This window comes from Pseudomonas kielensis (assembly GCF_030505375.1).
Classification (GTDB): domain Bacteria; phylum Pseudomonadota; class Gammaproteobacteria; order Pseudomonadales; family Pseudomonadaceae; genus Aquipseudomonas; species Aquipseudomonas kielensis.
The window spans coordinates 2,125,853-2,180,186 of sequence record NZ_CP130043.1 but is presented as its reverse complement, the minus strand read 5'-3'; the positions used below and the strand labels follow the sequence as shown (position 1 = coordinate 2,180,186).

Below are 54,334 nucleotides of genomic sequence, written 5' to 3'. Positions count from 1 at the left end.
GCCGACCAGGCCAAAGTCGACTTGCCGCACGATGCCGCATTCTTCATTGCCCAGCGTATTCGCTCCAACGTGCGTGAACTCGAAGGCGCGCTCAAGCGTGTGATCGCGCACTCGCACTTCATGGGCCGCGACATCACCATCGAGTTGATTCGCGAATCCCTGAAAGACCTGTTGGCGCTTCAGGATAAGCTGGTCTCTGTGGATAACATTCAGCGCACGGTCGCCGAGTACTACAAGATCAAGATTTCCGACTTGCTGTCCAAACGCCGTTCGCGTTCGGTGGCCCGTCCACGTCAGGTGGCCATGGCCCTGTCCAAGGAACTGACCAACCACAGCCTGCCGGAAATCGGTGATGTGTTTGGCGGTCGCGATCACACCACGGTGTTGCACGCCTGCCGCAAGATCAACGAACTTAAGGAATCCGACGCGGACATCCGCGAGGACTACAAGAACCTGCTGCGTACACTGACCACTTGATGAACACCAGCGCAGCTTATTAAGGCAAGGGACTAGACCATGCATTTCACCATTCAACGCGAAGCCCTGTTGAAACCCCTGCAACTGGTCGCAGGCGTCGTCGAGCGCCGACAGACCTTGCCGGTGCTTTCCAACGTGCTGCTGGTTGTCGAAGGCCAGCAGTTGTCGCTGACCGGTACTGACCTTGAAGTCGAACTGGTTGGTCGTGTGCAACTTGAAGAACCGGCCGAGCCGGGCGAAATCACTGTCCCGGCGCGCAAGCTGATGGACATCTGCAAAAGCCTGCCGAACGACGCGCTGATCGACATCAAGCTCGATGAGCAGAAGCTGGTGGTCAAGGCCGGTCGTAGCCGTTTTACCCTGTCGACCCTGCCAGCCAATGACTTCCCGACTGTAGAAGAAGGTCCGGGTTCGCTGACCTGCACCCTGGCGCAAAGCAAACTGCGCCGTCTGATCGAACGCACCAGCTTTGCCATGGCGCAGCAGGATGTTCGCTACTACCTCAACGGCATGCTGCTGGAAGTGTCCGCCGGGATCATCCGTGCCGTGGCAACCGACGGTCACCGTCTGGCCATGTGCTCGATGCAGGCTGACATCGGCCAGCCGGATCGCCACCAGGTGATCGTGCCGCGCAAAGGTATCCTGGAACTGGCACGCCTGCTGACCGAGCCGGACGGCAACGTCAGTATCGTGTTGGGCCAGCATCACATTCGTGCCACCACTGGCGAATTTACCTTCACCTCCAAACTGGTAGACGGCAAGTTCCCGGATTACGAGCGCGTCCTGCCAAAAGGCGGCGACAAACTGGTGCTCGGCGATCGCCAGGCCCTGCGTGAAGCGTTCAGCCGTACCGCGATTCTGTCCAACGAGAAGTACCGCGGCATTCGCCTGCAACTGGCCAACGGTCAGTTGAAGATTCAGGCGAACAACCCGGAGCAGGAAGAGGCGGAAGAAGAAGTTGGCGTCGAGTACAACGGCGGCTCCCTGGAAATCGGCTTCAACGTCAGCTACTTGCTGGACGTGCTGGGCGTGATGACCACCGAGCAGGTGCGCTTGATCCTGTCTGACTCCAACAGCAGTGCGCTGGTGCAAGAGTCCGACAACGACGACTCGGCTTACGTTGTCATGCCGATGCGCCTGTAAACATGTTCAGCAGCCGCTAGATGTCCCTCAGTCGCGTCTCGGTCACCGCGGTGCGCAATCTGCACCCGGTGACCTTCTCCCCCTCCCCCCGCATCAATATCCTGTACGGCGCCAACGGCAGCGGCAAAACCAGTGTGTTGGAAGCTATCCACCTACTGGGGCTCGCCCGTTCGTTTCGCAGTACCCGCCTGTTGCCGGTGATCCAGTACGAACAGCTCGCCTGTACGGTATTCGGCCAGGTCGAATTGGCCGAAGGTGGCCACAGTGCGCTGGGGATTTCCCGTGATCGGCAAGGCGAGTTTCAGATTCGCATCGACGGGCAGAACGCCCGCAGTGCTGCGCAACTCGCAGAAATCCTGCCGCTGCAATTGATCAACCCCGACAGCTTTCGATTGTTGGAAGGTGCGCCGAAGATTCGCCGGCAGTTCCTGGACTGGGGGGTGTTCCACGTGGAACCGCGCTTCATGTCCACCTGGCAGCGCTTGCAGAAGGCCCTGCGCCAGAGAAACTCTTGGCTGCGGCATGGTACACTTGACGCCGTTTCGCAAGCGGTTTGGGACAGAGAATTGTGCCAGGCCAGCGCTGAAATTGATGAATACCGCCGCGCTTATATCAAAGCCTTGAAACCAGTCTTTGAACAGACCTTGAGCGAACTCGTCGAACTCGAGGGCTTAACGCTTAGCTATTACCGGGGTTGGGACAAAGAGCGGGAACTGAGTGCTGTACTCGCCGCGTCCGTTCACCGGGATCAGCAAATGGGGCATACCCAGGCCGGACCGCAACGCGCTGATTTGCGTCTTAGATTAGGCGCTCACAATGCCGCGGACATCTTGTCCCGGGGTCAGCAGAAGTTGGTGGTTTGCGCCCTGCGGATCGCCCAAGGGCATTTGGTCAGCCAGGCCCGGCGCGGCCAATGTATTTATCTGGTGGATGATTTGCCGTCTGAACTGGATGAGCAGCACCGCCGCGCGCTTTGCCGTTTGCTGGAAGACTTACGCTGCCAGGTGTTCATCACCTGTGTAGACCACGAATTATTGAGGGAAGGCTGGCAGACGGAAACGCCAGTCGCTTTGTTCCACGTGGAACAGGGCCGTATCACCCAGACCCACGACCATCGGGAGTGAAGGCATGAGCGAAGAAAATACGTACGACTCAACGAGCATTAAAGTGCTGAAAGGCCTGGATGCCGTACGCAAACGTCCCGGTATGTACATTGGTGACACAGACGATGGCAGCGGTCTGCACCACATGGTGTTCGAGGTGGTCGATAACTCGATCGACGAAGCTTTGGCTGGCCATTGCGACGACATCAGCATCATCATCCACCCAGATGAATCGATCACCGTACGCGACAACGGTCGCGGCATTCCGGTAGACGTGCACAAAGAAGAAGGCGTTTCGGCAGCCGAGGTCATCATGACCGTGCTGCACGCCGGCGGTAAGTTCGACGACAACTCCTACAAAGTATCCGGCGGTCTGCACGGTGTAGGTGTGTCGGTAGTGAACGCACTGTCTGAAGAGCTGATCCTGACCGTTCGCCGTAGCGGCAAGATCTGGGAACAGACCTACGTCCACGGTGTTCCGCAGGAGCCGATGAAGATCGTTGGCGAGAGCGAGACGACCGGTACCCAGATCCACTTCAAGCCTTCGGCTGAAACCTTCAAGAACATCCACTTCAGCTGGGACATCCTGGCCAAGCGGATTCGCGAACTGTCGTTCCTCAACTCCGGTGTGGGTATCGTCCTCAAGGACGAGCGCAGCGGCAAGGAAGAACTGTTCAAGTACGAAGGCGGCCTGCGTGCGTTCGTTGAATACCTGAACACCAACAAGACTGCGGTCAACCAGGTGTTCCACTTCAACATCCAGCGTGAAGACGGCATCGGCGTTGAAATCGCCCTGCAGTGGAACGACAGCTTCAACGAGAACCTGTTGTGCTTCACCAACAACATTCCCCAACGCGATGGCGGCACCCACCTGGTGGGCTTCCGTTCCGCGCTGACGCGTAACCTGAACACCTACATCGAAGCCGAAGGCCTGGCGAAGAAGCACAAGGTCGCCACCACCGGTGACGACGCCCGTGAAGGCCTGACGGCGATTATCTCGGTAAAAGTGCCGGACCCGAAGTTCAGCTCCCAGACCAAGGACAAGCTGGTTTCTTCCGAAGTGAAGACCGCAGTCGAGCAGGAAATGGGCAAGTACTTCTCGGACTTCCTGCTGGAAAACCCGAACGAAGCCAAGCTGGTGGTCGGCAAGATGATCGACGCCGCCCGTGCCCGTGAAGCGGCGCGTAAAGCCCGTGAGATGACCCGTCGTAAAGGTGCGCTGGATATCGCCGGCCTGCCGGGCAAACTGGCGGACTGCCAGGAAAAAGACCCTGCCCTCTCCGAACTGTACCTGGTGGAAGGTGACTCTGCTGGCGGTTCCGCCAAGCAGGGTCGTAACCGCCGTACCCAGGCTATCCTGCCGCTCAAGGGCAAGATCCTGAACGTGGAGAAGGCGCGCTTCGACAAGATGATCTCTTCTCAGGAAGTAGGCACCTTGATCACCGCGTTGGGCTGCGGCATTGGCCGTGACGAGTACAACATCGACAAGTTGCGTTATCACAACATCATCATCATGACCGATGCTGACGTCGACGGTTCGCACATCCGTACCCTGCTGCTGACCTTCTTCTTCCGTCAGTTGCCGGAGCTGATCGAGCGTGGCTACATCTACATCGCCCAGCCGCCGTTGTACAAGGTGAAGAAAGGCAAGCAAGAGCAATACATCAAAGACGACGACGCCATGGAAGAGTACATGACGCAGTCGGCCCTGGAAGATGCGAGCCTGCACCTGAACGAGGACGCACCGGGTATCTCCGGTGAGGCCCTCGAGCGCCTGGTGAACGACTTCCGTCTGGTAATGAAGACCCTCAAGCGCCTGTCGCGCCTGTACCCACAGGAACTGACCGAGCACTTCATCTACCTGCCGGCAGTGAGCATGGAGCAGTTGTCCGATCACGCAGCGATGCAGGATTGGCTGGCTCAGTACGAAGTACGTCTGCGTACCGTCGAGAAGTCGGGCCTGGTCTACAAGGCCAGCCTGCGTGAAGACCGTGAGCGTAACGTCTGGCTGCCGGAGGTCGAACTGATCTCCCACGGCCTGTCGAACTACGTCACCTTCAACCGCGACTTCTTCGGCAGCAATGACTACAAGACCGTGGTCTCCCTGGGGGCGCAACTGAGCACCCTGCTGGACGACGGTGCGTACATCCAGCGTGGCGAACGCAAGAAAGCCATCACCGAGTTCAAGGAAGCCCTTGAGTGGTTGATGAACGAGAGCACCAAGCGCCACACCATCCAGCGCTATAAAGGTCTGGGCGAGATGAACCCGGATCAGCTGTGGGAAACCACCATGGACCCAGCACAGCGCCGGATGCTCAAAGTGACCATCGAAGACGCCATTGGTGCGGACCAGATCTTCAACACCCTGATGGGTGATGCGGTCGAACCACGCCGTGACTTCATCGAAAGCAACGCGCTGGCAGTGTCGAACCTGGACTTCTGATCCGGTTCATCCTGCAGTAAACAAAAAGGCCAACGCTCTGCGTTGGCCTTTTTTATTACTCGCTGGTTTCAGGCGCTGACGCTTTCCAGTCGATAGCCGTAACCGTAGATCGTCAGCAGTTGCCAACCCCGGTCGGCGGTCAGGCCCAGCTTGTTGCGCAAGCGGTAGATATGGGTGTCCAACGGCCGGGAAGAGACCATTTCTTCATGGGTCCAGAAACGCTGGTACAGGTACTCCCGTGACAGCGGTCGACCCAGGTTGGCGAACAGGCAGCGTGCCAGGCGGTACTCGCGCTCGGTGCAGCTGATCGGGATGCCGGCTCGGGTGACGGTCAGTTCGGCGTCATCGAACACCAGGTCGTTGAAGCTCTGCACTTCGCTGGCGGCGTTGCGCAACACGCCATGGCGGCGCAGCACCGCATTGACCCGGGCCTTGAGTTCGTTGGGGCGATAGGGTTTGCTGAGGTAGTCGTCTGCCCCAGCGTTAAGCGCCTGGACAATGTCGCTCTCGGCATCGCGGCTGGTGAGCATGATCGCCGCCGGCGGGGCGTCCATGTGCTCGCGTGTCCAGCGCAACAGCGCCAGGCCACTGAGGTCAGGCACTTGCCAGTCAAGGATCAACAGGTCAAAGGTTTCGCGGCGTAGTTGCCGCAACAACTCCTCTCCCCGCTCGAAACTGTGCAAGCTCCAGGCGTCTTCCCCGGGTTCTGGCATCTGTCGCAGTGTCTGTTCCACCCGGCGTAGCTCGGCGGGTTCGTCATCCAGTATGGCGACACGCATTCGGGGTCGTTCCTTTATTTCGTGGAGTGTGTTCGGGCAAAGCCGTGCCGGAGCGAGTTTAGGCTGATTGGCTGAATCTGAACAATTATGGCGATTTGCTCCAGGTCGAGTGGTGGCTGGTTACGCTGATGTCAATTGGCCGGTAACTGGCCAAAATCTCACTCGATGGCGCAAGGAAAGCAACGATGGTTAGCAGGTTGGATCTTCGTGCCGGGATGTCGAAGTTGACCTTGGGCGTGGTGCTGACCCGGTGCCTGTCGTTGGCGTTTTTCACCAGTATGGGGATGGCATCGCCCACGGTGAACTCCAGCACCGCGGTGGTGCCTGTGGCGGAGTCGCCACGCTACTACAGCCCGGCGGTGATCAATGTCGGCTTCAGTGATTCACGGGGGTTCGCCCCGGTCATCGGTGCCGGGGACGGCGACCAGGGTATGCGTTTGCGAACCCGGGAAGAACAACCGCGCTGGGTGTTCTGAAGGGCTGGGGGACAATTCTGAACAAATATGCAGAATCGACTTTTCGATCTTTGGTGTAGGTAAATTCGTAAGTGTGGAGCGGCAATGGAGCATTCGGAAGTGCTCCGACACAGGGAGTGTCGACGCCAACCTGGCGGGACCGCCGATCGCCGGTTCGCTTGCGGTCTGCAGTTCAGGGGGAAAACAGGGAGCCGCTCAAGATCCACGCTGGATCCTGATCGATCCGGCCGACACAAGGATGTGTCACCTCAACCCCTTCGGGTCTTTACGTCCGGTACCTCGCGACAGCTTTTTTACGGTGACGGCGTCCTGCGCAAATCGGCCTACCTGGCGCAGTGCCCCGTCAGGTAAGGTGCGTGCTGCTGTTGACTCAGCGGTTCGAACAGATTTTCAGAACATGCGCCAAAGCGAATCCCATGACTCCCATCTCCTCCTTGCACTGCCGTCACCTGGGTACTTGCCTGTTGCTCCTGGCAGGTCTGGTCGGTCCGTTGACCCTGAGTGCCACTGCCGCACCCTCCAGCGCCAAGCGCCTGCCCTACATCGATGACCAACAGCAATGCCGTGGCCAACCCCTGCCCGCCACTGTCGAACACCTGACGGGCGAAGCCTGGAAGCTCGATCGCAAGGGCCAGCAGGTAGCGCTGGAGGAAGGCATGACGGTGGATGAACAAGAAGGTGTGAAGACTTCTCCTACCGCCTTCGTCAGCCTGTCCCTGGGCGATGGCTCGCGTATCGTCCTGCCCTCCAGCTCCCAGGTCACCTTGAGTCTCAACGATGAGCTCAAGGTGCCGCAGGTCCTTCTGCAACAAGGTCAGGTCGAGTCTTATGTGATCAAGCGCGCCAGCGACTATGATCGTTTCCAGATCATCACGCCGGTAGGTGTGCTCGGCGTTCGCGGTACCCACTTTCGGGTACGCAACGATGCTACCGGGCACTCGCTGCTCGAGGTGCTCAATGGCCAGGTGGCCGTGGACCGGGAAGAGCGGGCGAAAAAACCATTGGGCAAACCCTTGCCCGTCGCCCGCGCGGATGATGAAGTACAGGTCCTGGCGCGCCAGGGGCTGCGTATCCAGAAGGAAGGCACGTTGACCCCCAGTGACCTGTTACCGGCCCCTCGATTGCTCGGCCAGGCCGGGCAGACAGGCTCGACACCGGTCTGGAAATTGATCATGAAACCGTTGGAGGGCGCCACGCGCTATCGGGCCCAGGTCGCCACCGATACCGGGTTCATGAACATCAAGCAGGAACAGTTTTCCGATACGCCAGAGATCAATTTCAGCGGGTTGAAGGCGTTTTATTATCACGTTCGGCTCTCGGCATTCGATCAGCAGGGGCTTGAAGGAGAAACCGGGGTATATGACATCTTCTATTACCCCAGCCCCTCACGGGTTCAATAGCGCCGCGGCGATGGGCCGATGACACGCTGGCCAAGGAAGGAAGGTCGCGAGCCGACCCAGGCGCAGCAATTGTTTCGGCGAATGGTCCGCGAATGGCTAGGGGTCAGCCTGATCCTGCTGCCGCTGACGGCGGTCTTGTCCCTGAGCCACGGCCTGACCCTGAGCAACCTGCTGTACGACAACCTGCAGCGCTTGAGCCCGCTGCCAGTCGACCCGCGCATTCTCATCGTGACCATCGACGACTACAGCCTGCAGCAACTCGGCAAGTGGCCCTGGCCGCGGCCCGTGCACGCCGACCTGCTCGACCGGTTGACCGCGGCCCAGCCCAGGGGCGTGTTGTTCGACGTGATCTTCAGCGAGCCGGACCCCAACCCCGAGAGTGACCAGCGCCTGGCCCAGGCACTTTGCCAGGCCGGCAATGTGTACATTCCGTTGCTGCGCGAAGGGGTCGCTCGCTTTGACCAGCCATTGGCCGAGATCGAACCCGTGGCACCCTTGAGCCAATGCGCCAAGGGGGTCGGGCACATCAATGCCGAAGCGGATGCTGACGGGAAAGTACGCAGTGTCTACTTGCGCGAAGGTCCGGCGCCGCAACCCCGGGCGCAACTGGCGTGGCTGCTCTACCAGGCCAGCACGGACGCGGCTGTCGCCCTGCCCGGCTCGTCTGCGCCGCAGACGGCGCAAGGCTGGCAACGGAGCCATAACGTGCGTATTCCGTTCATCCGCCAGCCAGGTGGATTTCCTACGGTGCCTTACGTCAGCGTGTTGCGTGGGGACGTGCCGGCGCAACTGTTGCGTGATCGCTTGATTCTGATCGGCTCGACCGCGCCCGGCCTGGGCGACCGGTATGTCACACCACAGTCAGCCAGCCTCGGCACCACGCCGGGCATCGAGATCCAGGCCAATCTGCTCAACGGCCTGCTGCAACAGCGCAGCATCCTGGTGCTGGGCAATGGCTGGACGCTGAGCTTATCCACAGCCTTGGTTGCGGCGCTGCTGGCCCTGCTGCTGTTCCGGCCACGGCGCGCGCTGTGGTTGACCCTGGGCGGCTTGGCGAGTGCCCTGCTGGTGTCTGCGTTATTGCTGCGGGCAGGTTGGTGGTGGTCGCCGATGGCCAGCCTGCTGGGGATGATACTGGGCTATCTGGTCTGGAACTGGCGCCGCCTGAATGCGGTGCTCGCCTATTTCGGCTGGGAACTGCAGCGACTGGATAACGAACCCAAGGTATTCCCCGAGCGTCGGCGGACAGCGGCTCCGGCCGGCGATGTGCTGCAGGGACAGATTGTCGCCCTGGAACAGGCCATGAGCCGCACCCGCGATACCCGCCGGTTTATTGCCGACGGCCTGGAGTACTTGCCGGTGGCGACCCTGATCAGCGGCCCGGATGGCCGGGTGCTGTTGGCCAACCGCAATGCCCGTGGGCTGTTCGCCGATGACCTGGTGGGTGAGCCACTGATGGCCCGCCTGGCCGGTCTGGGTTATCCAGGGCTGGCGGAAGGGGCTTTGCCGGCGGTTTCGACCCTGGGCAGCAGTGAGTTTCGCGACACCCAGGGACGCAGCCTGCGACTGGAGCTGGCGCCGTTGCTGCCGGCTGATGGCGGCGCAGCGATTGGCTGGCTGCTCAGCCTGACCGACCTGAGTCTCGAGCGTGAGGCCGAGGAACAACGAGCGGTGCTGCTGCGTTTTCTTTCCCATGACCTGCGCGCGCCGCATTCAGCGATCCTGGCCCTGCTCGATGTGCAGCATCAGCAAGGTAGCGCAGACCCACAATTGCACAGCCAGATCGAGGTCCAGGTGCGCAAGGCCCTGGGCCTGACCGAAGCCTTCGTGCAACTGGCCAAGGCGGAATCGGAGGCCTACCAGTTCGCGCCGAGCATGTTCGCGATGCTGGTGCTCGATGCGTTCGATCAAGCCATGAGCTGCGCCCAGTTGAAACAGATCGAGTTGCTTCATGACCTGGATGAAGAAGCCGAGGGTATGGTGCTCGCAGACCCGTCATTGCTGACCCGGGCCCTGTTCAATCTGCTGGAGAACGCCATCAAGTACAGCCCGCCCCGGAGCCAGGTGCGCGTGCGGGTCAGTTGTGCACAGGGCTGGCTGAGCTGCGAGATCAGCGACCAGGGCCAGGGCATCTCGGCCCAGGAGCTACCCGAACTGTTCAGCCAGTACCGGCGCTTTGCTTCCGCCCAGGGCAGTGAAGGCTTGGGCCTGGGGTTGTCCATGGTCAAGGCGGTGGTGGATCGCCATGGTGGGCGGATCTTCTGTCAAAGCCGGGTCAACGAGGGCACGACGTTCCGGATGGAGTTGCCGTTACTGGAGGATTGATGGGCAGGCCAAACGGGCATAAAAAAACCGGCAACCATGGCCGGTTTTTTTATCACTGAGAAAACTTATGCACGTTTTACGGCGTTTTATCAGCTTAAGAAATATGCATATAAATCATTAAGTTAGATAAAGAATAAAGCATTCAGCAGGAAAACCGTACACAGGTTATCCACAGAATCACTGCGCTTCTTTATCCACTGCAGCGGACAGTGGCGGCAGTGAGCCCATGTCGCGCTGGGTTTGCTCATTCCATGCGGCGGCGCGGTCGTTCAATTCGGCAACGGCCCGGGGTCCGCTGCCTTCGGCGTACATCGGCGCGCCGATGACCACGGTGATGACGCCGGGCTTCTTCGCCCAGCCGGTCTTCGGCCAGAACTTGCCGGCGTTGTGCGCAATCGGCAGTACCGGCAACTGGGCGTTGACCGCCAGCGCCGTGCCACCGCGGGAGAACTTGCCGACAGTACCAAAGGGTACGCGGGTGCCTTCCGGGAAGATCAGCACCCAGACCTTGTCCTTGAGCAACTCGTCACCCTTCTTGGCGACATGCTTGAGGGCGGCCTTGGGGTTGTCGCGGTCGATGGCGATCGGGCGCAGCATGGCCATCGCCCAGCCGAAGAACGGCACGAACAGCAACTCGCGCTTGAGCACCTGGCTCAGGGGCTCGAAGTACGCCGAGAGAAAGAAGGTCTCCCAGGTGCTCTGGTGGTTCGACAGGATCACGCACGGCTGGTCCGGGACGTTCTCGGCACCTTTGACTTCATAGCGGATGCCCAGGAACACCTTGCTCAGCCACAACGCGCAGCGGCACCAGTAGACGTTGATGAAACGGTAGCGTGCCTTGAACGGCAGGAAAGGCGCGATGAAAAAGCTCAGGCTGCACCACAGCAACGAACTGGTGCCCAGCAGCAGGTAAAAAAGAAAGGTTCTGATTGCCTGCAAGATCGACATGATCGCGATTACCGTTGCGGGTCAGTGCCCGCCTTCTAAAAGCGCGCTCCCGAACAGTCCTTGGTCAGGAAGTCAGAATCGCCCTAGTTGTTGATAAGTTCTGCGGCAATCGCCGCCAGATCGTCAAAAATCAAAGTGCCTGCCGGCAGGGACTTGCCCTGAGTCTTTGCGCCTTTACCGGTTTTTACCAAGACTGGCTGAGAGTCGACGGCTTTTGCCGCCTCCAGGTCACTGAGACTGTCGCCGACGAACCACAGGCCCGTCAGCGGCACGTCGTAATGTGCGGCAATGGTTTCAAGCATGCCGGGTTTTGGCTTACGACAGTCACAACCTGCGTCCGGCCCATGGGGGCAGTAGACGATCAGGCCGAGTTCGCCACCCTGCTCGGCCACCAGCGTGCGCAAGCGCGCATGCATGGCGTCCAGGGTGGCGACATCGTAATAGCCGCGAGCGATGCCCGACTGGTTGGTAGCGACCGCTACCGTCCAGCCGGCCTTGCTCAACTGCGCGATGGCTTCGATCGATCCCGGCAGTGGAATCCACTCCGCCACCGACTTGATGTAAGCGTCGGAGTCATGATTGATCACCCCGTCCCGATCGAGAATCAGCAGTTTCAAACGGTCTTACCCCAGCAACGAAATGTCGGCCACGCCCAGGAACAGGCCACGCAGGCGCGCCAGCAGCGCGTAGCGGTTAGCCCGCACGTTGGCGTCTTCGGCATTGACCATGACCGCTTCGAAGAACGCATCCACCGGCTCGCGCAGGGCTGCCAGGCGTGCCAGTGATTCACGGTACTGGCGAGCGGCGGCCATTGGCTGCACAGCCTGGTCCGCTTGCTGGATCGCCGAGTACAGGGAGAACTCGTTGGCGTTGTCGAAGTACTTGGCTTCGACCGTGGTCGGCACGCTGCCTTCGAGCTTGCTCAGCAGGTTCGACACGCGCTTGTTCACCGCGGCCAGGGCAGCGGCTTCAGGCAACTGACGGAAGGCTTGCACTGCCTGCACGCGTTGATCGAAGTCCAGCGCCGAACCCGGGTTCAGGGCGCGCACCGACAGGTAGGTAGCCACGTCCACGCCTTCGTCTTCGTAGCGCGCACGCAGGCGATCGAAGATGAACTCCAGCACCGAGTCAGCCAGGCCAGCGGACTTGACCTTGGCCCCGAAGGCCGCCACGGCAAAGGCCACGGCGTCGGTCAGGTCGAGGTCCAGCTTCTTGTCGATCAGGATGCGCAACACGCCCAGCGCTGCACGACGCAGGGCATAGGGGTCTTTGCTGCCGGTTGGCAGCATGCCGATACCGAAGATGCCGACCAGGGTGTCGAGCTTGTCGGCGATCGCCACGGCCGCACCGGTCAGGGTGCTCGGCAGCTCGGCGCCAGCACCGCGCGGCATGTACTGCTCGTTCAGGGCCAGGGCGACGTCTTCTGGCTCGCCATCGTTGAGGGCGTAGTAGTAACCGGCGACGCCTTGCATCTCCGGGAACTCACCGACCATTTCGGTCGCCAGGTCGCACTTGGACAGCAGGCCCGCGCGCGCAGCCCATTGGGCGTTACCGCCAATGTGCGGGGCGATGAAGGCGGCGAGCTTGGAAACGCGCTCGGCCTTGTCGTAGACGCTGCCCAGTTTTTCCTGGAACACCACGTTCTGCAGGCGCAGGTTGAAGTCTTCGAGCTTCTGCTTCTTGTCTTGCTTGAAGAAGAATTCGGCATCGGTCAGGCGTGGGCGAACCACTTTCTCGTTACCGTCGATGATCTGCTGCGGGTCTTTGCTCTCGATGTTGGCCACGGTAATGAAGCGTGGCAGCAACTTGCCGTCGGCATCCAGCAGGCAGAAGTACTTCTGGTTGTCCTGCATGGTGGTGATCAGGGCTTCTTGCGGCACCTCGAGGAAACGTTCTTCGAACGAGCACACCAGCGGCACTGGCCATTCGACCAGCGCGGTCACTTCGTCGAGCAGCGCTGGCGGAACGATTGCCGTGCCTTCCTGACGGGTGGCCAGCTCTTCGGTGCGCTTGCTGATGATCTCGCGACGCTCGTTGGCGTCAGCCAGCACGTAAGCGGCACGCAGGTCGGCCAGGTAGCTGGACGGCGAACCGATGCGCACGTTTTCCGGGTGGTGGAAGCGGTGACCACGGGAATCACGACCGGCCTTCTGGGCCAGAATGGTGCAGTCGATGACCTGGTCACCCAGCAGCATGACCAGCCATTGGGTCGGACGTACGAACTCTTCCTTGCGGGCGCCCCAGCGCATGCGCTTGGGGATCGGCAGGTCATTGAGGGAATCTTCGACGATGGTTGGCAGCAGGCTGGCGGTTGGCTTGCCCTTGATCACTTGGCTGAAACGCAGTTTCGGGCCGCTCTGGTCGATTTCGCTCAGCTCGACACCGCACTTCTTGGCAAAACCCAGGGCGGCCTGGGTCGGGTTGCCTTCGGCATCGAACGCCGCTTGGCGTGGCGGGCCGTCGAGGTTGATGCTGCGATCCGGTTGCTGGGTCGCCAGCGCGCTGATCAGCACGGCCAGGCGCCGTGGCGCGGCGAAGACCTGCTTGGCTTCATAGCTCAAGCCTGCAGCTTGCAGGCCCTTGTCGATACCGGCCAGGAAGGCCTCGGCCAGGGTGTTCAGGGCCTTGGGTGGCAGCTCTTCGGTGCCCAGTTCAACCAGGAAATCTTGCGCACTCATTGTGCAGCCTCCAGCTTGGCCAGTACTTCATCACGCAGGTCCGGGGTCGCCATTGGGAAGCCCAGCTTGGCGCGAGCCAGCAGGTAGGCTTGCGCAACGGAACGCGCCAGGGTGCGCACACGCAGGATGTATTGCTGACGCGCGGTCACCGAGATCGCCCGGCGCGCATCCAGCAGGTTGAAGGTGTGCGAGGCCTTCAACACCATTTCGTAGCTTGGCAGCGGCAGCGGCTGGTCGAGTTCGATCAGGCGCTTGGCTTCGCTTTCATAGAAGTCGAACAGTTCGAACAGCTTCTCGACGTTGGCGTGTTCGAAGTTGTAGGTCGACTGCTCCACTTCGTTCTGGTGGAACACGTCGCCGTAGGTCACCTTGCCCATCGGGCCGTCAGCCCAGACCAGGTCGTAGACCGAGTCTACGCCTTGCAGGTACATGGCCAGACGCTCCAGGCCGTAGGTGATTTCGCCAGTCACCGGGTAGCACTCGATGCCGCCCGCCTGCTGGAAGTAAGTGAATTGGGTCACTTCCATGCCATTGAGCCAGACTTCCCAGCCCAGACCCCAGGCGCCCAGGGTCGGCGATTCCCAGTTGTCTTCGACGAAACGGATGTCGTGTACCAGCGGATCCAGGCCCACGTGCTTGAGGGAGCCCAGGTACAGCTCCTGGAAGTTGTCCGGGTTCGGCTTCAGGACTACCTGGAATTGGTAGTAGTGCTGCAGACGGTTCGGGTTTTCGCCGTAGCGGCCGTCAGTCGGGCGACGACTGGGCTGCACATAAGCGGCGTTCCAGGTTTCCGGGCCGATGGCGCGCAGGAACGTGGCGGTATGGAAAGTGCCGGCGCCTACTTCCATATCGTAGGGCTGAAGTACCACACAACCTTGCTCGGCCCAGTATTGCTGGAGGGCGAGGATCAAGTCTTGGAAGGTACGCACGGCTGGCGTAGGCTGGCTCACGAAATTCACCTGTTTCTTGGGCTGCGATTTAAAGAGCGGGAGTATACCCGATTCGTTCGTGCGCACGCCCCCTGGAGCCTTATGCCACGCTGCTTTTGGTGTTCCGAAGATCCGCTGTACATGGCCTATCACGATCAGGAGTGGGGCGTACCGCTACGCGATGCGCAGCGCTTGTTCGAGTTGCTTTTGCTCGAAGGGTTCCAGGCCGGACTGTCATGGATCACTGTGCTGAAGAAGCGCGAGCGCTACCGTGAGGTGCTGTACGGCTTTGATGTGCAGCGCGTGGCCCAGATGAGCGACGCCGAAATCGATGACCTGATGCTCGATCCCGGGATCATCCGCAACCGCCTGAAACTCAATGCCGCACGGCGCAACGCCCAGGCCTGGCTGGCGCTGGAAGACCCGGTGGGTTTTCTCTGGTCGTTTGTTGGCGGTGTGCCGACCATCAACCATTTCCAGGATCGCAGCCAGGTGCCGGCCGTGACCCCGGTCGCCGTGGAAATGAGTCGCGGGCTGAAAAAAGCCGGTTTCACGTTCGTCGGACCGACCATTTGTTACGCCCTGATGCAGGCCTCTGGCATGGTCATGGACCACACCCGCGATTGTGATCGTTACGCCGAGTTGGCGGTGCGCGGTTAGAATAGCCGGCTCGCAACAGGATTCAGACAACAGGAGTGACCTGTGGATAAGTTGAAAGGCGCCTTGCTGGTAGGCGCTCTAAGGTTGTTTGCCCTGCTCCCGTGGCGGGCAGTGCAAGCGGTGGGCGCGGCCATTGGCTGGGTCATGTGGAAAACGCCCAACCGTTCCCGCGACGTGGTGCGCATCAACCTGGCCAAGTGTTTCCCCGACATGGACCCCGCCGAACGTGAGCGCCTGGTGGGCCAGAGCCTCAAGGACATCGGCAAGTCCCTGACCGAAAGCGCCTGCGCGTGGATCTGGCCGGCCCAGCGGTCGATCGATCTGGTGCGTGAAGTCGAAGGCCTGGAAGTGCTCAAGGACGCCCTGGCGTCAGGCAAGGGCGTCGTCGGCATCACCAGCCACCTGGGCAACTGGGAAGTGCTCAACCACTTCTATTGCAGCCAGTGCAAACCGATCATTTTCTACCGTCCGCCCAAGCTCAAGGCGGTGGACGAACTGTTGCGCAAGCAGCGCGTGCAACTGGGTAACCGCGTGGCGGCGTCCACCAAGGAAGGCATTCTCAGCGTCATCAAGGAAGTGCGCAAAGGCGGCGCGGTGGGGATTCCGGCTGACCCGGAGCCAGCCGAATCGGCCGGTATTTTCGTGCCCTTTTTCGCCACCAAGGCCCTGACCAGCAAGTTTGTGCCGAACATGCTCGCTGGCGGCAAGGCGGTCGGGGTATTCCTGCACGCCCTGCGCCTGCCGGACGGCTCGGGCTACAAGGTGATTCTGGAAGCCGCCCCCGAGGCGATGTACAGCACCGACACCGAGACCTCCTGCGCGGCCATGAGCCAGGTGGTCGAACGGTATGTGCGGGCGTATCCGAGTCAGTACATGTGGAGCATGAAGCGCTTCAAGAAGCGTCCGCCGGGTGAAGAGCGCTGGTACTGATTGGCGATCACCCCTGTAGGAGCACTGCTTGCTCCTACAGCGCAGGTTGTTGGCGATCGAGCTTTTTCAGGAACACCGTCATTTCCTTTTCGGCCTGCTTGTCGCCATGGGCGCGGGCAGCTTCCAGGCCCTGCTCCCAGGCCTGGCGCGCCGCCGGGTAGTCCGCCAGCGCCAGGTGGGCCTTGCCCAATAGCTTCCAGGCCGCAGAATATTTCGGATCGAACGCCACGCAGCGCGTGAAGTGCTCGGCGGCCTTGGCGTTTTCCCCCAGATCCAGATACCCCTTGCCCAGCCCGAAGCGCAGCAATGAGTTATCCACACCCTTGGCGAGCATTTTTTCCAGGGACTCGAGCATGGGTCATTTCCTTGTTGGGTGGGTCAGAAGTAGGCGTTTCGCCAGGCAGCCGCACATCCTGGTTCAGAAGAAGCTCAGGCCGACGTGGAACAGCTTTTCCACATCGCGAATATGCTTTTTATCCACAAGGAACAGAATCACATGGTCCCCCGCTTCGATCACAGTGTCGTCGTGGGCGATCAACACTTCTTCGTCGCGGATGATCGCGCCAATGGTGGTCCCCGGCGGCAATGCGATGTTCTCGATGGCCTTGCCGATGACCTTGCTCGACTTCTCATCACCGTGGGCAATGGCTTCGATGGCTTCTGCCGCACCCCGGCGCAGTGAGTGCACGCTGACGATGTCGCCCCGGCGTACGTGGGCCAGCAAGGTGCCGATGGTCGCCAGTTGCGGGCTGATGGCGATGTCGATGTCACCGCCCTGGATCAGGTCGACGTAGGCGGGGTTGTTGATGATGGTCATCACCTTCTTTGCACCCAGGCGTTTGGCCAGCAGCGAAGACATGATGTTGGCTTCATCGTCGTTGGTCAGCGCAAGGAAGATATCGGCGTCGGCGATGTTCTCCTCCAGCAGCAAGTCGCGATCCGATGCACTGCCCTGCAGCACCACGGTGCTGTCGAGGGTGTCCGACAGGTAGCGGCAGCGGGCCGGGTTCATCTCGATGATCTTGACCTGGTAGCGACTTTCGATGGCCTCGGCCAGGCGCTCGCCAATCTGCCCGCCACCGGCGATAACGATGCGCTTGTAGCTTTCATCGAGGCGGCGCATTTCGCTCATGACCGCGCGAATGTTGGCCCGGGCGGCAATGAAAAACACTTCATCGTCGGCTTCGATCACCGTGTTGCCTTGCGGCAGGATCGGTCGGTCACGACGGAAAATCGCGGCCACCCGGGTATCGACGTTCGGCATGTGCTCGCGCAATTGGCGCAGTTGCTGGCCTACCAGCGGTCCGCCGTAGTAGGCCTTGACCGCGACCAACTGGGCCTTGCCCTCGGCAAAGTCGATCACCTGCAGGGCACCGGGGTGCTGGATCAGGCGCTTGATGTAGTTGGTGACCACTTGTTCCGGGCTGATCAGCACATCGACCGGAATCGCGTCGTTGTCGAACAACTCGGCGCGGGTCAGGTAGGACGCCTCGCGCACCCGGGCGATCTTGGTCGGGGTATGGAACAGGGTATGGGCGACCTGGCAGGCGACCATGTTGGTTTCGTCGCTGTTGGTCACGGCCACCAGCATGTCGGCGTCGTCGGCGCCCGCTTGGCGCAACACCGTGGGCAAAGAGCCGCGACCTTGCACGGTGCGGATGTCGAGGCGATCGCCGAGATCGCGCAGGCGTTCGCCGTCAGTGTCGACCACGGTGATGTCGTTCGCTTCGCTGGCCAGATGTTCTGCCAGTGATCCACCCACCTGCCCTGCTCCGAGGATGATGATCTTCATCCATTTACTCCCTTAAAACCGGTTAACCGCGCGTGGCGGCAATCTTGATCAGCTTGGCGTAATAGAACCCGTCATGACCACCCTCTTGCGCCAGCAACTGGCGACCATGGGGTTGCTTGATGCCGGCCTGGCTGGCGATGTCCAGTTCGCGAGCGCCGGGGGTGCGCGCGAGGAAGGCTTCGATCACTTCGGTGTTCTCGGTCGGCAGTGTCGAGCAGGTGGCGTACAGCAGAATGCCGCCTACCTCGAGGGTGGGCCACATCGCGTCGAGCAACTCACCTTGCAGCACGGCCAGTGCGGCGATGTCATCGGGTTGGCGGGTCAGCTTGATGTCCGGGTGGCGGCGGATCACGCCCGTGGCCGAACAGGGAGCGTCCAGCAGAATCCGCTGGAACGGCTTGCCATCCCACCAGGCCTGCGTGTCGCGGCCATCGGCGGCGATCAGTTCGGCGCTCAGGCCCAGGCGCTCGAGGTTTTCCTTGACCCGTACCAGGCGCTTGGCTTCGAGATCCACCGCAACCACGGCGGCCAGCCCAGGCTCGACTTCGAGGATATGGCAGGTCTTGCCGCCGGGTGCACAGCAGGCGTCGAGCACCCGCTGGCCCGGCGCCAGGTCCAGCAGCTCGGCGGCCAGTTGCGCCGCTTCGTCCTGTACGCTGATCCAACCTTCGCTGAAGCCCGGCAGGCTGCGCACATCACCCGGGGTCTCGAGGACGATACCGTCCTGGCTGAAGGTGCAAGGCTGGGCGGCGACCCCGGCCTGGCTGAGCAACTGCAGGTAGGCATCGCGGTCGTGATGGCGGCGATTGACCCGCAGAATCATCGGTGGGTGCGCGTTGTTCGCGGCGCAAATGGCTTCCCACTGCAGGGGCCAGAAGGCCTTGAGGGATTTTTGCAGCCAGCGTGGGTGGGCGGTGCGTACCACCGGATCGTGTTCGAGCTCGGCCAGCAGCGCTTCGCTTTCCCGTTGCGCGCGGCGCAGTACGGCGTTGATCAGGGCCTTGGCCCAGGGCTTTTTCAGCTTGTCGGCGCAGCCCACGGTTTCACCGATGGCGGCGTGTGCCGGAACCCGGGTGTAGAGCAGTTGGTACAGGCCGACCAGCAGCAGCGCCTCGACATCGGTATCCGCCGCCTTGAAGGGCTTTTGCAGCAGTTTGGCCGCCAGCGCCGACAAGCGTGGCTGCCAGCGTGCGGTACCGAAGGCCAGGTCCTGGGTGAAGCCGCGATCGCGGTCTTCGACTTTGTCCAGTTGAGTCGGCAGGGAACTGTTGAGGGACGCTTTGCCACTGAGGACAGCGGCCAGTGCCTTGGCGGCGGCCAGACGCGGGTTCATTGCGCGTCCACCGATTGGCCGAGGACGGTGCCCAGGGCAAATTTCTCGCGGCGGCTATTGAACAGGTCGCTGAAGTTCAGGGCCTTGCCACCGGGCAATTGCAGGCGGGTCAAGCACAGCCCTTGTTCACCGCAGGCGACGATCAGGCCGTCCTTGCTGGCGCCGAGCACCTCGCCTGGGGCGCCTTGGCCATCGACCAGGTTGGCGGCCAGGACTTTCAGCGCTTCGCCATTGAGGGTGCTGTGGCAGATCGGCCATGGGTTGAAGGCGCGTACCAGGCGTTCCAGTTCGACCGCCGGGCGGCTCCAGTCGATGCGCGCCTCGTCCTTGTTCAATTTGTGCGCATAGGTGGCGAGGCTGTCGTCCTGCACTTCGCCTTGCAGGGTGCCGGCGGCCAATCCGGCAATCGCCTGGAGCACGGCGGGCGGGCCCATTTCGGCCAGTCGGTCATGCAGGGTGCCGCCGGTGTCCTGGCCGCTGATCTCGGTGCTCACCTTCAGTAGCATCGGCCCGGTGTCCAGTCCCGCCTCCATGCGCATCACGGTGACGCCGCTCTGTGCATCGCCGGCTTCGACGGCGCGCTGGATCGGCGCCGCACCGCGCCAGCGCGGCAACAGGGAGGCATGGCTGTTGATGCAACCCAGGCGCGGGATATCCAGCACCACCTGCGGCAGGATCAAGCCATAGGCGACCACCACCATCAGGTCCGGCTGCAGGGCGGCCAGTTCGGCCTGGGCGTCGGCATTGCGCAGGGTGGGTGGCTGGAACACCGGGATGTGGTGTTCCAGGGCCAACTGCTTGACCGGGCTTGGCATCAGCTTTTGCCCACGACCTGCCGGACGGTCCGGTTGGGTGTAGACCGCCACGACCTCGTAAGGGCTGTCGAGCAGGGCCTTGAGGTGTTCGGCGGCAAATTCGGGGGTGCCGGCAAAGACGATGCGCATTGAGGAGGCTCTCGGTTTCAGAAGCAGTCACAAAAGAAAAAGGCTTGCCGCAGCAAGCCTTTGGAAGAAAGGAATCAAGCGTTCTGGCGATGGAGCTTTTCCAGCTTCTTCTTGATCCGGTCGCGTTTGAGCGTGGACAGGTAGTCGACAAACAATTTGCCGTTGAGGTGATCGCACTCATGTTGAATGCACACCGCCAGCAGGCCTTCGGCGATCATTTCGTACGGCTTGCCGTCGCGATCCAGGGCCTTGATCTTGACCTTCTGCGGGCGATCGACGTTTTCGTAGAAGCCGGGTACCGAAAGGCAGCCTTCCTGGTACTGGTCCATCTCGTCGGTCAGGGTCTCGAACTCGGGGTTGATGAACACCCGCGGTTCACTGCGGTCTTCGGACAAGTCCATGACCACGATGCGCTTGTGCACATTGACCTGGGTCGCCGCGAGGCCGATGCCTGGCGCTTCATACATTGTTTCAAACATGTCATCGACCAACTGCCGCACTTCGTCGTCCACTACGGTCACCGGTTTGGCGATCGTGCGCAGGCGCGGGTCGGGGAATTCGAGGATGTTCAAAATGGCCATAAGCGTAATTGCTGCACGTGTGAAGTAAGGTCAGGGCCGATCGCCTGGCAGTCCGCAGAGGCTGGCGATGGCTGTAAAACGAAGCCCCCTCGCGGGAGCGAGCCATGTCGGCTCTGGCGTTTTACGCGAACCCACATAATAAAGGGATTCACCGCGTGAGGGAAATCACAAACCTTTGCCCATCGCCCGCCACAGCCTGCACGCAGGGTAAAAATTCCTGCTCCTCAGCGCCTCTTGGCGAGAAAACACTCAACAAGTTACCAACAGACTTATCCACAGCTTGTTCCTGACCCGTCAGGCTCAATTACGATCAAGGATGATCTTATGCCGTCGTCTGTATCCCTGCCGGTTTCGCCGGCGGAACTGGAAGCCCGTCTGCGTTTGCACTGCCTGCCGGAACTGGGGCCACGGCGTTACCAGAAGTTGCTGCAAGCCTTCGGTTCGGCCTCCAAAGCCATCAGCGCCCCGGCCAGTGCCTGGCGTGCCCTGGGTTTGCCCGCCGCCTGCGCAGAGGCAAGGCGCAGCCCGTCGATTCGCGATGGCGCTCACCAGGCATTGGCCTGGCTGGAGCGTGAAGGCCAGCATTTACTGATGATTGACCAGCCCGGGTACCCCGCGTTGCTGGCTGAGATCAGTGACCCACCGCCTTTGCTGTTTGTCGCCGGAGATCCGGCGATCCTGGAAAAACCGCAGTTGGCGATGGTCGGCAGCCGTCGCGCCTCCAGGCCGGGGATGGACACCGCGGCGGCATTCTCCCGCAGCCTGGCGGGTGCTGGTTTTGTGATCACCAGTGGCTTGGCGCTGGGTATCGATGCCGCTGCGCATCAGGCCGCGCTCGACGTCGGAGGGCAGACGGTGGGAGTGCTGGGCACCGGCCTGGAAAAATTTTATCCACAGCGCAACCGAGCCCTTGCCACGGCGATGATTGCCCAGGGCAGCGCGGTGGTTTCCGAATTTGCCCTGGATGCCGGGCCGCACCCCAGCCACTTTCCCCGACGCAACCGGATCATCAGTGGATTGTCCCTGGGCGTGCTGGTGGTCGAGGCCAGTGTCGCCAGCGGTTCATTGATCACCGCCCGGCTGGCGGCAGAACAGGGGCGCGAGGTCTATGCGATTCCCGGCTCCATCCACCACCCCGCTGCCCGCGGCTGTCACCAGTTGATTCGCGACGGGGCAACGTTGGTGGAGACCATTGAGCATATTCTCGAAGGATTGCGTGGCTGGCAGTACTTGCCGGCCGCCCCGGTCACAGCTGCGGCCGAACTCGATCACCCGTTGTTGCGCCTGCTGTTTGCCGCGCCCCACACCACCGAAGCCCTGGCCGAGTCCAGCGGCTGGGCCTTGCCCAAAGTGCTGGTGGCGCTGACCGAGCTGGAAATGCAGGGTCGCGCGGTGGCGGAAGGCGGACGCTGGTTTGCCCGCCTAAGCTAGGTTCATGCACTGGGATTTGTAAGGAAGATGGGTAAACTGCGCACAGCCTTATTTTGGAGAGTCGGTCATGGTCAACAGTTGGCGTGTGCAACAAGCCGCACGAGGAATTCGCGCAGGGGCGGTGCTTGCCTATCCAACCGAAGCCGTCTGGGGCCTGGGGTGCGACCCCTGGGATGAAGAAGCGGTGTATCGCCTGTTGGCGATCAAGGGACGTTCGGTGGAAAAGGGCCTGATCCTGGTGGCTGACAATATCCGCCAGTTCGACTTCCTGTTCGATGACTTCCCGCAGTTGTGGCTCGATCGCATGGCCAGCACCTGGCCTGGGCCGAACACCTGGCTGGTGCCCCACCAGAACATGTTGCCGCAATGGATCACCGGGGTTCACGAAACCGTGGCGTTGCGCGTCAGCGATCACCCGCAGGTGCGGGATCTGTGTGCATTGGTCGGGCCACTGGTGTCGACATCCGCCAACCCTCAGGGACGGCCGGCCGCGCGCACGCGGATTCGCGTCGAGCAGTACTTCCGTGGGCAAGTCGACCTGGTACTGGGCGGTCAGCTCGGTGGGCGCAAGAACCCCAGCGTGATTCGCGACCTGGCGACCGGCCACGTGGTGCGTCCGGACTGAGATCGCGCTGCTGCCATTCGCTGGCAAGCCGCACGCGGGCGCCAGCGAAGACGTTCTGTCTGACGCAATAACTATCAGGGCAACAGAATGGTCGATCCGGTGGTACGCCGGGCCGACAACTCGGTCTGTGCCTTCGCTGCTTCAGCCAGTGAGTAACGCTGGCTGATATCAACCCGCAACTGGCCGCTGATGATCATCCCGAACAGCTCATCGGCCATGCGCTGCAGGTTTTGCGCGTTGTTGGCGTAGGTCGCCAGGGTCGGTCGGGTGACGTACAGCGAACCCTTGGCCGAGAGAATCCCCAGGTTCACCCCGTCCACCGCCCCCGACGCATTGCCGAAACTCACCACCAGCCCACGGGGCGCAGTGCAGTCGAGGGAGGTCAGCCAGGTGTCTTTGCCGACGCCGTCGTAGACCACCGGGCATTTCTTGCCATCAGTCAGTTCCAGGACCCGTTCAACGACATTCTCATGGCTGTAGTCGATAGTCGCCCAGGCGCCGTTGGCCTTGGCCAGTGCTGCTTTTTCCGGCGAACTGACGGTACCGATCAGCTTCACGCCCAGGGCCTTGGCCCACTGGCAGGCCAGCGAACCAACGCCGCCGGCCGCGGCGTGGAACAGAATGGTTTCGCCCCCCTTGAGTTCATAGGTCTGACGCAACAGGTATTGCACCGTCAGGCCCTTGAGCATCACGCCTGCGGCCTGTTCGAAGCTGATAGCGTCGGGCAGGTGCACCAGGTTGGCTTCCGGCAATACGTGCACATCGCTGTAGGCCCCCAGTGGCCCGCTGCCATAGGCCACGCGGTCGCCGACCTTGAATCGGGTGACCTGGCTACCGACGGCCTGGACCACGCCAGCCCCCTCCGCGCCCAGGCCCGATGGCAAGGCAGGAGGCGCATAGAGGCCGCTGCGAAAATAGGTGTCGATGAAATTCAGGCCGATGGCCTTGTTGCTCACACTGACCTGCTGCGGGCCCGGCTCGGCCGGCTGATAGTCCACATACTCAAGCACTTCAGGGCCGCCATGGGCACGGAACTGGATACGTTTGGCCATCTGCACTCTCCTTGGGTGGTTTTGCGTAGGGGCCTATCGGACTCCTAAGCTTGATCTTCGTCAACTGTGGCAGGCCGGGGTGCAGTGTTATGCTACGCGCCCATTTGCGTCGGCCGCCGTTCTGATCGAGCGCCGCGTAGCTTTGCCCGATTCAAGGTGATGCCATGACTACCCGCACCGAAGCCGTTAAAGCCTACCTGCTCGACCTGCAAGACCGCATATGTGCCGCGCTGGAAACAGAAGACGGCGGCACGCGCTTTGTCGAAGACGCCTGGACCCGGCCTGCCGGCGGTGGCGGACGGACTCGGGTAATTGAAAATGGCGCGGTGATCGAAAAAGGCGGCGTCAACTTTTCCCACGTCTTTGGCAGCGGCCTGCCGCCGTCGGCCAGCGCGCACCGGCCCGAGTTGGCCGGACGCGGCTTCGAAGCCCTCGGTGTGTCGCTGGTGATCCACCCGCACAACCCTCATGTGCCGACGTCCCACGCCAATGTGCGGTTTTTCATCGCTGAAAAACCCGGTGAAGAGCCGGTGTGGTGGTTCGGTGGCGGCTTCGACCTGACCCCCTACTACGGCAATGAAGAAGACTGCGTGCATTGGCACCGTGTCGCCGCCCAGGCCTGCGCGCCATTCGGGCCGGATGTCTACAGCCGTTACAAGGCATGGTGCGACAGCTACTTCCACATCAAGCATCGCAACGAGCCCCGCGGTATTGGCGGCCTGTTCTTCGATGACCTGAACGAGTGGGATTTCGATACCTGCTTCGCGTTCATCCGCGCCATCGGCGATGCCTACATCAAGGCATACCTGCCGATCGTGCAGCGCCGCAAGGCCCAGGCCTACACCGAGCAACAGCGTGAATTCCAGGAGTTCCGCCGTGGTCGCTACGTCGAATTCAACCTGGTCTACGACCGTGGCACGCTGTTCGGCCTGCAGTCGGGCGGGCGTACCGAGTCGATCCTCATGTCGCTGCCACCGCAAGTGCGCTGGGCCTACGACTGGAAGGCCGAGCCGGGTAGCGAAGAGGCGCGTCTGACGGAGTACTTCCTGCAAGACCGCGACTGGCTGGCGGGCTCGGCCTGACCGGTCGGCGCCGGCTGGCCGGCGAACAACGCTAACGTGGTTGAGCAAAGCAGCGCCTACAGGGCGCGCTCCAAGAGGGTGTGAGATGGATCAGTACGTCGTTTTCGGTAACCCGATTGGCCACAGCAAGTCGCCGTTGATCCATCGTCTGTTTGCCCAGCAGACGGCTCAGCAGTTGGACTACAACACCCTGCTGGCGCCGCTCGATGATTTTTCCGGCTGCGCCACGGCATTTTTCGCTGAGGGGCGTGGGGCTAATGTCACGGTGCCCTTCAAGGAACAGGCCTATCGTCTGGCCAGCCAACTGACGGCCCGTGCGCAACGGGCCGGGGCGGTCAACACCCTGAGCAAGTTGGCCGACGGCAGCCTGTTGGGTGACAACACCGACGGCGCCGGGCTCGTTCGAGATCTCACGGTCAATGCCGGATTCAGCCTTCACGGCAAGCGCATCCTGCTGCTCGGCGCCGGTGGCGCGGTGCGCGGTGCGCTGGAGCCGTTGTTGGCCGAGCAACCGGCCTCCGTGATCATCGCCAACCGCACGGTGGAAAAAGCCGAGCAGTTGGCGGAGCTGTTCGCCGATCTGGGCCCGGTGTCGGCCAGCGGCTTCGATTGGCTGCGCGAGCCAGTGGACCTGATCATCAACGCGACGTCGGCCAGCCTGTCAGGCGATGTACCGCCGATTGCCAGCAGCCTGATCGAACCCGGCAAGACCCTGTGCTACGACATGATGTACGGCAAGGAACCGACATCCTTCTGCCGCTGGGCCAGCGCCCATGGTGCCGCCCTGGCACTGGATGGCCTGGGCATGCTTGCCGAACAAGCCGCCGAAGCCTTCTTCCTGTGGCGCGGGGTGCGCCCGGACACCGCCCCGGTGCTGGCTGAACTGCGCCGGCAATTGGCGCTGTAGTTCAATCCTCGAAGCGGATCGGGCATTTTTCCGCGCCTTCGAGCTTGCGCAACTCTTCGACCACATGCCCCCGGGCCCGACGCAAGGTCAGGCTGCGGTCCTGCCTGAGCAGGCGGCGGGCTTCCTGGTGGAGCATTTCCACCCCGGAATAGTCGATGAAGTTGATGTATTGCGCCTCGATCACCACTGCCCGGCCCTGGGTGCGCTGCAGGCGCACTTGCAGGTAATGGCTGGCGCCGAAAAAGATCGAGCCGCCGACCCGCAGAATCTCTTCATCGCCCTCGCGCCATTGCTGCACGCGGGGCTGAGAGGTGCGTTTGAGGTAGAAGAACAGCGAGGCCAGCACACCGGCATAGATTGCCGTTTGCAGCTCCAGCAGCAGCGTGGCGACGCAGGTCAGCGCCATCACCGCAAACTCGGCCCGACTGACCCGAAACAACGCCCGAATACCGCGGTGGTCCACCAGGCCCCAGCAAATCAACAGAATGCTACCGGCCATGGCGGGGATCGGGATGTGCGCGATCAGGCTCGCCCCGGCCAGCGCAAACACGGCCACCCACAGCGCCGAGAACACGCCCGCCAGCGGTGAGCAGGCACCGGCTTCATAGCTCAAGCCGGAGCGGGTGAAGGAACCGGCCGACAGCGAGCCGGAGAAAAAACTGCCGACGATGTTGGAAAAGCCCTGGGCGCGGACTTCCTGGTTGGCGTCGAGCAACTGTTGCGAGCGTGCCGACAGTGAACGGGCGATCGACAGACTGGTGACCAGCCCCAACATGCCGACCGCCACGGCACTGGGCAGCAGGCGCAGGATCAGGTCCAGATCCAGGGGCAAGGGGCTGAACGGCGGCAGTCTTCCGACAAACGCGCTGACCTGCTGCACATGGCCGAACAACGAAGGCCACAGCCAGACCAGCAGGCTGCTCAGGACCAGGGTGATCAGCAGGCTCGGCCAGCGCGGCAGGCACAGCTTCAGCGCGACCCCCAGCGCCAGTGTACCGAGGCCCAGCAGCAGCGAAGGTTTGTCCAGCTCATGGAGATGGCTGACCAGCGACATCAGGCTGTCGAGTGCCGTGGCCTGGCTCGGCAGGTCCAGCCCCAGCAGGTTCGGCAGTTGCCCGAGGGCGATGACCACCGCGGCACCCAGGGTGAAGCCCAGCACCACCGAGTGCGAGACGAAGTTCACCAGGGCGCCGAACCGCAGCAGACCGAGTAGCCATTGGAATACGCCGGCGAGGAAGGTCAGCAACAGGATCAAGGTGACGTAGTCCTGGGAACCGGGCACCGCCAACGGGCTGACGCTGGCGTACAGGACGATGGAGATGGCCGCCGTAGGACCGCAGATCAGATGCCAGGAGGAACCCCAGAGGCAGGCGATCAGCACCGGGATGATGGCGGCGTACAAACCATATTCCGGCGGCAGGCCGGCAATCAGCGCGTAGGCAATCGATTGTGGTAGCGCCAGAATCGCCCCGCTCAGCCCGACGACAAGATCGCGGCCGACGCTGGCGCGGGTCTGCTGCGGCAGCCAGCGGAGAAAGGGAAAGAGCGAATGGCGGCTGGGGAGTGCCATGAATCCTCGCGAATGGGGTTTTGCCAAAGAGTATCAGGGCAAAGGTGATTGTTCCCACGGGTGTGCAGGAACAATCCCAGGGGCCAAGTGTTACAGCTTGGCCTTGACCGCCGGCAATGCCTCTTTGCCGTCTGCCGTTTTCACTCCGGCCAGCCACGTGTCCAGCACCGCTGGGTTGGCCTTGAGCCACGCCTTGGCGGCCTCGGTATTGCTGACCTTGTTGTTCACCACCTCGGCCATGATGCTGTTTTCCATGTCCTGGGTGAAGCTCAGGTTGCTCAGCAGTTTGCCGACGTTCGGGCAGGCCTGGGCATAACCCTTGCGGGTCAGGGTGTGGACACTGCCGGTGTCGCCGAAGTATTTCTCGCCACCCTTGAGGTAGCGCATTTTCAGCTGCACGTTCATCGGGTGCGGGGTCCAGCCGAGGAAGGTCACGAACTTGTGCTTCTTCACGGCGCGCGAGACTTCCGCGAGCATCGCCTGCTCGCTGGACTCCACCAGCTTCCATTGACCCAGGTCGAAGTCGTTTTTCTTGATGATGTCCTGCAGCGAGAGGTTGGCCGGTGCACCGGAGCCGATGCCGTAGATTTTCTTGTCGAACTGCTCGGCATACTTGTTCAGGTCGGCGAAGTCATGCACGCCCGCCTCCCAGACGTAGTCCGGCACTGCCAGGGTGAACTCGGTACCGTCGAGGTTCTTCGCCAGTTGAGTGACTTCGCCGGTGGCTACGAACTTGTCGTAGAAACCCTGCTGTGCCGGCATCCAGTTACCGAGGAAGACATCGACCTGACCGTCCTTCAGGCCACCAAAGATGATCGGCACTGCCAGGGTATCGATCCGGGCCTTGTACCCCATGCCATCGAGCAGCACGCCGGTGATGGCATTGGTTGCGGCGATGTCGCTCCAGCCGGGGTCGGCCATCTTCACGGTGTCGCATCCCTGTTCGGCCCAGGCCGAAGCACTGCCAAACACCAGCAACCCGGCGGTCACGACTGTGGATAACCTTTGCATGCGCTTCCCCTTACATTATTGGTTTTGGCAGGGTTGTGGATAACGAGCCTTGCGCTCCAGATCATCGAGGTCGATGTGGTTGCGCATGTACTGCTGGCTGGCGTCGACCAGGGGCTGGTGGTCCCAGCTCTTCAGGTGGCCGAGGCTCAGGGCGTCAGCGACGAATCGCCGGCGGCGCTGGCTGGCCAGGACCTGTTGGTGAATCGCCGGGATATCCCACTTGGCGCGAGCTTCGGTGAGAAAGGCGGCGAAAACCGCTTGATGCGATGGCGAGTGACTGAGCTCTTCCTGTTCGCGCGGGTCGTTGCGCACATCGAACAACAGGCAGGGGTCGTCTTCACTGTAAATAAATTTGTAGGGCCCCCGGCGGATCATCATCAACGGGCTGATGGTGCCTTCGGCCATGTATTCGCCAAACACTTCATCGTGGCCGCCCTGCCCCTGCAGGTGGGGCACCAGCGAGCGGCCGTCCAGTGGCAGGCCGGGCTGCAGCTCCCCGCCGGCCAGGGCGACGAAGGTCGGGAGCAGGTCAGCGGTGGAAACGGCGGCACTGACCCGCCCGGCCGCGAATTGCCCTGGCGCGTAGACCAGCAGTGGCACCCGGGCGGCCATTTCGAACCAGTGCATTTTGTACCAGAGGCCGCGCTCGCCGAGCATGTCGCCGTGGTCGCCGGAAAATACAATGATGGTGTCGTCGATCAGCCCCGTGTCTTCGAGGGTCTGCAGGAGTTTGCCGACGTTGGCATCGATGTAGCTGCACGCGCCGAAGTAGGCGCGGCGTGCATCACGGATCTTGTCCACAGGCAGTGGCTTGTCCCACAGGTCGTAGACCTTGAGCAGGCGCTGGGAGTGTGGGTCGAGTTCGGCCTGCGCCGGGGTCTGCGGCAGCGGGATGTCCTGCTCGTCATACAGATCCCAGAATGCCTTGGGAATGGTGTACGGGTCGTGTGGGTGGGTCATCGAGACGGTCAGGCAAAACGGTTGGTCACCGTCTTCGCGGATGTGATCGAACAGGTACTGCTGGGCCTTGAAGACCACCTCTTCATCGAAGTCCAGTTGGTTGGTGCGCACGCAAGGTCCGGCTTGCAGGACTGAGGACATGTTGTGATACCAGCTTGGACGTACGTCCGGTTCATCCCAGTTCACCGCCCAACCGTAGTCGGCCGGGTAGATGTCGCTGGTCAGGCGTTCCTCATAGCCGTGCAATTGGTCCGGGCCACAGAAGTGCATCTTGCCGGACAGCGCGGTGCGATAACCGAGGCGGCGCAGGTAGTGGGCGTAGGTCGGCACATCGGCGGGGAAGTCCGCGGCGTTGTCGTAGGCACCGATCCTGCTGGGTAACTGGCCACTGACCAGGGTGAAACGTGAGGGGGCGCATAACGGGCTGTTGCAGTACGCCGCGTCGAACACCACGCCCTGGGCCGCCAGTCGGCTCAGGTTGGGCAGCTTGATCGGTGAAGCGCCATAGAACGGCAACAGAGGCGCGGCCATTTGATCGGCCATGATGAAAAGAATGTTCTTGCGCTTCATGTGATAGCGGCATTCCATAGTGGGCAGTTATGCGAAAGTGCTGTGATCGAGAATGTAGCCCGTGCTCTTCGCGGTAAAGCCCATGTCCGGCAATGACTAGGATAAGCCCACCTTATGTATGACGCCCTTGGTGAACTCTCCCTGGACCTGTTGCGCACCTTTGAAGCGGCGGCGCGCCATGGCAGTTTTACCGCCGCCGCCGTGGAACTGGGCACCACCCAACCTGCTGTCAGCCAACAGCTCAAGCGGTTGGAGGAGCAACTGGCAACCCGCTTGTTCGACCGCATCTACCGGGGCATCGAGCTGACGGAAGCCGGATCGATCCTGTTCGAACAGGTGCAGAGCGGCCTGCAGAGCATCGAGGCCGGGTTGAGTGCGATCAGTGCCCAGGACCAGCATGAGGTGTTGCAGGTGGCCACCGATTTCGCCTTCGCAGCCTACTGGCTGATGCCGCGTCTGCATCGCTTTCACGAGGCCAACCCGCAGGTGGATGTCAGCCTGGTGACCAGCGAACGTAATCACAACATGTTGCGCAGCGACATCGACGTGGCCGTGCTGTTCGGCGAAGGGCGCTTCAAGCAGGGTGAAAGTCACTGGTTGTTCAGTGAGGAGGTGTTCCCGGTGTGCAGCCCGCTGCTGCTCAAGGAGCGACTCGCCCCCTTGCCCGCCCACACGTTGCTGGAGTTGCCGCTGTTGCATCTGCGGGGCGAGAACAGCAGCCACTGGTTCGACTGGAGCGGTGTGTTCCGTCGCCTGGGGATCGCCACCCCACCGACGCCGGGGCAACTGCGGTTTGATAATTACACCCTGTTGATTCAGGCAGCGATTGGCGGCCAGGGCGTGGCCATCGGTTGGCGGCACCTGGTCGATGACTTGCTGGCGCAGGGGCTATTGGTGCGGCCGATTGCCGAGACGGCGATCTCCGGCTTCGGTTATTACGTGGTACTGCCCCAGCGCAAACGCCGCAGTGCGCTGATCCAGCAGTTCGTCGACTGGCTGATGAGCGAACAGGCCAGCAGTGCCGAATCGTTGGCGGGATTAGCCCTGCCGTCCATTGCGGTGTAGCGTTGCTACTGGGACCTGAATGATGCAAGACGAGAGCACTATGCAACGGATCAAGGGCTACCACGCCCATGTTTACTTCGACGCGAGCACCCTTGCCCAGGCGCGGGCGCTGTGTGAAGAGGCTGCCCGGCTGTTTCCCCTGCAAATGGGGCGAGTCCACGAACGCCCGGTGGGGCCGCATCCGGACTGGAGCTGCCAACTGGCCTTTGGCCCGGAACTGATCGCCGTGGTGCTGCCGTGGCTGGCGCTGCATCGCAACGGCCTGGTGGTGTTCCTGCATCCCGAGACCGGGGATGAGTTGGCCGATCACACCGACCACGCGATCTGGATGGGGGCGATCCGGCCGCTGGACCTGTCGATTTTTTGAGGGGGCGGCAACAAAAAAAGGGCCCGGAACATGGTTCCGGGCCCTTGGCTGTCGCGGGGTCAAGACTTAGCCAACGCGAGCGTTGCGCACACCTTCAGACAGTGCGGCACACAGGCTCAGCACGCCATCAATGGCCTGGTCCGGTGTGGTGGCATTGGCGATATGGTCGATCAATGCCGAACCCACCACCACCCCATCTGCCAGGCGGGCAATCGCTGCCGCTTGCTCTGGCGTACGGATGCCGAAGCCGATGCTGATGGGCAGATCGGTGTGGCGACGCAAACGGGTCACCGCCTCTTCGACGTGCTCCAGGGTGGCAGCACCCGCACCGGTAACACCGGCCACCGAGACGTAGTAGACGAAACCGGAGCTGCCATTGAGCACGGTCGGCAGGCGCACGTCGTCGGTGGTCGGGGTGGTCAGGCGGATAAAGTCCAGGCCGGCGGCTTGGGCCGGATCGCACAGCTCGCCGTTATGTTCAGGTGGCAGGTCGACCACGATCAGGCCATCCACCCCCGCTTCCTTGGCGTCCGCGATGAAGCGTGGAACACCGTAATAGTGGATAGGATTGAAGTACCCCATCAGCACCAGTGGCGTGTCGCTGTTGCCCGCCCGGAACTCACGAACCATTTGCAGGGTTTTTGCCAGGTTCTGTTTGGCGCCCAGGGCGCGGATGTTGGCAAGCTGGATCGCCGGGCCATCGGCCATCGGGTCGGTGAAAGGCATGCCCAGCTCAATCACATCGGCGCCGGCGGCAGGTAGCCCCTTGAGGATCGCCAGGGAGGTGTCGTAGCTCGGGTCACCCGCAGTGACAAAGGTCACCAGGGCCGCACGGTTCTGCTCTTTGAGTTCGGCGAAGCGGGTTTGCAGGCGGCTCATCAGTGTTTCTCCTGCTGAGAGTGTTCCATGTGGAACATTACGGTTTGCATGTCCTTATCACCACGACCGGACAGGTTGACCACCATCAGGTGATCCTTCGGCAAGGTCGGTGCGCGCTTGAACACTTCGGCCAGGGCGTGGGCGCTTTCCAGTGCCGGAATGATCCCTTCCAGGCGGCAGCACTTGTGGAACGCGTCGAGGGCTTCATCGTCGGTCACCGAGGTGTACTGGGCGCGTCCGATGTCATGCAACCAGGCGTGTTCAGGGCCAATGCCTGGATAGTCGAGGCCGGCAGAAATCGAATGGGCATCAATGATCTGGCCGTCGTCGTCCTGCAGCAGGAAGGTGCGATTGCCGTGCAACACACCCGGTACCCCGCCGTTCAGGCTGGCGGCGTGCTTGCCGGTTTCGATGCCATGACCGGCCGCTTCAACCCCGATGATCTCGACGCTGGTATCGTCGAGGAACGGATGGAACAGGCCCATGGCGTTGGAGCCACCGCCGATGCATGCCACCAGGCTGTCAGGCAGACGACCTTCCTGGGCCTGCAGACTGGTCACGGGTTTCCTTGCCGATCACGGCCTGGAAGTCGCGGACCATCGCCGGATAAGGGTGCGGGCCGGCCACGGTGCCGATCAGGTAGAAGGTGTTGTCGACGTTGGTCACCCAGTCACGCAGGGCTTCGTTCATCGCGTCTTTCAGGGTGCCGGTGCCGGCCACTACCGGGATCACTTCGGCGCCCAGCAGCTTCATGCGAAACACGTTGGCCTGTTGGCGCTCGATGTCGGTGGTGCCCATGTAGATCACGCACTCCAGACCAAAACGCGCGGCTACGGTGGCCGTGGCCACGCCGTGCATGCCGGCGCCGGTTTCGGCGATGATGCGTTTTTTGCCCATGCGCCGAGCCAGCAGGATCTGGCCGATGCAGTTGTTGATCTTGTGCGCGCCAGTGTGGTTCAGCTCTTCACGCTTGAGGTAGATCTTGGCGCCGCCACAGAACTCGGTCAGGCGTTCGGCGAAGTACAGCGGGCTTGGGCGTCCGACGTAATCGCGCTGGAAGTAGGCCAATTCTTCTTTGAAAGCCGGGTCTTCCTTGGCCGCTTCGTATTCGCGGGCCAGGTCGAGGATCAACGGCATCAGGGTTTCGGCGACGTAGCGGCCGCCGAACGCGCCAAACAGGCCGTTGGCGTCAGGGCCGTTGCGCAGATGAGTCTGGGTCATGGGGCGCTCCAGTTGAGTGCGTGAAGTGACAATGGCGTTCACTCTACCCCTGACGTCGACGGCTGAAAACCGATAAGATCGCCACAACCTGTCAGGAAAACTCACAGATACCATGAGCCGCGACCTGCCCCCCCTCAACGCCCTGCGCGCTTTCGAAGCCGCTGCCCGCCTGCACAGTGTCAGTCAGGCGGCTGAGCAATTGCACGTCACCCACGGTGCAGTCAGCCGTCAGTTGAAAGTGCTCGAGGAGCACTTGGGGGTGAGTCTGTTCGTCAAGGATGGACGCGGCCTGAAACTCACAGATGCCGGGGTACGGCTGCGCGATGCCAGCACTGAGGCATTCGAGCGCCTGCGCACGGTCTGCGGTGAGCTCACTCAGGGGCAAGCCGAGGCGCCTTTTGTCCTGGGCTGCTCCGGTAGTCTGCTGGCGCGCTGGTTTATTCCGCGCTTGGGGCGGCTGAATGCCGATCTGCCGGATTTGCGTTTGCACCTTTCGGCCGGTGAAGGGGATCTGGACCCGCGACGTCCGGGCCTGGATGCCTTGCTGGTGTTCGCCGAGCCGCCATGGCCTGCGGATATGCAGGTGTATGAACTGACCAGCGAGCGAATCGGCCCGGTACTCAGCCCCCGCTTTGCCGGGTATGAGTTGCTGCGTGAGGCGCCGGCCAGTGCCTTGCTCGAATTACCCCTGTTGCACACCACCTCGCGACCGCAAGCCTGGCCCAGTTGGGCGCAGCACAATCAGCTCGACCCAGGGGCCTTGAAGTTCGGCCAGGGTTTCGAGCATTTGTATTATTTGCTGGAGGCAGCCGTGGCTGGGCTGGGTGTGGCGATTGCCCCGCAGCCATTGGTGGCCGAGGACTTGAAGGCGGGTCGCCTGGTTGCGCCTTGGGGTTTTTCACAAACTCCGGCGCAACTGGCGTTGTGGTTGCCCAAGCGCGCCGCGGACGGGCGCGCTCGGCAGCTGGCGCAGTGGCTTAAAAACGAGCTGCGCCAGGCTGATTAATCACCGCGTTTGCACAGCAGGTAAGCCGCCAGCAAGCCCAGGGCCCCGACGGCAACACCGGCGGTGGTCCAGGGGTGTTCCTGAGCGTAATCGCGGGTCGCGATCCCGGTCTCACGGGTTTTCACTTTGACTTCCGCATAGGCATCGCTGAGCAGGCTGCGCGAGTGTTTCAGCGCGCTCTCGGCATTGCTTTTCAGCGACTTCAGGGTTTTCAGCGACTCGTCCGAGGCATCACTTTTCAGGCTTTCCAACGACTTGAGCAGACTCTCGATTTCGGCTTCCATGCTTTGCAATGAGGCTTTACGTAAAGAGGTGTTGGCCATGGTGGCTCTCCTGGATTGATTGAGTAGCGTGTGTTGGTTCCGACTCCGGTGATTGGCGAAAGTGCAGAAAATATGAACCTTAGCAGCAGAAAAGCCCACAGAAGAAATACGAAAAATCACTGCTAGGCTGTATGAACACTCCAGGAGATCGCCATGACTGACCACCACACGTACAAGAAAGTCGAACTGGTTGGCTCCTCGCCCACCAGTATCGAGGACGCCATCAATAATGCCTTGGCTGAGGCCAGCAAAAGCATCAAACATCTGGAATGGTTTGAGGTCACGGAAACCCGAGGCCACATCAAGGACGGCAAGGCCGCGCACTTTCAGGTGACGCTCAAGGTCGGGTTCCGGATTGCAAATAGCTGAAGATGGGCTAGATTTCTGAACTTGTGAGCTGGCCGATTGCCACAGGGACTGGCAAAGCGCTACTTATCTTCGAGCGCTGATGCCTTGGGCTGAACGCTAATCCTTTTGATCCGACCAGGGAATGTGACCGATGAAGAAGTTGATTCTGGCTATTGGTTTGCTGAGCATCGCAGGAACAACCCTTGCGGCCGGCAAGCCTTGTGAAGAACTGAAAGCGGAAATTGCAGCGAAACTCGATGCCAAGGGCGTATCAGGTTATTCGTTGGAAATCGTCGACAAGGGCACTGCGGCTGGCGGGAAAGTCGTAGGCACCTGTGAAGGTGGTTCCAAGGAAATCGTCTACAAGAAGTAGCTTGAATTCGCTGCAAATGAAAAAGCCGACGCTCTGGCGTCGGCTTTTTTATGGGCGCGGGGTGCGCGATCAGCCTTTCATCACCTGCGCCAGCAGCTCATAGGAGTGCAGGCGATCGGCGTGCTCGTACAGATCGCAGGTGAAGATCAGTTCATCGGCCTGGGTCTGTTCGATCAGGACCTCCAGTTTGCCGCGAATTTTTGCCGGACTGCCCACCATGGCCAACCCGAGGAAATCCCCGACGGCTTGTTTCTCATGGGGCAACCACAGGCCGTCCATGCTCTTGACGGGCGGGCGCTGAACCAGGCTTTGCCCACGCATCAGCGCGAGGATGCGCTGGTAGACCGACGTCGCCAGGTAATCGGCCTGCTCATCGGTGTCGGCAGCGACCAGGGGCACGCCGAGCATCACATAAGGCTTGTCGAGGACCGCGGATGGCTTGAAGTGATTGCGATAGACGCGAATCGCCTCGTGCATGTAGCGCGGTGCGAAATGCGAGGCAAAGGCGTAGGGCAAGCCGCGTTCGCCCGCCAGTTGTGCGCTGAACAGGCTGGAGCCCAGGAGCCATACCGGGACGTTGGTGCCGGTGCCGGGCATGGCGATGATGCGTTGGTCCGGTGTGCGGGGGCCGAGGTAGCGCACCAGTTCGGCGACGTCTTCGGGAAAATCATCGGCGCTGCCGGACCGCTCACGGCGCAGGGCGCGAGCGGTCAGTTGATCGGAACCCGGGGCACGGCCCAGGCCAAGGTCGATCCGACCCGGATAAAGGCTTTCCAGGGTGCCGAACTGTTCGGCGATCACCAGAGGCGCGTGGTTGGGCAGCATCACCCCGCCGGAGCCGACACGAATGCTCGACGTTCCGCCCGCCAGGTAACCCAGCAATACTGAGGTGGCGGAGCTGGCGATGCCGTCCATGTTGTGGTGTTCGGCGACCCAGAAACGGTTGTAACCCCATTTTTCAACGTGCTGGGCCAGGTCCAGCGAGTTGCGCAACGATTGGGCGGGGCTGCCGTTCTCTCGCACGGGCACCAGGTCCAGGGTCGAGAACTTGATATCGGACAGTTGTTTCATGAGCCTGCGTCTCCAAGGGGTGTGCAGGCTTTTCTCACTAACGAAAACCTGCCGAATGTATGAGCCTGTTCTATGCAATGTGGGCATATACCCGAGTTTCAATAGCTGGCCTGAAAATGCCTACCAGATAAGCGGTCTTATCCGACGGGGTGAACTTTGTCCGGGCATCTATCCTCAGAACCCTTAGCAACCGAAAACCATCAAGGCGCGACTCTTCGCGCCGGATCTTCAGGAGGCACACATGAGCATCAAGAAGAAAGCATCGGCACATTGGGAAGGTGATCTGAAAACCGGCATCGGCTCGATTTCCACGGAAACCGGGGTACTCAGGGACGCCCCCTACGGCTTCAAGGCGCGTTTCGAAGGTGGTAAGGGGACCAACCCTGAAGAGTTGATCGGTGCGGCGCATGCGGGCTGTTTCTCCATGGCCTTTTCGATGATTCTCGGCGACGCCGGCCTCAAGGCCGACAGCATCGATACGCAGGCAGAAGTGACCCTGGATCAGGTCGACGGTGGTTTCGCGATTACCGCCGTGCACCTGATTCTCAAGGCAAAAATCCCCGGTGCGAGCCAGCAGCAATTTGACGAGTTGAGCAAAAAGGCCAAGGAAGGTTGCCCGGTGTCCAAGGTGCTGAACGCGACAATCACCCTGGACGGCACCCTCGTCGGTTGAGTCCCCTCCCCCAGCTAGGCGTTGGCTTGCCAGCGAAAGCGACCCGTCTGACATCGCGGGTTGGCAGAATCGCCAACAAGCCAACGCCTACAAATCAGAACTCCCCGCGCGAAGTTGTGGTCGAATAAACCACAGCAGCCCAAGCGCACACCCGTGCGCGCTGCTTCAAGGGAGCTTCAACCATGAAACGTATTGCCTTGGCGGTTATCTGCGGTGCGCTGGCTACATCGGCCGTGGCGGCGCCTAAACCGTGCGAAGAACTCAAGGCCGAGATCGAAGCCAAGATCCAGGCCAATAACGTGTCGTCCTATACGTTGGAAATTGTCAGCAACGACGACGTGCATGACCAGAACATGGTGGTCGGCACCTGCGACGGCGGCAGCAAAAGAATCATCTATCAGAAGAACGACCGCTAAGACGCCTCAGGGCACGCAATTGACCTGACGTTCTTCAGCGACGAGCTGACGCTGGGCGTTGTACAGCCGGGCGCTGGGGGTAAAGGCCAGCGAGCGGGCCTCGAGCCGGTAACGCTGGCCCGCTTCGAAATGCTCGTAAGGGATGGTCATGTAGCACAACCGCTCTTGCGGATCGGTGTTCATGCCCATGCCGCCGCCGAATACTTCAAAGTCAAAACGCACCGTCAGTTCGTGGCTCCCCGGCGTGACCTGGAAAAAACGTCCGTCACGCTGCGGTTGGTTGTCCAGGCGCTCGGCCATCAGGACTTTGCCGCCGGGGGTTGGCATGGCGAAGTCAACCCAGGCCATGTTTGGATTTACATCCGGCAGGGGGCTGGCGGCGCACGCAGACAATGCGCCGAGGGCAAAGAACAGCAAATACCTGTGCATGATTCAGTTCCGGATGGTCAGGCATTCAGCATAGCGCCGATCAGGTGCGCTGACAGCCCGCTGGTTGCGCCTGGCCAACTACTTTGCGCTGTTCGTCGTAGAGCTTGGCCCAAGGCCGCAAGCCCGTGTTGCCAGCCTGCAACTGATAGCGCTGGCCGGCGTTGAAGTCGTTGAATTTCACGCTCAACTGGCAGTCGCGCCACAGTGGCTCAGCGTCTGGGCCGATGTTGGTTGGATCGACGGCGAACTGATAACGCACCGTCAGTTCATGGCGGCCGGGTGAAACCTGGAAGTAACGTTTGTCCACAGCGGCTTTGTCGTCCACCTCCAGCGCTTGCAGCGCGGTGTCTTCAGGGTGAGGGGCGAGGTCGATCCAGGCTTGCGTTGGGTCGGGTTGGGGCAATCCAGCACAGCCGGCCAACATCAGCAGGCCTCCAGTCAGCAGTAACGCGCGCATAGCGAAGCTCCAGTCAGGCGAGATAGTCTTGCGGGCAGACTCCCCAAGGATGATTCGATGTGATCAGGCTGCGTCCAAGCCATCGGTTACTTGATCGCGTTTTGCGCGTTTTGTTTCCGGCTGTGATGTTTTTGTTGCTCAACGGTTGTGCCAGTGTCGATTACTACAGCCAGTTGGCCAGCGGTCAGTGGCAGTTGCTGCGGGCACGCGAGCCGGTCAGCAAGGTGCTGGCCGACCCGGCCAGCGACCGGACATTGCGCGCGCACCTGGAGCAATCGCAAAAGGCCCGCGACTTCGCCAGCCAGCACCTGCACCTGCCGGACAACCAGAGCTATCGCCTCTACGCCGACATAGGTCGCCCTTACGTGGTGTGGAATGTGTTCGTGACTGCGGAATTTTCCCTCAGCCCGCAGAACCATTGCTTTCCGATTGCCGGGTGCGTGGCCTACCGCGGGTACTACCGCCAGGGGGCGGCGCGGGGCGAGGCAGCGCTGCAGCGGCTGCAGGGCATGGATGTCTCGATCAGTGGCGTGGAGGCCTATTCGACCCTCGGTTGGTTCAATGACCCGATTCTCAATTCGATGCTGGGCTGGGGCGACGAGCGCCTGGCCAGCCTGATTTTTCATGAGCTGGCGCATCAGCGTTTTTATCTGAAGGACGACACTGAGTTCAATGAGTCGTTTGCCACCTTCGTCGAGCAGCAAGGCACTCGGCAATGGCGCTTAGCCCGCGGCTTGCCCCCGGCCAGCGACGCCCGGGCGCGACAGCGTGAGCAATTCACCCAGTTGCTGCTGGACTGTCGCGCGCGCCTGGAGATGCTGTACGGCCTGCCCTTGCCGAGCGAGCAGATGCGCCAGCGCAAAGACGCCGAGTTTGAGCGCTTGCGCAGCGACTACCGGACCCTGCGTGACAGTCAATGGGCTGGCGACAAGCGCTACGACGCCTGGATCTACGCCCCCATGAACAACGCGCGTCTGCTGCCCTTCGGTCTGTACGAGCAATGGGTGCCGGCGTTTGCCGAGCTGTTCAAGCAGTCGGCAGGGGATTGGCAGAGGTTTTACGCCGCCGTCGAACGGTTGGGAGCGTTACCGGCTCAGCAACGCAAGGCGGCGCTGAGGTCGTTGTCTGGTTGAGGGACTCCATCGCGGGCAAGCTTATTTGTTGCGCAAAAACGCCTGGTGCAATTCAGCCAGCGTCTCGAAGTAGTACGCGGGGTGCTCGGCGCTCAGTTCTTCAAGGCTGCCAAAGCCATAGCCCACCGCTGCAGCATCCAGGCCGTTGCGCTTGGCGCCGATCAGGTCGTGTTTACGGTCGCCGATCATCAGGGTGGTGCTTGGGTCCAGCCCCTCTTCGGCCACCAGGTGGGCAATCAGGTCGACCTTGTCGGTGCGGGTGCCATCCAGTTCGCTGCCGTAGATCACCTTGAAGTGCCGGGCGAAGTCGAAGTGGCGCGCGATCTCCCGGGCAAAGATCCAGGGTTTCGACGTTGCGATATACAGCTCTCGCCCCTGCCCGCTCAAGGTTTCCAGCAGCGGCGTGACGCCGTCGAACACCCGGTTTTCATAGAGTCCGGTGACCTTGAAGCGTTCACGGTAGAAGTTCACCGCGTCCCAGGCCTTGGCCTCGTCGAAGTCGTAGAACTGCATGAAGGCTTGCAGCAAGGGCGGGCCGATGAAGTGTTCCAGTTTGCCGAGGTCCGGTTCATCGATCCCCAGCTTGCCCAAGGCATACTGGATAGAGCGAGTGATTCCTTCGCGCGGGTCCGTCAGGGTGCCATCAAGGTCGAATAGAACGCTTTGGTAATGCATGAAAATTCCTGAATGAGAGTCAGAGCTGGTCGTAGCCTTCGGCCAGATGCAGGTCTTTAAGCTTGACGTAGTTGGCCGCGCTGTAGGTAAAGAATGCACGCTCCTTGTCGGTCAACGGTCGGACCTGCTTGACCGGGCTGCCCACATACAGGAAGCCGCTGGCCAGGCGTTTGCCTGGCGGTACCAGGCTCCCCGCGCCGATGATCACCTCGTCTTCGACCACGGCACCGTCCATCACAATGCTACCCATGCCGATCAGGATCCGGTTGCCGACGGTGCAGCCGTGCAGCATGACCTTGTGGGCAATGGTCACGTCATCGCCGATCAGCAGCGGGAAACCGTCCGGGTTAAATGGCCCGGCGTGGGTGATGTGCAGCACGCAGCCATCCTGCACGCTGGTGCGCTGGCCGATACGGATGCGGTGCATGTCGCCGCGGATCACGGTCAGCGGCCAGACGGAGCTGTCAGCGCCTATTTCGACGTCGCCGATGACCACTGCCGAACCGTCGACAAATGCACCATGGTCGAGCACGGGAGTGTGGTTCTGATACTTGCGAAGGGACACGATAGGCTCTCTCTCTGTTGCTGATAGCTGCGGTTGGCGTCGATTGTAATTAAGATGGGCTCATGTTTCTTCCAGCCAAGGTGCCAACCGTGAGCGTGAACAACCCTCTTTTGCAGTCCTACGACCTGCCGCCGTTCTCGGCGATCCGCGCCGAGCATGTGCAACCGGCCATCGAACAGATCCTCGCGGACAACCGCGCCGCCATCGCCGACCTCCTCAAGACCCAGGGCACGGAACCAACCTGGGCCGGCCTGGTGCTGGCGATGGATGAGCTCAACGACCGCCTGGGCGCCGCCTGGAGCCCGGTCAGCCACCTTAACGCGGTGTGCAACAGCGCCGAGTTGCGCGAGGCCTACGAGTCCTGCCTGCCTGCGCTGAGCGCCTACTCCACCGAGCTGGGGCAGAACCGTGAGCTGTTCCAGGCCTTCGAAGCCCTGGCCAACAGCCCGCAAGCGGCCGACTTCGATGTGGCGCAAAAAACCATCCTCGAACATTCCCTGCGGGACTTCCGCCTGTCGGGTATCGACCTGCCGGAAGCCGAGCAAAAGCGCTATGCCGAAGTGCAGAGCAAGCTGTCCGAGCTGGGCAGCCGCTTTTCCAACCAGTTGCTCGACGCCACCCAAGCCTGGACCAAACACATCACCGACGAAGCGGCCCTCGCCGGCCTGACGGATTCGGCCAAGGCGCAAATGGCCGCTGCGGCTCAAGCCAAGGAGCTGGATGGCTGGTTGATCAGCCTGGAGTTTCCGAGCTACTTCGCAGTGATGACCTACGCCCAAGACCGTGCACTGCGCGAAGAGGTCTACGCGGCCTACTGCACCCGCGCGTCGGACCAGGGGCCGAATGCCGGTCAGAACGATAACGGGCCGGTGATGGAAGAGATCCTCGACCTGCGTCAGGAACTGGCCAGGCTGCTGGGCTACAGCAGTTTCTCGGAGCTGAGCCTGGCGACCAAAATGGCTGAGTCCAGCGATCAGGTCCTGAGTTTCCTGCGGGACCTGGCCAAGCGCAGCAAGCCATTCGCCGCCCAGGACCTGGAGCAGTTGAAGGCCTACGCGGCCGAACAGGGCTGTGCCGACCTGCAAAGCTGGGACAGTGGTTTCTACGGTGAAAAACTCCGTGAGCAGCGTTACAGCGTCGCTCAAGAGGCGCTGCGCGCATACTTCCCGATCGATAAAGTGCTGAGCGGCCTGTTCGCCATCGTCCAGCGCCTGTACGGCATCGAGATCGCCGAGCAGACGGGGTTCGACACCTGGCATCCGGACGTTCGCCTGTTTGAAATCAAGGAAAACGGCGAGCACGTCGGCCGCTTCTTCTTCGACCTGTATGCGCGCGCCAACAAGCGCGGCGGTGCCTGGATGGACGGCGCCCGTGACCGTCGTCGCACTGCCGAGGGCGTTCTGCAAAGCCCGGTGGCCAACCTGGTGTGCAACTTCACGCCGGCCGACAGCGGCAAGCCTGCGCTGTTGACCCATGACGAAGTCACCACCTTGTTCCACGAGTTTGGCCACGGTCTGCATCACCTGCTGACCCGGGTCGAGCATGCGGGTGTATCGGGTATCAATGGCGTGGCCTGGGATGCGGTCGAGTTGCCGAGCCAGTTCATGGAAAACTGGTGCTGGGAGCCGGAAGGCCTGGCGTTGATTTCCGGTCACTATGAAACCGGCGAGCCACTGCCCCAGGACCTGCTGCAGAAAATGCTCGCGGCGAAGAACTTCCAGTCGGGCCTGATGATGGTGCGCCAGTTGGAATTTTCCCTGTTCGACTTCGAACTGCACGCCACCCACGGCGATGGCCGCAGTGTGCTGCAGGTGCTCGAAGGCGTGCGTGACGAGGTATCGGTCATGCGTCCGCCGGCCTACAACCGCTTCCCCAACAGCTTTGCGCACATCTTTGCCGGTGGTTACGCCGCGGGCTACTACAGCTACAAGTGGGCGGAAGTGCTGTCGGCCGACGCATTCTCCAGGTTTGAGGAGGAAGGTGTGCTCAACGCTGCGACCGGTCGGGCCTTCCGTGAGGCGATCCTGGCCCGCGGCGGCTCTCAGGAGCCGATGGTGCTGTTCGTCGACTTTCGCGGGCGTGCACCGTCGATTGATGCACTCTTGCGCCACAGCGGCCTGGATGAGGGCGCGGCAGCATGAGTGATGGGCCTGTGAGCAAAACCAAGAAACGCTTTATCGCCGGAGCAGTGTGCCCGGCGTGCAGCGAGCCGGACAAATTGATGATGTGGAGTGAAGACGATGTACCGCACCGCGAATGCGTGGCGTGTGGGTACTCGGACACGCTCAATGAGCAAGGCCTGTCGGTTCCCAAGGAGTTGGGGACTCGGGTCAACGTCAGTGCGGTGAAGGTCGCGGACGCCAAGGTCCAGACCGTGCAGTTTTTTGTGAATCCGAAACTGAAGAAAAAACCACACGACGCCTGATCGCGTGGCCGGCTCCCCTCCCCCGGGAGCTGGCTTGCAGGCCCACTGCGCGGGCCTGCGCTCAGTGATCGAGCTCAGCCAGCCCCTGGCAGGAATGTGATGTCCGTCCGCACCTCGAGCGGGTCGAGCAACGGCAGAATGCCGTCATCCGGGAGTGCACCCCGGTAGAGGGTTGGTGACATCTGAAAAGAGGTTGCAGTACACGTCGATGGCAGCGCTCAAGCCTGAGCGGCTGCCAATCAACGGTCCGGTTGTCAAAGCGTTGTTGAACAACTCCCCCCCCCCCGACGAATGTCGGTTTCTCACACCTTCATCTTGATGAATGCCTTGGCCATGGGCTCCAGGTCGGTATCGTCTTGCGGGTGGCTGCCGCCATGACTTGTCACTCTGAATATCCTGAAATTGACCCCGTTATCGACTGAGGCAGCCGTGAAAAAGTAACCGAGGGGGTACAACTCATCTTCATTCAGGTTGAGCAATCCGATCCGAACCCTAAGTACGCCGGGATGGTTGTCGATCGGCGAAAGGAATACTGTAAGTTCGGGGTCGATAGTTGTTTGGCGATAGAAGGCAACAGCGAGATCGATAATCGCCTGGGTGTCTTTTTCATCAATGCTGCCGTCAGGAATTACATTGATGTCGGACCAAGGGTCGTAGTCAAGTTTTAAGCTGTTTTTATTCTCGTTGATGTGCAGGGTTAAGTCTGTCGTGGTGGCAGTATAATCGGCATCGATTCTTGACAGCTTTATAATGATCTTGACGTCGTCTGCAGTTTCTATTCTTTGTAGGAGTATGCCGCTGGTATGGGGTAAATACATGGATGTTCTCCGCGCGAGGGAGCACGCGATGGCTCGCGTGCTCCCGCTACTCAGGGGTTGACGATGCTGGCGTAGGCCTTGGCCAGGGCCTGCAATTTGGCTTTGTCGTCGGCATCGATGTCGCCATCGCCGTCCACATCTTTTCGGAGTCTGTTGATAGTAAAGGTGTTCCCATTATCGGCAGAGGTAGCCGTTACAAAAATAGAGTCAACCAAGGTATCTATTTCGACTTCGTTCTCGGCATCCCATTCGGTTTGCTTGCGGGAAAGTTGTATGGACACCAGAGTGTTGGGTTCCGAGGGGCCAGGCAGCATGAGTTGTAGAAAGACGCCGCGCTGATTAAAGAAAGACATGTTCAAATCCTTTTGTTTATTATCCATGGTGTTTTTTATTTACGGGGGCGATATTAAGTACGGTAATTACGATTTAGCCACCGAGTAAATGTTTCATGGTTTTGCATTTAGTAGGCCATTTAAACGTTAATCTAAAAAGAATGCCGCGCAGCACGCGGCATCGGGAGGCTGAGCGGTACTGGTTGGGTGCGTGACCTTGTTGTACTGTATGGATATACAGATAGAGGGTGTCGCAATGATCAATTCCCTGCCGCCTCGCGGGCGCGGTACTGGCGCTAATCCGCATAACCGCTTTGCGCCAAGCCACTCGGTGGTGGAAGACGACGGGTGGTATCAGGAGGTGCCGCTGACCCAGGGTACGCAAGTGCGTATCGAAACAGCCAAATCCATCATCACCCGCAATAATTCGCCGGACCTGCCTTTCGATCGTTCGATCAATCCCTACCGAGGCTGTGAGCACGGTTGCATCTACTGTTATGCGCGGCCCAGTCATGCCTACTGGGACCTCTCCCCCGGGCTCGATTTCGAAACCCGCTTGATTGCCAAGACCAATGCCGCCGATGTTCTTGAGCAACAACTGTCCAGGCGTGGCTACCAGTGCGCGCCAATCAACCTGGGCTCCAACACCGACCCTTATCAGCCGATTGAGCGAGAGCACCGAATTACCCGGCAGATTCTCCAGGTGCTACTACGCTTTCGACATCCAGTGACGATTATCACCAAGGGCTCGCTGATTCTTCGTGATCTGGATCTGTTGACCGAACTGGCTTCACAGCGGCTGGTGGCGGTGATGATCAGCCTGACCAGCCTGGACGATGAGCTCAAGCGCATCCTGGAGCCGCGTACAGCGGCGCCCAAGGCGCGGTTGCGGGCCATCAGGGTGATGCGTGAGGCAGGTATTCCGGTAGGGGTGCTGTGCTCACCCATGATTCCGATGATCAACGACAGCGAGTTGGAGAGTCTGCTGGCGGCCGCCCAGGCGGCTGGAGCCCAGAGTGCGGCCTACATGATGTTGCGCCTGCCTTTGGAGGTCGCGCCCCTGTTCGAAGAATGGCTGGCGGCGCACTACCCGCAACGCGCGGCGCATGTGCTGAGCCTGATACGCCAGAGTCGTGGCGGCGAGTTGTACGACAGTCGTTTTGGCGCGCGGATGCGCGGTGAGGGGCCGTTCGCTGACTTGCTGGCACAACGCTTTGCCAAGGCAATAAAGCGCCTGGGGCTGAATCAGCGTGAGGGGTTCAACCTCGATTGCACGGCTTTTTGTCCTCCGGGTGCTCAGATGTCGTTGTTGTAGATGACGATCATGCCTATTTTGTCGTGGTACGTACTATGCGTAACGGTACGTTATTGTCTGTTTTCGGTGTGTGCTGCTTGTTGCGCAGTGGTCGATTCCGATTGAGATACGTTTTACCCGTCGCCGGTTGCGTCAGCTTCGGTTAGCCAGGCCTTAGGCCAACTACTCAGGTATCAAGGGGGGGCGGTAGGTGGATAATGTACCGACGCCCCAAGTTGACCGTAACTCACCAAGCCTGTTCTTGGTCTTGGATTACAGCACTGGAACTCCGGGTACTTAGCGTTTTAGTGTAGTTAATTGGTAAACCAGCCTTGAATCCAGCCGCTAAAATTATTAAAAGTCGACTTGATGTCGGCGAAGGAGTTTTTAATCCATGTGACAGTATCGGTCAGAACTTTTGTAGTGAAGATATCGAGCTTTTCCGATATTGTTCGGAATAGGTTGAAAATTACATCAGTCGTGGACACGATTGCTTTTTGTGCTTTCGGGTGGCCTTCACCGATTTCAATCGCCTTGTCGAAAATTTGGTCAATATTTTTCTCGGACTGCTCTTTTTCGTAGACGCGTCTTTCATTCATTTGCTGTTTGAATATTGCAGTGGCATCGGCATCGCCCGCGGCGTTGCTCAAGTTTTGGCATCATTGGTAATGCTCAGCTCTACGCTCTGATTCTGGGTGATGGCCAGCATTTTTGTTGTCGACTTCAGTTCCTCCAGTGCGATTGCTTCCTCTGGGGAGATGTCATCCAGTGCAGTAGGGCTTGGCGTGGAGAAACTACGAGCGGCTTGTGGTTTGCCACTAGCCAACAAGGATTTGTGATGGGCACGAAGTTCATTCATGGTTTCTATAAAAGTGCTTATTGGGTTGATTTCTTTTAATGTATCTGTAGTTTTCAAGTGCGGGTGCACTTGCTGGTTAGATTAATGAAGGCTTCAAAATAAACAGTCCTGACGCCTTTCGATTTGTTTCTTGGGGCTGACATCAAAGTTGTTCGCTACCCTATTCGGAATAACTGTTGCAGTTAATATGTCCGTAGTAATTGTTGCGTGCCGCAACCGTTAACTGTCGGAAATACTGCTCAATGGCCGTTATTCAGCGTCAACTAAATCTGATCGGTTACTGTGGCGTCGGGCTTGTTTTTTGTGGGTGGCGCCCTCGCCGTTTGCATTGCACCTGAGTGATGTAAACTCTGGGGACCCCCTACTGTGCCAACGAGGATGAATGATGAGTGACAAAGAAAAACCACCGTTGGCTGCGTCGGCTTCAGCCCTTCCCGAGGCCGAAAGCGCCGATGCAGCGCTGCAGCACATTGTTGACGGCTTTCTGCATTTTCATCATGAGGTCTTCCCGGAACAGGAAGAACTGTTCAAGAAGCTCGCTACGGCCCAACGGCCACGGGCAATGTTTATTGCGTGTGCCGATTCGCGAATCGTCCCGGAACTCATCACCCACAGCGCCCCAGGTGACCTGTTTGTCACGCGTAATGTGGGCAACGTCGTACCCCCTTATGGGCAAATGAATGGCGGCGTTTCCACGGCCATCGAGTACGCGGTGCTGGCGTTGGGTGTGCAGCACATCATCATTTGCGGACATTCCGATTGCGGCGCCATGAGGGCGGTCCTGAACCCGCAGAGCCTGGAAAAGATGCCCACGGTCAAGGCTTGGTTGCGCCACGCCGAGGTCGCGAAAACCATGGTCCAGGAAAACTGCAATTGCGCTGATGAAAACGAAAGCATGCAGGTGCTGACTGAAGAAAACGTCATCGCCCAGCTGCAGCATTTGCGCACTCACCCCTCCGTGGCTTCGCGCATGGCCAACGGTCAGCTGTTCATCCATGGCTGGGTCTACAGCATCGAAACCAGTGAAATAAAAGCCTACGACGCGGACAAGAGCTGCTTCCTGCCTTTGGATGGCAGCCTTCCGATCCCCATGGCGACGCCCAAGGCGCGCTTCTAGATCTTGCGTGGTTGGTGAGGCTGATGAACACGCGTCCAGGCTTCGCCACACCGAATCAATCCGGGGGAAGCCTCATGGGGGGCGACTGAAAGCGGTTCAGCAAGGAAGCTGCAGACTGCTGGGTGATGTTTGTGGCCGAGGTTCAGCCGGTCAAGTGTCCTTGTGGGAGCACGCAAGGCCACTCCCACAAGTGTTGGAGGGGGTCAGGCGGCTGGTTGATCCAGTTCCAGGCCCACACCCAGTTGGCGCGATAGGCACGGCCAGCGTTTCCAGGCGGCACCGGTGTCCGGGCTGTTGAGTTTTTCCCGATAGGCTTCGACGGACTCCAGGGCGAAGCTGTCTTCGTTGAGCATTTCGTCAACGGCGTGATGAACCGCCTCATCCAGTTGATTGGCGAAGTCTTCGCCGATCAGTTGGTGGGCAATCAGGTTGGCGACAGTCATGTCCAAGGGGATCAGTGGCTGGCCGAAATGTTTGATGTAGAGGTCGTTCACTTCTTCTACCAGGCGATGGGCCAGGTAGGCTTCGTCCAGCAGGCTGTCCAGGCCTACGTGGCCGGCCATGATTGCCGGTGGCTGGAGGAAGAACTGATAGGCGATCTTCAGTACCGGCTTGATCTGTGATTCGATCCCGGCTTCGCGTGCGACTTCGTTGGCTGCGTCGAGCAGGTCCGGGACCTGGTCGATGTAGGCGGCCACAAAACGGGTCATCACGCCTTTGGCGTCGACGTCCGGTAATTGAATAGCGGCATGCAGGTGAGGCAATTGGACTTCCAGCTGACGGGTCAGCTGACCGGTTTCGGACTCATGTAATTGGGCACGTTGAATCTGCTCGCGCAATGCGGCGGTGTTCATGAAAACTCCAGGAAACGAAGGCAAGGAAATAGGGGAAGACATAAGTTAGCTTGCTTATGAAAACCGTTAAGACGTATTTGTCATAATTGTTTCACCTTTGATGCATCTAAGTTATATCGATTTGCCATCACCTGGTCACATCCTTCTCCATCAGCGGCCTGCGGCGCAAGCCCCAGGTGTTTCAGCTGATTTACGCCATCGCGTTGCGAGGTCCCACTCGCTGTCTATACTCGGTTTTGTATGAAGTTAGCTGATGACGCCCGACTGCATGTGCAGCAAGGCTTGGCGGTTTAAGTTCGTAGTCTAGGCAGCCGCTCCCTTGGACGCAGGTGAAAGCCGGCGGGATAACAAGAACGATAAGGGGAACCCGCAATGATGCGACATCCACAAGTCTGGATGGGCCTCCTGTTGTGGTCGGTTTTCAGCCAGGCGCAAGCCGCCTGGACTGTGAATATGGCGCCTGGGGCTACTGAAATCAGTCACGCAGTCTTCGACCTGCACATGACCATCTTCTGGATCTGTGTAGTGATCGGGATCATCGTCTTCGGTGCGATGTTCTGGTCGATGATCATGCATCGGCGCTCCACCGGGCAGGTGGCCGCCAAATTCCATGAAAGTACGACGGTCGAGATCCTCTGGACCGTGGTGCCCTTCATCATCCTTGTTGCCATGGCCGTTCCGGCGACCGCCACCCTGATCAAGATGTACGACAGCAGTGAGCCGGATATCGATATCCAGGTCACCGGCTATCAGTGGAAGTGGCATTACAAATACCTGGGCCAGGACGTCGAGTTCTTCAGCAACCTGGCCACCCCTCAAGAGCAGATCCGCAACCAGAGCGCCAAGGGCGAACACTACCTGCTGGAGGTCGATCAGCCATTGGTGCTGCCGATCGGCGCCAAGGTGCGCTTTCTGGTGACCTCCGCCGATGTCATTCACTCCTGGTGGGTGCCGGCCTTTGCGGTCAAGCGCGATGCGATCCCCGGTTTCGTCAATGAAGCGTGGACCCGGGTCGACAAGCCCGGGATCTACCGTGGCCAATGCGCCGAACTCTGCGGCAAGGACCACGGCTTCATGCCTATTGTGGTCGACGTCAAAAGCCAGGCCGATTACGACACCTGGCTGGCCGAGCGCAAGGCCGAAGCGGCCAAGCTCAAGGAGCTGACCAGCAAGGAATGGACGCTGGAGGAGCTCAAGGAGCGTGGCGACAAGGTTTATCACACCACCTGCGTGGCCTGTCACCAGGCCGAAGGCCAGGGCCTGCCGCCGATGTTCCCGGCGCTCAAGGGTTCGAAAATCGCCACCGGCCCCATCGCGGATCACTTGGGCATTGTCTTCCACGGCAAACCGGGCACCGCCATGGCGGCGTTCGGCAAGCAGCTGTCGGAAGTCGATATCGCCGCCGTCGTGACCTACGAGCGTAATGCCTGGGGCAACAACAAAGGCGACATGGTCACGCCAAAAGACGTGCTGGCCCTCAAGCAGGAGGAAAGCAAATGACCCGGTCGATTGCGTGTCCCCGTGAGCGCTTGGGGCGTGACGCCTCGAGCCGCCCAGTCCATTCGTCTACAGGAGTCAGGACATGAGTGCAGTGATCGATGACCATGGTCATGCCGGCCATGACCACGCCCATGGCCCTGCCAAGGGCCTGATGCGCTGGGTGCTGACCACCAACCACAAGGACATCGGCACGCTGTACCTGTGGTTCAGCTTCATGATGTTCCTGCTCGGCGGCTCGTTTGCCATGGTGATCCGTGCCGAGCTGTTCCAGCCCGGGCTGCAGATCGTCGAGCCGGCGTTCTTCAACCAGATGACGACCATGCATGGCCTGGTCATGGTCTTCGGCGCGGTGATGCCGGCGTTTGTCGGCCTGGCCAACTGGATGATCCCGCTGATGATCGGCGCGCCGGACATGGCCCTGCCGCGGATGAACAACTTCAGTTTCTGGCTGCTGCCGGCAGCCTTCCTGATGCTGGTCTCGACCTTGTTCATGCCCGGTGGCGGACCAAACTTCGGTTGGACCTTCTACGCGCCGCTGTCGACCACCTACGCCCCGGAAAGCGTGACCTTTTTCATCTTCGCCATCCACCTGATGGGTATCAGTTCGATCATGGGGGCGATCAACGTGATTGCCACCATCCTCAACCTGCGCGCCCCCGGCATGACCCTGATGAAAATGCCGCTGTTCGTCTGGACCTGGCTGATCACTGCCTTCCTGCTGATCGCGGTGATGCCGGTGCTGGCCGGTTGCGTGACCATGATGCTGATGGACATCCATTTCGGCACCAGCTTCTTCAGTGCGGCCGGTGGCGGTGACCCGGTGCTGTTCCAGCATGTGTTCTGGTTCTTTGGTCACCCCGAGGTGTACATCATGATCCTGCCGGCCTTTGGTGCCGTCAGCTCGATCATTCCGACCTTTTCCCGCAAACCGCTGTTCGGCTACACCTCGATGGTCTATGCGACGGCAAGCATCGCCTTCCTGTCGTTCATCGTCTGGGCGCACCACATGTTCGTGGTGGGCATCCCGCTGGTGGGCGAGCTGTTCTTCATGTACGCCACCCTGCTGATTGCGGTACCCACCGGGGTCAAGGTGTTCAACTGGGCCAGCACCATGTGGCAGGGCTCGCTGACGTTCGAGACGCCCATGCTGTTTGCCGTGGCGTTCGTGATCCTGTTCTCGATCGGCGGTTTCTCCGGATTGATGCTGGCCATCGCGCCAGCGGACTTCCAGTACCAGGACACCTACTTCGTGGTGGCGCACTTCCACTACGTGCTGGTGCCGGGGGCGATCTTCGGGATCTTCGCGTCCGCCTACTACTGGATGCCCAAGTGGACCGGGCACATGTATGACGAGACCCTGGGCAAGCTGCATTTCTGGTTGTCCTTCATCGGCATGAACATGGCGTTTTTCCCGATGCACTTCGTCGGGCTGGCGGGCATGCCGCGCCGGATTCCGGACTACAACCTGCAGTTTGCCGATTTCAACATGGTGTCTTCGATTGGCGCCTTCATGTTTGGCGCCACGCAGATCTTCTTCCTGTTCATCGTGATCAAGACCATTCGCGGCGGCGAGCCAGCACCGGCCAAACCGTGGGATGGCGCCGAAGGCCTGGAGTGGAGCATTCCCTCGCCCGCGCCGTATCACACCTTCACCACTCCGCCGGAAGTGAAATGAACGCCCTGGCGGGTTTTTCGGGGGGGGTGGTGAATCATGGCTGATTCGATTTCCACGAAAAAACTGGTAACCCGTTTACTGCTGGTGGTGGTGGCGATGTTTGTCTTCGGGTTTGCCCTGGTGCCGATCTATGACGTGATGTGCAAGGCGCTGGGAATCAATGGCAAGACCGGCGGGCAGTATTCCGGCGAGCAGCAGGTGGACGAATCGCGCCAGGTGCGCGTGCAGTTCCTGTCCACCAACGCGATCGACATGGTCTGGGAGTTTTATCCCAAGTCCGATGACATCGTGGTCCACCCCGGTGCGGTGAACGAGATGATTTTCATCGCCCGCAACCCCAGCAGTCACCCGATGAGTGCCCAGGCGGTGCCGAGCATTTCACCTAGCGCTGCGGCGATGTATTTCCACAAGACCGAATGTTTCTGCTTTACCCAGCAAGTGCTGCAGCCCGGTCAGCAGATCGAGATGCCGGTACGTTTCATCGTTGATCGCGATATGCCCAAGGATGTGAAGCACCTGACGCTGGCTTACACGCTGTTCGATATCACCGCGCGTCATCCACCCGTGGCCGTTGCACAAAAGACCGGTGGCTAGACGTTCAAGCGTGCCCGATAAGGAGAACAATAAATGGCAACTCATGAGCATTATTACGTTCCCGCCCAAAGCAAATGGCCGATCATCGCCACCATCGGCATGTTCGTCACGGTGTTTGGCCTGGCCACCTGGTTCAACGATCTGAAGGCTGCGCGGCCTGAGTCCCACGGCCCGCTGATCTTTTTCGTCGGGGGGCTACTGCTGGCCTACATGCTGTTTGGCTGGTTTGGCGCGGTGATCAAGGAAAGTCGCGCGGGGCTGTACAGCGCCCAGCTGGATCGCTCGTTCCGCTGGGGCATGAGCTGGTTCATTTTTTCCGAGGTGATGTTCTTCATCGCGTTTTTCGGTGCGCTGTTCTACGTGCGTCACATCTCGGGGCCGGCGCTGGGCGGTGAAGGGACCAAGGGCCTCGCCCATATGCTCTGGCCGAATTTCCAGTTCGTCTGGCCGTTGCTGGAAAACCCTGACTCCAAGCTGTTCCCGCCACCCAAGGACGTCATCAGCCCGTGGGGCCTGCCCCTGCTGAACACAGTGATCCTGGTCAGCTCCAGCGTCACCGTGACCATCGCCCACCATGCCCTGAAAAAAGGCCATCGCGGGGCGCTGAAAATCTGGCTGGCGCTGACCGTGCTGCTGGGCTGCGCCTTTCTTGGCTTTCAGGCCGAGGAGTACATCCACGCCTACCACGAACTGGGCCTGACCCTGGGCTCGGGCATCTACGGCGCCACCTTCTTCATGCTCACCGGATTCCACGGCGCCCACGTGACCATCGGCACGCTGATTCTGTTCGTGATGCTGATGCGAGTGCTGCGCGGACACTTCGATGCCGAGCACCAGTTCGGCTTCGAGGCCGCGAGCTGGTACTGGCACTTTGTGGATGTGGTGTGGATCGGTCTGTTTGTTTTTGTCTACGTACTCTGAGGCACGCTACCAAGGGGCGTGAGACACCAGTTGGCCACTGAAGAAGCCCCAGGCGATCAGGCCGACGGTGAGGGCGGCGAGGCCGACACGAATGCTCAAGGCGATGACCAGGCGATGTGAGCGGCTGTCGTCCTTGACCAGAAAAAACAGGCCGCTGAACAGGCTGGCGACCGTGGCAATCAGCATCAGGACGATGGCTGCTTTGAGCATGGTGGGACTCCGGGGGAAACGCGATGCACTTGAGTATAGCTAGCTCGCCCGCTGACTTTCTGGCACGGCCATGAAGCGTTTTCGGCCGGGGCTCGTACCGACGCTGGTGGTGGCCCTGTTGCTGCCGCTACTGGTCTCGCTGGGCTTCTGGCAACTGAGTCGGGGCGCGGAAAAAAGCGCCCTGCTGCACAGCTACGCTGAGCGCCGGGTTTCCGAGCCGATGGCCAGCTCCGAGCTGCAGCACACCGAAGATCCAGCCTTCCGCCGAGTGCGTCTGCATGGCCAGTTCGATGCCGGACACAGTCTGCTGCTCGATAACCGTCAGCGCGATGGCAAGGTCGGCGTCGAGCTGCTGCAACCGTTCCAGGATCAGGCGACGGGACTCTGGCTGCTGGTCAATCGTGGCTGGCTGCCATGGCCGGATCGGCGTACACCGCCGCAATTCACCACACCGCAGGCGGTGCTGAGTCTCGATGCCTGGGTGTACGTCGCCCCCGGCGCGACCTTCCAGCTGCACGCTGACCCGAGCTCCGCGACCTGGCCACAACTGGTCACCGCAGTCGAGCCGGGCAAGCTTTGGGCGGC

56 protein-coding genes and 2 pseudogenes (2 of these 58 cut by a window edge) are annotated in these 54,334 nt (G+C 60.7%); 30 read left to right on the top strand and 28 right to left on the bottom strand.

Features of this window, described 5'->3' with window-relative positions; translation table 11 throughout:
* The 4 genes and pseudogenes from dnaA to gyrB form a co-directional block, all read left to right on the top strand.
* A pseudogene (gene dnaA / locus Q1W70_RS10055) lies at nucleotides 1–477 on the top strand (chromosomal replication initiator protein DnaA); it begins 1,042 nt to the left of the window's first position.
* Between the two features lie 39 nt (nucleotides 478–516).
* The gene (gene dnaN, locus Q1W70_RS10050) at nucleotides 517–1,620 is read left to right on the top strand and encodes a DNA polymerase III subunit beta (protein ID WP_095165074.1); all 1,104 of its coding nucleotides are present in this window, start codon (nucleotides 517–519) and stop codon (nucleotides 1,618–1,620) included.
* A 20-nt stretch (nucleotides 1,621–1,640) separates the two neighbouring features.
* The gene (gene recF, locus Q1W70_RS10045; protein ID WP_019694407.1) at nucleotides 1,641–2,744 is read left to right on the top strand and encodes a DNA replication/repair protein RecF; all 1,104 of its coding nucleotides are present in this window, start codon (nucleotides 1,641–1,643) and stop codon (nucleotides 2,742–2,744) included.
* Between the two features lie 4 nt (nucleotides 2,745–2,748).
* A complete protein-coding gene (gene gyrB / locus Q1W70_RS10040; protein WP_095165077.1) occupies nucleotides 2,749–5,166 on the top strand; it encodes a DNA topoisomerase (ATP-hydrolyzing) subunit B in 2,418 nt (805 codons plus the stop codon).
* A gap of 68 nt (nucleotides 5,167–5,234) precedes the next feature.
* Here gyrB and Q1W70_RS10035 read toward each other — a convergent pair whose 3' ends face one another.
* Entirely contained in the window at nucleotides 5,235–5,945 is a 711-nt protein-coding gene (locus Q1W70_RS10035) for a response regulator transcription factor (RefSeq protein WP_265537009.1), read from the bottom strand.
* 185 nt (nucleotides 5,946–6,130) lie between these two features.
* On the opposite strand from Q1W70_RS10035, the gene Q1W70_RS10030 reads away from it, so the two are divergent.
* From Q1W70_RS10030 to Q1W70_RS10020, 3 genes are all read left to right on the top strand, one after another.
* Nucleotides 6,131–6,421, top strand: a complete 291-nt coding sequence (locus Q1W70_RS10030) for a hypothetical protein (protein WP_166588894.1) — start codon at nucleotides 6,131–6,133, stop codon at nucleotides 6,419–6,421.
* 416 nt (nucleotides 6,422–6,837) lie between these two features.
* Nucleotides 6,838–7,821, top strand: coding sequence for a FecR family protein (locus tag Q1W70_RS10025; RefSeq protein ID WP_166588895.1), 984 nt, complete (start codon nucleotides 6,838–6,840; stop codon nucleotides 7,819–7,821).
* Between the two features lie 18 nt (nucleotides 7,822–7,839).
* Nucleotides 7,840–10,146, top strand: coding sequence for a CHASE2 domain-containing protein (locus Q1W70_RS10020; protein ID WP_166588896.1), 2,307 nt, complete (start codon nucleotides 7,840–7,842; stop codon nucleotides 10,144–10,146).
* Nucleotides 10,147–10,323: 177 nt separating this feature from the next.
* Here the strand turns inward: Q1W70_RS10020 and Q1W70_RS10015 are convergent, their stop codons facing one another.
* The 4 genes from Q1W70_RS10015 to glyQ form a co-directional block, all read right to left on the bottom strand.
* A complete protein-coding gene (locus tag Q1W70_RS10015; RefSeq protein WP_166588897.1) occupies nucleotides 10,324–11,094 on the bottom strand; it encodes a lysophospholipid acyltransferase family protein in 771 nt (256 codons plus the stop codon).
* Nucleotides 11,095–11,177: 83 nt separating this feature from the next.
* Complete coding sequence (gene gmhB, locus Q1W70_RS10010; protein ID WP_166588898.1) at nucleotides 11,178–11,711, bottom strand: D-glycero-beta-D-manno-heptose 1,7-bisphosphate 7-phosphatase; 534 nt, start codon at nucleotides 11,709–11,711, stop codon at nucleotides 11,178–11,180.
* Nucleotides 11,712–11,717: 6 nt separating this feature from the next.
* A complete protein-coding gene (gene glyS, locus Q1W70_RS10005; protein ID WP_166588899.1) occupies nucleotides 11,718–13,772 on the bottom strand; it encodes a glycine--tRNA ligase subunit beta in 2,055 nt (684 codons plus the stop codon).
* Nucleotides 13,769–14,722, bottom strand: a complete 954-nt coding sequence (gene glyQ, locus Q1W70_RS10000; RefSeq protein WP_008155694.1) for a glycine--tRNA ligase subunit alpha — start codon at nucleotides 14,720–14,722, stop codon at nucleotides 13,769–13,771. Before glyQ ends, glyS begins: the two co-directional genes overlap by 4 nt.
* Before the next feature lie 81 nt (nucleotides 14,723–14,803).
* Between glyQ and Q1W70_RS09995 the strand changes: the two genes are divergently transcribed.
* Nucleotides 14,804–15,361 (top strand): DNA-3-methyladenine glycosylase I, encoded by a 558-nt coding sequence (locus Q1W70_RS09995; RefSeq protein WP_095165085.1) that lies wholly within the window; start codon nucleotides 14,804–14,806, stop codon nucleotides 15,359–15,361.
* 42 nt (nucleotides 15,362–15,403) lie between these two features.
* Nucleotides 15,404–16,291 (top strand): lysophospholipid acyltransferase, encoded by an 888-nt coding sequence (locus tag Q1W70_RS09990; protein ID WP_166588900.1) that lies wholly within the window; start codon nucleotides 15,404–15,406, stop codon nucleotides 16,289–16,291.
* A gap of 34 nt (nucleotides 16,292–16,325) precedes the next feature.
* On the opposite strand, the gene Q1W70_RS09985 is transcribed toward Q1W70_RS09990, so the two are convergent.
* The 5 genes from Q1W70_RS09985 to def all read right to left on the bottom strand — a co-directional run bounded on the left by Q1W70_RS09985 (nucleotide 16,326) and on the right by def (nucleotide 20,941).
* Nucleotides 16,326–16,646 carry a tetratricopeptide repeat protein gene (locus tag Q1W70_RS09985; RefSeq protein ID WP_166588901.1) on the bottom strand — a complete coding sequence of 107 codons (321 nt, stop codon included), beginning with the start codon at nucleotides 16,644–16,646 and terminating at the stop codon, nucleotides 16,326–16,328.
* A gap of 63 nt (nucleotides 16,647–16,709) precedes the next feature.
* A complete protein-coding gene (gene trkA, locus Q1W70_RS09980; RefSeq protein WP_166588902.1) occupies nucleotides 16,710–18,083 on the bottom strand; it encodes a Trk system potassium transporter TrkA in 1,374 nt (457 codons plus the stop codon).
* Between the two features lie 22 nt (nucleotides 18,084–18,105).
* The gene (gene rsmB / locus Q1W70_RS09975; protein WP_265537011.1) at nucleotides 18,106–19,416 is read right to left on the bottom strand and encodes a 16S rRNA (cytosine(967)-C(5))-methyltransferase RsmB; all 1,311 of its coding nucleotides are present in this window, start codon (nucleotides 19,414–19,416) and stop codon (nucleotides 18,106–18,108) included.
* The gene (gene fmt / locus Q1W70_RS09970; RefSeq protein ID WP_302098798.1) at nucleotides 19,413–20,360 is read right to left on the bottom strand and encodes a methionyl-tRNA formyltransferase; all 948 of its coding nucleotides are present in this window, start codon (nucleotides 20,358–20,360) and stop codon (nucleotides 19,413–19,415) included. The genes rsmB and fmt overlap by 4 nt, the downstream gene beginning before the upstream one ends.
* Nucleotides 20,361–20,434: 74 nt before the next feature.
* Complete coding sequence (gene def / locus Q1W70_RS09965; RefSeq protein WP_166588905.1) at nucleotides 20,435–20,941, bottom strand: peptide deformylase; 507 nt, start codon at nucleotides 20,939–20,941, stop codon at nucleotides 20,435–20,437.
* A 324-nt stretch (nucleotides 20,942–21,265) separates the two neighbouring features.
* Between def and dprA the strand changes: the two genes are divergently transcribed.
* Nucleotides 21,266–22,372 (top strand): DNA-processing protein DprA, encoded by a 1,107-nt coding sequence (dprA, locus tag Q1W70_RS09960; protein WP_166588906.1) that lies wholly within the window; start codon nucleotides 21,266–21,268, stop codon nucleotides 22,370–22,372.
* A 67-nt stretch (nucleotides 22,373–22,439) separates the two neighbouring features.
* On the top strand, nucleotides 22,440–22,997 hold the full coding sequence (gene tsaC / locus Q1W70_RS09955; RefSeq protein WP_166588907.1) for an L-threonylcarbamoyladenylate synthase type 1 TsaC: 558 nt from the start codon (nucleotides 22,440–22,442) through the stop codon (nucleotides 22,995–22,997).
* A 74-nt stretch (nucleotides 22,998–23,071) separates the two neighbouring features.
* On the opposite strand, the gene Q1W70_RS09950 is transcribed toward tsaC, so the two are convergent.
* Nucleotides 23,072–24,049, bottom strand: a complete 978-nt coding sequence (locus Q1W70_RS09950) for an NADPH:quinone reductase (protein ID WP_166588908.1) — start codon at nucleotides 24,047–24,049, stop codon at nucleotides 23,072–23,074.
* 164 nt (nucleotides 24,050–24,213) lie between these two features.
* Here Q1W70_RS09950 and hemF point away from each other — a divergent pair, with 164 nt between their 5' ends.
* Entirely contained in the window at nucleotides 24,214–25,131 is a 918-nt protein-coding gene (gene hemF, locus Q1W70_RS09945; RefSeq protein WP_182342938.1) for an oxygen-dependent coproporphyrinogen oxidase, read from the top strand.
* Nucleotides 25,132–25,216: 85 nt separating this feature from the next.
* Nucleotides 25,217–26,038, top strand: a complete 822-nt coding sequence (aroE, locus tag Q1W70_RS09940; RefSeq protein ID WP_166588909.1) for a shikimate dehydrogenase — start codon at nucleotides 25,217–25,219, stop codon at nucleotides 26,036–26,038.
* A 1-nt stretch (nucleotide 26,039) separates the two neighbouring features.
* Here aroE and Q1W70_RS09935 read toward each other — a convergent pair whose 3' ends face one another.
* From Q1W70_RS09935 to betC, 3 genes are all read right to left on the bottom strand, one after another.
* Complete coding sequence (locus Q1W70_RS09935) at nucleotides 26,040–27,608, bottom strand: SulP family inorganic anion transporter (RefSeq protein ID WP_166588910.1); 1,569 nt, start codon at nucleotides 27,606–27,608, stop codon at nucleotides 26,040–26,042.
* A gap of 90 nt (nucleotides 27,609–27,698) precedes the next feature.
* Nucleotides 27,699–28,619: a choline ABC transporter substrate-binding protein gene (choX, locus tag Q1W70_RS09930; protein ID WP_166588911.1), complete on the bottom strand. Its 921-nt coding sequence runs from the start codon at nucleotides 28,617–28,619 to the stop codon at nucleotides 27,699–27,701.
* A 15-nt stretch (nucleotides 28,620–28,634) separates the two neighbouring features.
* On the bottom strand, nucleotides 28,635–30,149 hold the full coding sequence (gene betC / locus Q1W70_RS09925; RefSeq protein WP_166588912.1) for a choline-sulfatase: 1,515 nt from the start codon (nucleotides 30,147–30,149) through the stop codon (nucleotides 28,635–28,637).
* A gap of 114 nt (nucleotides 30,150–30,263) precedes the next feature.
* Between betC and Q1W70_RS09920 the strand changes: the two genes are divergently transcribed.
* Complete coding sequence (locus Q1W70_RS09920) at nucleotides 30,264–31,214, top strand: choline sulfate utilization transcriptional regulator (RefSeq protein ID WP_166588913.1); 951 nt, start codon at nucleotides 30,264–30,266, stop codon at nucleotides 31,212–31,214.
* A gap of 40 nt (nucleotides 31,215–31,254) precedes the next feature.
* A complete protein-coding gene (locus Q1W70_RS09915; protein ID WP_166588914.1) occupies nucleotides 31,255–31,581 on the top strand; it encodes a DOPA 4,5-dioxygenase family protein in 327 nt (108 codons plus the stop codon).
* Nucleotides 31,582–31,647: 66 nt separating this feature from the next.
* Here the strand turns inward: Q1W70_RS09915 and trpA are convergent, their stop codons facing one another.
* Complete coding sequence (gene trpA, locus Q1W70_RS09910; RefSeq protein ID WP_166588915.1) at nucleotides 31,648–32,460, bottom strand: tryptophan synthase subunit alpha; 813 nt, start codon at nucleotides 32,458–32,460, stop codon at nucleotides 31,648–31,650.
* Nucleotides 32,460–33,681 (bottom strand): annotated as a pseudogene (gene trpB / locus Q1W70_RS09905) (tryptophan synthase subunit beta). Before trpB ends, trpA begins: the two are co-directional and overlap by 1 nt.
* Nucleotides 33,682–33,793: 112 nt before the next feature.
* Between trpB and Q1W70_RS09900 the strand changes: the two are divergent.
* Entirely contained in the window at nucleotides 33,794–34,687 is an 894-nt protein-coding gene (locus tag Q1W70_RS09900; RefSeq protein WP_166588917.1) for a LysR family transcriptional regulator, read from the top strand.
* On the opposite strand, the gene Q1W70_RS09895 is transcribed toward Q1W70_RS09900, so the two are convergent.
* Nucleotides 34,684–35,010: an ElaB/YgaM/YqjD family protein gene (locus tag Q1W70_RS09895; RefSeq protein ID WP_166588918.1), complete on the bottom strand. Its 327-nt coding sequence runs from the start codon at nucleotides 35,008–35,010 to the stop codon at nucleotides 34,684–34,686. The genes Q1W70_RS09900 and Q1W70_RS09895 overlap by 4 nt on opposite strands.
* A 153-nt stretch (nucleotides 35,011–35,163) precedes the next feature.
* On the opposite strand from Q1W70_RS09895, the gene Q1W70_RS09890 reads away from it, so the two are divergent.
* Both Q1W70_RS09890 and Q1W70_RS09885 read left to right on the top strand, forming a co-directional pair.
* Nucleotides 35,164–35,379 carry a dodecin gene (locus tag Q1W70_RS09890; protein ID WP_029290270.1) on the top strand — a complete coding sequence of 72 codons (216 nt, stop codon included), beginning with the start codon at nucleotides 35,164–35,166 and terminating at the stop codon, nucleotides 35,377–35,379.
* A gap of 130 nt (nucleotides 35,380–35,509) precedes the next feature.
* Nucleotides 35,510–35,731 carry a DUF1161 domain-containing protein gene (locus tag Q1W70_RS09885; protein WP_166588919.1) on the top strand — a complete coding sequence of 74 codons (222 nt, stop codon included), beginning with the start codon at nucleotides 35,510–35,512 and terminating at the stop codon, nucleotides 35,729–35,731.
* Nucleotides 35,732–35,800: 69 nt separating this feature from the next.
* On the opposite strand, the gene Q1W70_RS09880 is transcribed toward Q1W70_RS09885, so the two are convergent.
* A complete protein-coding gene (locus tag Q1W70_RS09880) occupies nucleotides 35,801–36,802 on the bottom strand; it encodes an LLM class flavin-dependent oxidoreductase (protein ID WP_166588920.1) in 1,002 nt (333 codons plus the stop codon).
* A 241-nt stretch (nucleotides 36,803–37,043) separates the two neighbouring features.
* Between Q1W70_RS09880 and Q1W70_RS09875 the strand changes: the two genes are divergently transcribed.
* Together Q1W70_RS09875 and Q1W70_RS09870 are read left to right on the top strand one after the other, a co-directional pair.
* Entirely contained in the window at nucleotides 37,044–37,475 is a 432-nt protein-coding gene (locus Q1W70_RS09875) for an OsmC family protein (RefSeq protein WP_166588921.1), read from the top strand.
* A gap of 182 nt (nucleotides 37,476–37,657) precedes the next feature.
* Nucleotides 37,658–37,891 carry a DUF1161 domain-containing protein gene (locus Q1W70_RS09870; protein WP_185818712.1) on the top strand — a complete coding sequence of 78 codons (234 nt, stop codon included), beginning with the start codon at nucleotides 37,658–37,660 and terminating at the stop codon, nucleotides 37,889–37,891.
* A 6-nt stretch (nucleotides 37,892–37,897) separates the two neighbouring features.
* On the opposite strand, the gene Q1W70_RS09865 is transcribed toward Q1W70_RS09870, so the two are convergent.
* Together Q1W70_RS09865 and Q1W70_RS09860 are read right to left on the bottom strand one after the other, a co-directional pair.
* Nucleotides 37,898–38,320, bottom strand: a complete 423-nt coding sequence (locus Q1W70_RS09865) for a PA0061/PA0062 family lipoprotein (RefSeq protein WP_095165109.1) — start codon at nucleotides 38,318–38,320, stop codon at nucleotides 37,898–37,900.
* Between the two features lie 40 nt (nucleotides 38,321–38,360).
* The gene (locus Q1W70_RS09860; RefSeq protein ID WP_166588923.1) at nucleotides 38,361–38,777 is read right to left on the bottom strand and encodes a PA0061/PA0062 family lipoprotein; all 417 of its coding nucleotides are present in this window, start codon (nucleotides 38,775–38,777) and stop codon (nucleotides 38,361–38,363) included.
* A gap of 59 nt (nucleotides 38,778–38,836) precedes the next feature.
* On the opposite strand from Q1W70_RS09860, the gene Q1W70_RS09855 reads away from it, so the two are divergent.
* Complete coding sequence (locus tag Q1W70_RS09855; protein ID WP_302098797.1) at nucleotides 38,837–39,910, top strand: aminopeptidase; 1,074 nt, start codon at nucleotides 38,837–38,839, stop codon at nucleotides 39,908–39,910.
* Between the two features lie 21 nt (nucleotides 39,911–39,931).
* On the opposite strand, the gene Q1W70_RS09850 is transcribed toward Q1W70_RS09855, so the two are convergent.
* Complete coding sequence (locus tag Q1W70_RS09850; protein WP_166588925.1) at nucleotides 39,932–40,585, bottom strand: HAD family hydrolase; 654 nt, start codon at nucleotides 40,583–40,585, stop codon at nucleotides 39,932–39,934.
* 19 nt (nucleotides 40,586–40,604) lie between these two features.
* Entirely contained in the window at nucleotides 40,605–41,150 is a 546-nt protein-coding gene (locus Q1W70_RS09845; RefSeq protein ID WP_166588926.1) for a gamma carbonic anhydrase family protein, read from the bottom strand.
* Nucleotides 41,151–41,239: 89 nt separating this feature from the next.
* Here Q1W70_RS09845 and prlC point away from each other — a divergent pair, with 89 nt between their 5' ends.
* Together prlC and Q1W70_RS09835 are read left to right on the top strand one after the other, a co-directional pair.
* Nucleotides 41,240–43,291: an oligopeptidase A gene (prlC, locus tag Q1W70_RS09840; protein WP_302098796.1), complete on the top strand. Its 2,052-nt coding sequence runs from the start codon at nucleotides 41,240–41,242 to the stop codon at nucleotides 43,289–43,291.
* Nucleotides 43,288–43,575 carry a YheV family putative zinc ribbon protein gene (locus Q1W70_RS09835; RefSeq protein WP_166588928.1) on the top strand — a complete coding sequence of 96 codons (288 nt, stop codon included), beginning with the start codon at nucleotides 43,288–43,290 and terminating at the stop codon, nucleotides 43,573–43,575. Before prlC ends, Q1W70_RS09835 begins: the two co-directional genes overlap by 4 nt.
* Before the next feature lie 302 nt (nucleotides 43,576–43,877).
* Here the strand turns inward: Q1W70_RS09835 and Q1W70_RS09825 are convergent, their stop codons facing one another.
* Both Q1W70_RS09825 and Q1W70_RS09820 read right to left on the bottom strand, forming a co-directional pair.
* Nucleotides 43,878–44,393, bottom strand: a complete 516-nt coding sequence (locus Q1W70_RS09825; protein ID WP_182342952.1) for a hypothetical protein — start codon at nucleotides 44,391–44,393, stop codon at nucleotides 43,878–43,880.
* Between the two features lie 50 nt (nucleotides 44,394–44,443).
* Nucleotides 44,444–44,746, bottom strand: coding sequence for a hypothetical protein (locus tag Q1W70_RS09820; RefSeq protein WP_166588930.1), 303 nt, complete (start codon nucleotides 44,744–44,746; stop codon nucleotides 44,444–44,446).
* Nucleotides 44,747–44,981: 235 nt separating this feature from the next.
* On the opposite strand from Q1W70_RS09820, the gene Q1W70_RS09815 reads away from it, so the two are divergent.
* Nucleotides 44,982–46,040, top strand: coding sequence for a PA0069 family radical SAM protein (locus Q1W70_RS09815; RefSeq protein ID WP_166588931.1), 1,059 nt, complete (start codon nucleotides 44,982–44,984; stop codon nucleotides 46,038–46,040).
* 293 nt (nucleotides 46,041–46,333) lie between these two features.
* Here the strand turns inward: Q1W70_RS09815 and Q1W70_RS09810 are convergent, their stop codons facing one another.
* Both Q1W70_RS09810 and Q1W70_RS09805 read right to left on the bottom strand, forming a co-directional pair.
* On the bottom strand, nucleotides 46,334–46,669 hold the full coding sequence (locus Q1W70_RS09810) for a hypothetical protein (RefSeq protein ID WP_302098795.1): 336 nt from the start codon (nucleotides 46,667–46,669) through the stop codon (nucleotides 46,334–46,336).
* Complete coding sequence (locus Q1W70_RS09805; protein WP_185818707.1) at nucleotides 46,666–46,935, bottom strand: hypothetical protein; 270 nt, start codon at nucleotides 46,933–46,935, stop codon at nucleotides 46,666–46,668. Before Q1W70_RS09805 ends, Q1W70_RS09810 begins: the two co-directional genes overlap by 4 nt.
* A 328-nt stretch (nucleotides 46,936–47,263) precedes the next feature.
* Here Q1W70_RS09805 and Q1W70_RS09800 point away from each other — a divergent pair, with 328 nt between their 5' ends.
* A complete protein-coding gene (locus Q1W70_RS09800) occupies nucleotides 47,264–47,995 on the top strand; it encodes a carbonic anhydrase (RefSeq protein ID WP_166588934.1) in 732 nt (243 codons plus the stop codon).
* A 203-nt stretch (nucleotides 47,996–48,198) separates the two neighbouring features.
* Here the strand turns inward: Q1W70_RS09800 and Q1W70_RS09795 are convergent, their stop codons facing one another.
* On the bottom strand, nucleotides 48,199–48,849 hold the full coding sequence (locus Q1W70_RS09795; protein WP_166588935.1) for a hypothetical protein: 651 nt from the start codon (nucleotides 48,847–48,849) through the stop codon (nucleotides 48,199–48,201).
* A gap of 372 nt (nucleotides 48,850–49,221) precedes the next feature.
* Here Q1W70_RS09795 and coxB point away from each other — a divergent pair, with 372 nt between their 5' ends.
* From coxB to Q1W70_RS09775, 4 genes are all read left to right on the top strand, one after another.
* The gene (gene coxB, locus Q1W70_RS09790; protein WP_182342958.1) at nucleotides 49,222–50,349 is read left to right on the top strand and encodes a cytochrome c oxidase subunit II; all 1,128 of its coding nucleotides are present in this window, start codon (nucleotides 49,222–49,224) and stop codon (nucleotides 50,347–50,349) included.
* A gap of 82 nt (nucleotides 50,350–50,431) precedes the next feature.
* On the top strand, nucleotides 50,432–52,024 hold the full coding sequence (gene ctaD, locus Q1W70_RS09785) for a cytochrome c oxidase subunit I (RefSeq protein WP_095165123.1): 1,593 nt from the start codon (nucleotides 50,432–50,434) through the stop codon (nucleotides 52,022–52,024).
* 36 nt (nucleotides 52,025–52,060) lie between these two features.
* Entirely contained in the window at nucleotides 52,061–52,618 is a 558-nt protein-coding gene (locus tag Q1W70_RS09780; protein WP_166588937.1) for a cytochrome c oxidase assembly protein, read from the top strand.
* A gap of 33 nt (nucleotides 52,619–52,651) precedes the next feature.
* Entirely contained in the window at nucleotides 52,652–53,539 is an 888-nt protein-coding gene (locus Q1W70_RS09775; protein WP_166588938.1) for a cytochrome c oxidase subunit 3, read from the top strand.
* 6 nt (nucleotides 53,540–53,545) lie between these two features.
* Here the strand turns inward: Q1W70_RS09775 and Q1W70_RS09770 are convergent, their stop codons facing one another.
* Nucleotides 53,546–53,749: a twin transmembrane helix small protein gene (locus Q1W70_RS09770; RefSeq protein ID WP_166588939.1), complete on the bottom strand. Its 204-nt coding sequence runs from the start codon at nucleotides 53,747–53,749 to the stop codon at nucleotides 53,546–53,548.
* Between the two features lie 70 nt (nucleotides 53,750–53,819).
* On the opposite strand from Q1W70_RS09770, the gene Q1W70_RS09765 reads away from it, so the two are divergent.
* Nucleotides 53,820–54,334: the 5' portion of an SURF1 family protein gene (locus Q1W70_RS09765; RefSeq protein WP_166588940.1), read on the top strand. Its footprint extends 226 nt past the window's final position; only the first 515 of its 741 coding nucleotides appear in the window; its start codon is at nucleotides 53,820–53,822; its stop codon lies off the right edge, out of view.

What these genes read in the sequence shown, in the direction of transcription:
- dnaN (WP_095165074.1), top strand. Translation starts at nt 517, where the DNA reads ATGCATTTCACCATTCAACGCGAAGCCCTGTTGAAACCCCTGCAACTG.
- recF (WP_019694407.1), top strand. Translation starts at nt 1,641, where the DNA reads ATGTCCCTCAGTCGCGTCTCGGTCACCGCGGTGCGCAATCTGCACCCG.
- gyrB (WP_095165077.1), top strand. Translation starts at nt 2,749, where the DNA reads ATGAGCGAAGAAAATACGTACGACTCAACGAGCATTAAAGTGCTGAAA.
- Q1W70_RS10035 (WP_265537009.1), bottom strand. Translation starts at nt 5,945, where the DNA reads ATGCGTGTCGCCATACTGGATGACGAACCCGCCGAGCTACGCCGGGTG.
- Q1W70_RS10030 (WP_166588894.1), top strand. Translation starts at nt 6,131, where the DNA reads ATGGTTAGCAGGTTGGATCTTCGTGCCGGGATGTCGAAGTTGACCTTG.
- Q1W70_RS10025 (WP_166588895.1), top strand. Translation starts at nt 6,838, where the DNA reads ATGACTCCCATCTCCTCCTTGCACTGCCGTCACCTGGGTACTTGCCTG.
- Q1W70_RS10020 (WP_166588896.1), top strand. Translation starts at nt 7,840, where the DNA reads ATGACACGCTGGCCAAGGAAGGAAGGTCGCGAGCCGACCCAGGCGCAG.
- Q1W70_RS10015 (WP_166588897.1), bottom strand. Translation starts at nt 11,094, where the DNA reads ATGTCGATCTTGCAGGCAATCAGAACCTTTCTTTTTTACCTGCTGCTG.
- glyS (WP_166588899.1), bottom strand. Translation starts at nt 13,772, where the DNA reads ATGAGTGCGCAAGATTTCCTGGTTGAACTGGGCACCGAAGAGCTGCCA.
- Q1W70_RS09995 (WP_095165085.1), top strand. Translation starts at nt 14,804, where the DNA reads ATGCCACGCTGCTTTTGGTGTTCCGAAGATCCGCTGTACATGGCCTAT.
- Q1W70_RS09985 (WP_166588901.1), bottom strand. Translation starts at nt 16,646, where the DNA reads ATGCTCGAGTCCCTGGAAAAAATGCTCGCCAAGGGTGTGGATAACTCA.
- trkA (WP_166588902.1), bottom strand. Translation starts at nt 18,083, where the DNA reads ATGAAGATCATCATCCTCGGAGCAGGGCAGGTGGGTGGATCACTGGCA.
- rsmB (WP_265537011.1), bottom strand. Translation starts at nt 19,416, where the DNA reads ATGAACCCGCGTCTGGCCGCCGCCAAGGCACTGGCCGCTGTCCTCAGT.
- fmt (WP_302098798.1), bottom strand. Translation starts at nt 20,360, where the DNA reads ATGCGCATCGTCTTTGCCGGCACCCCCGAATTTGCCGCCGAACACCTC.
- def (WP_166588905.1), bottom strand. Translation starts at nt 20,941, where the DNA reads ATGGCCATTTTGAACATCCTCGAATTCCCCGACCCGCGCCTGCGCACG.
- dprA (WP_166588906.1), top strand. Translation starts at nt 21,266, where the DNA reads ATGCCGTCGTCTGTATCCCTGCCGGTTTCGCCGGCGGAACTGGAAGCC.
- tsaC (WP_166588907.1), top strand. Translation starts at nt 22,440, where the DNA reads ATGGTCAACAGTTGGCGTGTGCAACAAGCCGCACGAGGAATTCGCGCA.
- Q1W70_RS09950 (WP_166588908.1), bottom strand. Translation starts at nt 24,049, where the DNA reads ATGGCCAAACGTATCCAGTTCCGTGCCCATGGCGGCCCTGAAGTGCTT.
- hemF (WP_182342938.1), top strand. Translation starts at nt 24,214, where the DNA reads ATGACTACCCGCACCGAAGCCGTTAAAGCCTACCTGCTCGACCTGCAA.
- aroE (WP_166588909.1), top strand. Translation starts at nt 25,217, where the DNA reads ATGGATCAGTACGTCGTTTTCGGTAACCCGATTGGCCACAGCAAGTCG.
- Q1W70_RS09935 (WP_166588910.1), bottom strand. Translation starts at nt 27,608, where the DNA reads ATGGCACTCCCCAGCCGCCATTCGCTCTTTCCCTTTCTCCGCTGGCTG.
- choX (WP_166588911.1), bottom strand. Translation starts at nt 28,619, where the DNA reads ATGCAAAGGTTATCCACAGTCGTGACCGCCGGGTTGCTGGTGTTTGGC.
- betC (WP_166588912.1), bottom strand. Translation starts at nt 30,149, where the DNA reads ATGAAGCGCAAGAACATTCTTTTCATCATGGCCGATCAAATGGCCGCG.
- Q1W70_RS09920 (WP_166588913.1), top strand. Translation starts at nt 30,264, where the DNA reads ATGTATGACGCCCTTGGTGAACTCTCCCTGGACCTGTTGCGCACCTTT.
- Q1W70_RS09915 (WP_166588914.1), top strand. Translation starts at nt 31,255, where the DNA reads ATGCAACGGATCAAGGGCTACCACGCCCATGTTTACTTCGACGCGAGC.
- trpA (WP_166588915.1), bottom strand. Translation starts at nt 32,460, where the DNA reads ATGAGCCGCCTGCAAACCCGCTTCGCCGAACTCAAAGAGCAGAACCGT.
- Q1W70_RS09900 (WP_166588917.1), top strand. Translation starts at nt 33,794, where the DNA reads ATGAGCCGCGACCTGCCCCCCCTCAACGCCCTGCGCGCTTTCGAAGCC.
- Q1W70_RS09895 (WP_166588918.1), bottom strand. Translation starts at nt 35,010, where the DNA reads ATGGCCAACACCTCTTTACGTAAAGCCTCATTGCAAAGCATGGAAGCC.
- Q1W70_RS09890 (WP_029290270.1), top strand. Translation starts at nt 35,164, where the DNA reads ATGACTGACCACCACACGTACAAGAAAGTCGAACTGGTTGGCTCCTCG.
- Q1W70_RS09885 (WP_166588919.1), top strand. Translation starts at nt 35,510, where the DNA reads ATGAAGAAGTTGATTCTGGCTATTGGTTTGCTGAGCATCGCAGGAACA.
- Q1W70_RS09880 (WP_166588920.1), bottom strand. Translation starts at nt 36,802, where the DNA reads ATGAAACAACTGTCCGATATCAAGTTCTCGACCCTGGACCTGGTGCCC.
- Q1W70_RS09875 (WP_166588921.1), top strand. Translation starts at nt 37,044, where the DNA reads ATGAGCATCAAGAAGAAAGCATCGGCACATTGGGAAGGTGATCTGAAA.
- Q1W70_RS09870 (WP_185818712.1), top strand. Translation starts at nt 37,658, where the DNA reads ATGAAACGTATTGCCTTGGCGGTTATCTGCGGTGCGCTGGCTACATCG.
- Q1W70_RS09865 (WP_095165109.1), bottom strand. Translation starts at nt 38,320, where the DNA reads ATGCACAGGTATTTGCTGTTCTTTGCCCTCGGCGCATTGTCTGCGTGC.
- Q1W70_RS09860 (WP_166588923.1), bottom strand. Translation starts at nt 38,777, where the DNA reads ATGCGCGCGTTACTGCTGACTGGAGGCCTGCTGATGTTGGCCGGCTGT.
- Q1W70_RS09850 (WP_166588925.1), bottom strand. Translation starts at nt 40,585, where the DNA reads ATGCATTACCAAAGCGTTCTATTCGACCTTGATGGCACCCTGACGGAC.
- Q1W70_RS09835 (WP_166588928.1), top strand. Translation starts at nt 43,288, where the DNA reads ATGAGTGATGGGCCTGTGAGCAAAACCAAGAAACGCTTTATCGCCGGA.
- Q1W70_RS09825 (WP_182342952.1), bottom strand. Translation starts at nt 44,393, where the DNA reads ATGTATTTACCCCATACCAGCGGCATACTCCTACAAAGAATAGAAACT.
- Q1W70_RS09820 (WP_166588930.1), bottom strand. Translation starts at nt 44,746, where the DNA reads ATGTCTTTCTTTAATCAGCGCGGCGTCTTTCTACAACTCATGCTGCCT.
- Q1W70_RS09815 (WP_166588931.1), top strand. Translation starts at nt 44,982, where the DNA reads ATGATCAATTCCCTGCCGCCTCGCGGGCGCGGTACTGGCGCTAATCCG.
- Q1W70_RS09800 (WP_166588934.1), top strand. Translation starts at nt 47,264, where the DNA reads ATGAGTGACAAAGAAAAACCACCGTTGGCTGCGTCGGCTTCAGCCCTT.
- Q1W70_RS09795 (WP_166588935.1), bottom strand. Translation starts at nt 48,849, where the DNA reads ATGAACACCGCCGCATTGCGCGAGCAGATTCAACGTGCCCAATTACAT.
- coxB (WP_182342958.1), top strand. Translation starts at nt 49,222, where the DNA reads ATGATGCGACATCCACAAGTCTGGATGGGCCTCCTGTTGTGGTCGGTT.
- ctaD (WP_095165123.1), top strand. Translation starts at nt 50,432, where the DNA reads ATGAGTGCAGTGATCGATGACCATGGTCATGCCGGCCATGACCACGCC.
- Q1W70_RS09780 (WP_166588937.1), top strand. Translation starts at nt 52,061, where the DNA reads ATGGCTGATTCGATTTCCACGAAAAAACTGGTAACCCGTTTACTGCTG.
- Q1W70_RS09775 (WP_166588938.1), top strand. Translation starts at nt 52,652, where the DNA reads ATGGCAACTCATGAGCATTATTACGTTCCCGCCCAAAGCAAATGGCCG.
- Q1W70_RS09770 (WP_166588939.1), bottom strand. Translation starts at nt 53,749, where the DNA reads ATGCTCAAAGCAGCCATCGTCCTGATGCTGATTGCCACGGTCGCCAGC.